This window comes from Paenibacillus glycanilyticus (assembly GCF_030161375.1).
Taxonomy (GTDB): domain Bacteria; phylum Bacillota; class Bacilli; order Paenibacillales; family Paenibacillaceae; genus Pristimantibacillus; species Pristimantibacillus glycanilyticus_B.
In genome coordinates this window covers 403,289-443,921 of the sequence record NZ_BSSQ01000016.1, presented here as the reverse complement: position 1 = coordinate 443,921, position 40,633 = coordinate 403,289, and the positions used below count along the sequence as shown (strand labels likewise).

The 40,633-nt window shown below is 53.1% G+C and carries 34 protein-coding genes (1 of these 34 only partly in view); 13 read left to right on the top strand and 21 right to left on the bottom strand.

The window, feature by feature from the left end:
• The 5 genes from QQK89_RS22065 to QQK89_RS22045 form a co-directional block, all read right to left on the bottom strand.
• On the bottom strand, nucleotides 1-1,729 hold a 1,729-nt coding region (locus tag QQK89_RS22065), incomplete at its 3' end, for a glycosyltransferase family 2 protein (protein WP_284240825.1).
• Nucleotides 1,716-3,224: a tetratricopeptide repeat-containing glycosyltransferase family 2 protein gene (locus QQK89_RS22060; RefSeq protein WP_284240824.1), complete on the bottom strand. Its 1,509-nt coding sequence runs from the start codon at nucleotides 3,222-3,224 to the stop codon at nucleotides 1,716-1,718. The genes QQK89_RS22065 and QQK89_RS22060, both read right to left, overlap by 14 nt.
• On the bottom strand, nucleotides 3,181-5,316 hold the full coding sequence (locus QQK89_RS22055) for a tetratricopeptide repeat-containing glycosyltransferase family 2 protein (protein ID WP_284240823.1): 2,136 nt from the start codon (nucleotides 5,314-5,316) through the stop codon (nucleotides 3,181-3,183). Before QQK89_RS22055 ends, QQK89_RS22060 begins: the two co-directional genes overlap by 44 nt.
• A gap of 85 nt (nucleotides 5,317-5,401) precedes the next feature.
• The gene (locus QQK89_RS22050; protein WP_284240822.1) at nucleotides 5,402-7,522 is read right to left on the bottom strand and encodes a DUF6385 domain-containing protein; all 2,121 of its coding nucleotides are present in this window, start codon (nucleotides 7,520-7,522) and stop codon (nucleotides 5,402-5,404) included.
• A gap of 2,354 nt (nucleotides 7,523-9,876) precedes the next feature.
• The gene (locus QQK89_RS22045; protein WP_284240821.1) at nucleotides 9,877-10,377 is read right to left on the bottom strand and encodes a DUF6385 domain-containing protein; all 501 of its coding nucleotides are present in this window, start codon (nucleotides 10,375-10,377) and stop codon (nucleotides 9,877-9,879) included.
• 179 nt (nucleotides 10,378-10,556) lie between these two features.
• Here QQK89_RS22045 and QQK89_RS22040 point away from each other — a divergent pair, with 179 nt between their 5' ends.
• Nucleotides 10,557-11,090: a hypothetical protein gene (locus QQK89_RS22040; RefSeq protein ID WP_284240820.1), complete on the top strand. Its 534-nt coding sequence runs from the start codon at nucleotides 10,557-10,559 to the stop codon at nucleotides 11,088-11,090.
• Complete coding sequence (locus QQK89_RS22035; RefSeq protein ID WP_284240819.1) at nucleotides 11,090-11,674, top strand: hypothetical protein; 585 nt, start codon at nucleotides 11,090-11,092, stop codon at nucleotides 11,672-11,674. The genes QQK89_RS22040 and QQK89_RS22035 overlap by 1 nt, the downstream gene beginning before the upstream one ends.
• Nucleotides 11,675-11,742: 68 nt before the next feature.
• Here QQK89_RS22035 and QQK89_RS22030 read toward each other — a convergent pair whose 3' ends face one another.
• The 7 genes from QQK89_RS22030 to cls all read right to left on the bottom strand — a co-directional run bounded on the left by QQK89_RS22030 (nucleotide 11,743) and on the right by cls (nucleotide 19,030).
• Entirely contained in the window at nucleotides 11,743-12,288 is a 546-nt protein-coding gene (locus QQK89_RS22030; protein ID WP_284240818.1) for a glutathione peroxidase, read from the bottom strand.
• Nucleotides 12,289-12,729: 441 nt separating this feature from the next.
• A complete protein-coding gene (locus QQK89_RS22025) occupies nucleotides 12,730-13,215 on the bottom strand; it encodes a CcdC family protein (RefSeq protein WP_284240817.1) in 486 nt (161 codons plus the stop codon).
• Nucleotides 13,216-13,295: 80 nt separating this feature from the next.
• Nucleotides 13,296-14,276 (bottom strand): aldo/keto reductase, encoded by a 981-nt coding sequence (locus QQK89_RS22020; RefSeq protein WP_284240816.1) that lies wholly within the window; start codon nucleotides 14,274-14,276, stop codon nucleotides 13,296-13,298.
• Nucleotides 14,277-14,400: 124 nt separating this feature from the next.
• Nucleotides 14,401-15,861 (bottom strand): catalase, encoded by a 1,461-nt coding sequence (locus QQK89_RS22015; protein WP_284240815.1) that lies wholly within the window; start codon nucleotides 15,859-15,861, stop codon nucleotides 14,401-14,403.
• A gap of 141 nt (nucleotides 15,862-16,002) precedes the next feature.
• Nucleotides 16,003-16,773, bottom strand: coding sequence for a winged helix-turn-helix domain-containing protein (locus QQK89_RS22010; RefSeq protein WP_284240814.1), 771 nt, complete (start codon nucleotides 16,771-16,773; stop codon nucleotides 16,003-16,005).
• Nucleotides 16,758-17,144, bottom strand: a complete 387-nt coding sequence (locus tag QQK89_RS22005; protein WP_284240813.1) for a Fur family transcriptional regulator — start codon at nucleotides 17,142-17,144, stop codon at nucleotides 16,758-16,760. The genes QQK89_RS22010 and QQK89_RS22005 overlap by 16 nt, the downstream gene beginning before the upstream one ends.
• Nucleotides 17,145-17,581: 437 nt before the next feature.
• Complete coding sequence (gene cls / locus QQK89_RS22000) at nucleotides 17,582-19,030, bottom strand: cardiolipin synthase (RefSeq protein WP_284240812.1); 1,449 nt, start codon at nucleotides 19,028-19,030, stop codon at nucleotides 17,582-17,584.
• A 163-nt stretch (nucleotides 19,031-19,193) separates the two neighbouring features.
• On the opposite strand from cls, the gene QQK89_RS21995 reads away from it, so the two are divergent.
• Nucleotides 19,194-20,510, top strand: a complete 1,317-nt coding sequence (locus QQK89_RS21995) for a deoxyguanosinetriphosphate triphosphohydrolase family protein (RefSeq protein WP_284240811.1) — start codon at nucleotides 19,194-19,196, stop codon at nucleotides 20,508-20,510.
• On the opposite strand, the gene QQK89_RS21990 is transcribed toward QQK89_RS21995, so the two are convergent.
• Complete coding sequence (locus QQK89_RS21990; RefSeq protein ID WP_284240810.1) at nucleotides 20,511-21,476, bottom strand: nucleoside hydrolase; 966 nt, start codon at nucleotides 21,474-21,476, stop codon at nucleotides 20,511-20,513.
• Between the two features lie 73 nt (nucleotides 21,477-21,549).
• Between QQK89_RS21990 and QQK89_RS21985 the strand changes: the two genes are divergently transcribed.
• Nucleotides 21,550-21,705 carry a DUF1540 domain-containing protein gene (locus QQK89_RS21985; protein ID WP_284240809.1) on the top strand — a complete coding sequence of 52 codons (156 nt, stop codon included), beginning with the start codon at nucleotides 21,550-21,552 and terminating at the stop codon, nucleotides 21,703-21,705.
• 81 nt (nucleotides 21,706-21,786) lie between these two features.
• Here QQK89_RS21985 and QQK89_RS21980 read toward each other — a convergent pair whose 3' ends face one another.
• Nucleotides 21,787-22,710 (bottom strand): M15 family metallopeptidase, encoded by a 924-nt coding sequence (locus QQK89_RS21980; RefSeq protein WP_284240808.1) that lies wholly within the window; start codon nucleotides 22,708-22,710, stop codon nucleotides 21,787-21,789.
• Nucleotides 22,711-22,946: 236 nt separating this feature from the next.
• Here QQK89_RS21980 and QQK89_RS21975 point away from each other — a divergent pair, with 236 nt between their 5' ends.
• From QQK89_RS21975 to QQK89_RS21960, 4 genes are all read left to right on the top strand, one after another.
• Nucleotides 22,947-24,800, top strand: a complete 1,854-nt coding sequence (locus QQK89_RS21975; RefSeq protein WP_284240807.1) for an LTA synthase family protein — start codon at nucleotides 22,947-22,949, stop codon at nucleotides 24,798-24,800.
• Nucleotides 24,801-25,147: 347 nt separating this feature from the next.
• Nucleotides 25,148-26,233, top strand: coding sequence for an S-layer homology domain-containing protein (locus tag QQK89_RS21970; protein WP_284240806.1), 1,086 nt, complete (start codon nucleotides 25,148-25,150; stop codon nucleotides 26,231-26,233).
• Nucleotides 26,234-26,421: 188 nt separating this feature from the next.
• Nucleotides 26,422-27,528 (top strand): S-layer homology domain-containing protein, encoded by a 1,107-nt coding sequence (locus QQK89_RS21965; protein ID WP_284240805.1) that lies wholly within the window; start codon nucleotides 26,422-26,424, stop codon nucleotides 27,526-27,528.
• A 109-nt stretch (nucleotides 27,529-27,637) separates the two neighbouring features.
• A complete protein-coding gene (locus QQK89_RS21960; protein WP_284240804.1) occupies nucleotides 27,638-28,021 on the top strand; it encodes a VOC family protein in 384 nt (127 codons plus the stop codon).
• 64 nt (nucleotides 28,022-28,085) lie between these two features.
• On the opposite strand, the gene bcp is transcribed toward QQK89_RS21960, so the two are convergent.
• From bcp to ggt, 5 genes are all read right to left on the bottom strand, one after another.
• Nucleotides 28,086-28,547: a thioredoxin-dependent thiol peroxidase gene (gene bcp / locus QQK89_RS21955; protein ID WP_284240847.1), complete on the bottom strand. Its 462-nt coding sequence runs from the start codon at nucleotides 28,545-28,547 to the stop codon at nucleotides 28,086-28,088.
• Between the two features lie 26 nt (nucleotides 28,548-28,573).
• A complete protein-coding gene (locus tag QQK89_RS21950; RefSeq protein WP_284240803.1) occupies nucleotides 28,574-29,647 on the bottom strand; it encodes an asparaginase in 1,074 nt (357 codons plus the stop codon).
• 78 nt (nucleotides 29,648-29,725) lie between these two features.
• The gene (locus QQK89_RS21945) at nucleotides 29,726-30,583 is read right to left on the bottom strand and encodes a fumarylacetoacetate hydrolase family protein (RefSeq protein WP_284240802.1); all 858 of its coding nucleotides are present in this window, start codon (nucleotides 30,581-30,583) and stop codon (nucleotides 29,726-29,728) included.
• Nucleotides 30,580-31,773, bottom strand: coding sequence for an amidase (locus QQK89_RS21940; protein ID WP_284240801.1), 1,194 nt, complete (start codon nucleotides 31,771-31,773; stop codon nucleotides 30,580-30,582). The genes QQK89_RS21945 and QQK89_RS21940 overlap by 4 nt, the downstream gene beginning before the upstream one ends.
• Before the next feature lie 24 nt (nucleotides 31,774-31,797).
• The gene (ggt, locus tag QQK89_RS21935; RefSeq protein ID WP_284240800.1) at nucleotides 31,798-33,378 is read right to left on the bottom strand and encodes a gamma-glutamyltransferase; all 1,581 of its coding nucleotides are present in this window, start codon (nucleotides 33,376-33,378) and stop codon (nucleotides 31,798-31,800) included.
• Nucleotides 33,379-33,606: 228 nt separating this feature from the next.
• Between ggt and QQK89_RS21930 the strand changes: the two genes are divergently transcribed.
• From QQK89_RS21930 to QQK89_RS21920, 3 genes are read left to right on the top strand one after another with little or no spacing between them, the layout of a single operon-like run.
• Nucleotides 33,607-34,089: an Lrp/AsnC family transcriptional regulator gene (locus QQK89_RS21930; RefSeq protein WP_284240799.1), complete on the top strand. Its 483-nt coding sequence runs from the start codon at nucleotides 33,607-33,609 to the stop codon at nucleotides 34,087-34,089.
• 2 nt (nucleotides 34,090-34,091) lie between these two features.
• Nucleotides 34,092-34,757, top strand: a complete 666-nt coding sequence (locus QQK89_RS21925) for a chromate transporter (protein ID WP_284240798.1) — start codon at nucleotides 34,092-34,094, stop codon at nucleotides 34,755-34,757.
• Nucleotides 34,757-35,293: a chromate transporter gene (locus QQK89_RS21920; protein WP_284240797.1), complete on the top strand. Its 537-nt coding sequence runs from the start codon at nucleotides 34,757-34,759 to the stop codon at nucleotides 35,291-35,293. The genes QQK89_RS21925 and QQK89_RS21920 overlap by 1 nt, the downstream gene beginning before the upstream one ends.
• A 61-nt stretch (nucleotides 35,294-35,354) precedes the next feature.
• Here QQK89_RS21920 and QQK89_RS21915 read toward each other — a convergent pair whose 3' ends face one another.
• Both QQK89_RS21915 and QQK89_RS21910 read right to left on the bottom strand, forming a co-directional pair.
• Nucleotides 35,355-38,552, bottom strand: a complete 3,198-nt coding sequence (locus QQK89_RS21915; RefSeq protein ID WP_284240796.1) for an MMPL family transporter — start codon at nucleotides 38,550-38,552, stop codon at nucleotides 35,355-35,357.
• Nucleotides 38,549-39,025 (bottom strand): MarR family winged helix-turn-helix transcriptional regulator, encoded by a 477-nt coding sequence (locus tag QQK89_RS21910; RefSeq protein ID WP_284240795.1) that lies wholly within the window; start codon nucleotides 39,023-39,025, stop codon nucleotides 38,549-38,551. Before QQK89_RS21910 ends, QQK89_RS21915 begins: the two co-directional genes overlap by 4 nt.
• Nucleotides 39,026-39,234: 209 nt before the next feature.
• On the opposite strand from QQK89_RS21910, the gene QQK89_RS21905 reads away from it, so the two are divergent.
• Nucleotides 39,235-39,798 carry an FAD-dependent oxidoreductase gene (locus QQK89_RS21905; RefSeq protein WP_284240794.1) on the top strand — a complete coding sequence of 188 codons (564 nt, stop codon included), beginning with the start codon at nucleotides 39,235-39,237 and terminating at the stop codon, nucleotides 39,796-39,798.
• Between the two features lie 437 nt (nucleotides 39,799-40,235).
• Nucleotides 40,236-40,633 carry the beginning of a methyl-accepting chemotaxis protein gene (locus tag QQK89_RS21900; RefSeq protein ID WP_284240793.1) on the top strand. 1,354 nt of this gene lie beyond the right edge of the window, so the window shows 398 of its 1,752 coding nt (coding positions 1-398); its start codon is at nucleotides 40,236-40,238; its stop codon lies off the right edge, out of view.

Genomic DNA, 40,633 nt, shown 5'->3' with positions numbered 1-40,633 from the left:
CCCGCCAAACCCCGTCTGCCGTCGTGCGGGTGGCTGGGGTAATGTTAAAACGACACCGCGAAAAACCCCCCCCGGCGGATAGCCGGGCGGGCGCCCCGGGCTGCGCTGCCGCGCGCAGCCCCAGTGCCGCTGCCAACGCAGCGGGCACGGGCGGTGCCGCGCCTAGCAGCGCGCACCATTGCAGCGGCGCTGGCGCTGGCGCCGCTGCTTGCGGCGTGGCCGGGCTTAGCCCCAGCCACGCCGTAAAAGCACGCACGCGATGCAAGGCGTGCGCAAGGCTCGCGGGCGGCGGCTCAGCCCGCCTGCCGTCCACCCAGGCAAGGGCGGCGAGATACTCGCCCTTGCCCGGGTAATCTTCCGGCAGCAGCGCCCAGCGCTGCCGGCCCTCCGCCAAATCGCCCTGCTGCACAGCCAGCAGGCCGCTCCAGAAGTGCTCCCCTGCCGCCAAGCCCGCCATAAGCCTGCTGCTTACAGCAGGCGCAAGCTGCAGGCCGGCGTCGGCGAGCAGTTCCAGCATGGAGCGGCAAAGCGTATGGTTGCCGCTCTTCGCCGCCCGGTTGGCGGCAGCCATCCACGGCTTTCTCAGCTCCGCATCGAGCGTTCCCAGGATCAGCAGTCTTTCCCAAGCCGGCCTGTACGCCGGATGAAGGTCCAGCGCCGCCGCATAATAGTCCGCTGCTCCCTTCCAGTCATACCTTCTTTCTGCCGCATAACCCGCCAAGAATAAGGTCCGGTAACTGCCGGACCCCGCTGCCGACGAATAATGCAAGGGCGGCTGAACAACCGCAAGCGCGCGCTTCAGCGCAAGACCGGCTTCCGCAGGCCGGTCCATCGCCAGCAGCACAAGCGCGTAGGCTTCGTGCAGATCCGGAAAATCCCCGTACCTCGCAAGCCCGCTTTGGGCATGCCTCTCCGCATCCTCCAACCTGCCGAGCGACCGCAGCGCATGTACAACCTTCAGCCACACATCCGATAAATAGCCGCCGTCTTCCGCCTGGCTGCCTAGCATAGGCTCCAGCCAATTCGCCGCTTGCTCCCAGTCGCCATAAGCAAAACATTCCGTGCCCATCGCATACCGAAGCACCGGATTATTCGGTTCGCGCAGCAATGCCGCGCGCAAAATCCGTTCATTCCGCTCTTTTTTTCTTCGCTTTAAAAGTACGGCATTCCGGTAACCATCATGGAGAACTTCAACAGGCGCATGTTGCAGCGCTCCCGCTCCGCAGGCGGACACCGACGTTGCGGCTTCCTCGTGAATAGCCCCCAGGAACCGAATCCGGCGATCGTTGCGAAAAAGCCGGCAGACCGCGTCCGAGATCTCTTCATCTCCTCCGCGTCCGTCTACCCGGCTTCTAATCTGAATAAAGTAGCCGTAACAACTATCATCGGCAAGCAGCTTGCTCCAGTGCTCCATGGGAAGCGGGAGAAGCCTTTCGTCCGCATCGAGCACTAGAATCCAGGGCTGGGAAGCCCTCTCTATAACGGCGTTGCGCGCCGCTGCAAAATCTTCCTGCCAAGTGACCTGCATCACCTTCGCCCCATAAGCCTTGGCTATGTCCACCGTGCGGTCGGTTGATCCGGTATCGGCGATAAGAATCTCCGAACAATAAGGAGCAGCGGATGCCAGACACGCCGGCAGGAATTGCTCCTCATCCCTTACGATCATGCAGAGCGACAACGGAAGCGGCTCGGCGGGCGCTTCCTCCCGATCTACCTTACCAGCCTTCATAACCGGGCAATAACAACCGAACGTTCTGAATGGCTTGCTCGCGGGCGGACCGTTTCTTCTGCTGCTGGGCGCGCTCCAAGAAATACTCGGCCCTCCCCCGCCAATGAACCGCGGCAGACAACGTATCTTCCGCTTCTTCCTCGCTAAGGATTCCCGCAAACGGCAACCGGCCGTAGTCTCCCTCCCGGACGGCAATCGCATGTGCGGCGAGTGAGCTCCGCAGCGACGGTTCCTTGTACAGCTCGGCTTGCCATTCCAAGTAGGCAATGGCGCTATCCGGGCAGCCGCTTGCGACCATTACGCCCGCAAGCTTCAGCATGGCCGCTTCGTCCGGGCATGAAATCCGTCTGGCCATTACGGCAGCAAGCTCGCTTGCGCGTCCGGCGGTACGGAAATATTTGCACAAGCGGAACAACGGCGGGAGCAGGCTCGGCTTAAACCTTAAAGTCGTCATATAAGCCTGAATAACTCCCTGCTCATCATGCAGCGCTTCATAGATTCTTCCCTGCAAATAAGCCGTCCTGAACGTTCCCATCCCGTCCTCCGTGTGATAGCGGGCAGCGGCGGCGCCTATCTCCAGCGCTTTCTCCGCCGCCTCAAGCGCCGCAAGGAATCTGCCCGTGCTCGCGGAGCAAAGCGCGATGTAATGCCATAAATCCGTGTAATCGGGAAAAACCTCCGAACCTTCCCTTGCCGCCGCGGCGGCTTCCTCCCACCGGCCAAGCAACTGAAGGCTAAGCGATTCGTATTTAAGCACCAGATGCGCGTAAGACAGCTGGGCGAAACCGTCCGAACGGCGCGCGATCCGGAACGCTTCAAGCGCCTCGGCGGCGCGGTTGTTGCGCAAATATTCCACGCCGATATTATAACGGTGGAACGTATTGTCCGGTTCTTCCGCAAGCGCAAGCTCGAGCAGCTCCATATTGCGCTGCAGCTTGTTTTTTTCCGCCACCACTTGGGTCCGGTAGCCATAATGGTGGATGACGACATCCGTCAGATGAAACCGGGCAGAAGGATTTTTCCGGAGTATCGAAAAAGAAATCTGCTCATGAATACGTCCCTCGAATCGATGAGCAGGGTCATTGCGGAACATTCGCAGCACGGGATGAATCGTTGAGCCCTGATCATGCTCCGGCCCGATCTGATTCCGGATTTGAAGAAGCAGCGCCGACAATTCGTCATGGCGGGCGTAATCGAGCAGCTGCGATTTTGTCGCCGCGTCCAGCTGTTCATCTGCATCCAGGAACAGGATCCAATCCCCTGAAGCCCGCTCCACCCCGAGATTGCGGGCTTTTGCAAAATCGCGCTCCCAACCGCTGCGAATGACAACCGCTCCGTATCGCTCCGCGATCGCAATCGTCCCGTCCGTTGAGCCGGTATCTACGATAATGATCTCTTCGGCAATGCCCTGCACGCTGTCCAGACAACCGGGCAAATGTTTTTCCTCGTTTTTAACGATCATGCATAAGGAAATCCGCTTCCGCCGCTCCGCCATTCACGCGCCTCCTTTGCCGTCCGTTCCAGTTCGTCTTCCAACCCAGCCATTCCACCCGCAGCAGCGCTTCCTCCAGCTTGATCCGGTCAGGCTCCGACCAGCTTCCGTCCCAATTGCGGCTCCCGCTGTATTCATCCGGCTGCAAAGCTTCGATTGCCAATTGCAAGCAAGCGGCCGAAACGCCAAGTTGTGCCCTTTCTATATAAACACCGCTGCGGTCGTTGTCGGCGGCACTCTCAAATAGCGATAAAGCCTCGCTGTACATGGTTTTCAAATAGAGCAGCTCTCCTAGACGAAAAGACTGTTCCCCCGTCAAGCGCCCATCTTTCTCGAAACGGTCCAGCATCAATTCGGCGGCGGCATCGACGTAACCATGGTCATACAGCGTCATTTCAAAATGCGGCTTTATGCCGTAGTAACTGCCCGCCAGCTTATTCGCCAGCCGCAGCATGCCGCGGTTTACGGCAACGTTCAGCCAGCTTTTGGCGGTGGCCAGCTCCTGTTCTTTGGCAATTCGGTTCAATGCCCCTTGCGGCACCGGAAGCCAAGCGTTTAATTGCTCGGTCTCTTTGAAGAGACGGCTGCTCCCTCCATAAACGGCCTCTAACTCCTCCTTGCTCATTCGCTGCCCTTCATTCCATCGGCATAACGCGAAGTCCATGCCTAACTCCGTCATTTCTGGCCCGGGATCCGGATGATCCAATAGGTTTTCCGCCTGCAGCCAAGTCCGAATTTGGGAGGCTGCCTCGGCATATTGCCCGGTCCCGATCAGACAGTCGGCGAATTTTCTCATATCGGAAAAAGGCAGCAACGCCGCTTCGTTGTTCCCGGCCCCCTCCTGATGAATCGTCCGCCATAACGGCAAAGCCGTGCTATAGGCTCCAATACGGCTGAGTACCCTGGCCATCACTTTATGTTTTTGTGCCTCATCCTCTCCTGCAAAAGCGCTCAGCTTCTGGCGGATATCCGAATCCGATTCTCCAAGAAGCTGAAGATCATCCGCCCAGGCGGCCAGCGCTTCCTCCCAGGCGGGCATCGCTTTAAGCAAAGACTCGTAATGGCGCCCTGCGGCACCCGTTTCACCGGTTTTGTGCAAAAGAGCGGCCAGACGGAGCTCTGCTTGAAAGCTGCCGGATCCTTTTTCCGAAATGTAGGAATGGGGCTTTGCGCCCGCTTCAATGGCCGTCTCGTATGCGGATTTTGCCTCGGGCAGCATCCCCAAAGCCGTTAAGCTGTCGCCTTGCAGCATAAACAGGTCCGGATAATCCGGGTAACGAAGCGTCTCCCCGCGGAGCAGGGCGGTTGCTTCTTCATAGCGAGATTGAGCGGATAGCACCTTCGCATAATCTCTGGCTAACGTTGGACGGTATGGGGCGGATAACGGTGTATAGTCAAGCGCTTTGCGGAACGCTGCCGCCGCTTCTTCCGATTGTCCTAGCTGGCATAACGTCACCCCATAATTGTATAGACAAAAAGGGTCATTGGGCCGCTTGGACAGCTGCCTGGTAATGACCCGTAAATTGCGCTCTGCTTTTGATTTGCGCTGTAGCACGTCCGGCATATAGCCGACATGCACAATTTGATGCTCGCCCGTACATAAGGGACCGTCGACATCTTTCAAGACCGTTCCCGTCTCCGTTTCCCGGATAAGGACGAGCTGCTCGTGAATTTCCCCGTGATAACGGTATCCCCGGTCTGCCCGGAACAGGCGAACGGCTTCGCTGCTGACGCTTAACGTCGGATTGGCAGCATCCAGCAGATGCTCCATCCGCAGTCGGTACGCCGTTGAAGCGGCTGCTCGCAGCTGTCTTCTGATCGACTGCGAATCCCCCTTTAGCCGTTCATCCGCATCCAGGACCAGCACCCAAACCGTACGGGCATGCTCTAACGCCAAATTGCGGGCGGAGGAGAAATCATCGTTCCACTCCGCCCGAATGACTCTTGCTCCATACCGCAGGGCAATGTCCACCGTCCCATCCGTCGAACCCGTGTCGACCACGATGAGTTCATCGGCTATGCCGCGAATGCTCTCCAGGCATTCTGCGAGCATATCCTCTTCATTGCGTACGATGATGTGAACACCGAGCAGCATTGGATAACCCTCCTCAAAAAGAATTACCGCGGTTTTTGCGGCAATTCTTGCTTCGTAAGCGTAGGCCTAAAGAGTAAGCTTAGGCTTACGTGCCTTGGCCGTTGAAATATACGTCTACCGTTGTTGGACTGCCCGTCGTTGTCGAACGGTAAGCAAGCCTCGTATATTTCAGAAAACGCTGCGGCACGAGTACATCTACCGAGCCTACCGCGATTCCCGTTACACTCTCCACATCGGTATACCAGTTCGTTCCGTTGGCGCTGATCTCGACACGTGCCGTCGCTGCATTTGTTCCCGGACCCTTGTTGTAGACAAAATAAGAATAAGTGCCAAATACGCTAGTCGTTATGGTCGGTACAGCCGTATACGCATCTGCTGTTAGGTTATTCAGGTTAGCTACTTCTTGGAAGCTCTTTTGCGAAATCGAGGTAACACTGCTTAACGTACCTGCCGTAATCGTTGTGCCGAGTACTGCGGTTAGAGTACCTGCCGTAATTGTTGCTCCTAGCAACGCATTCAACGTGCCCGCTGTAATCGTCGCGCCTAGCAATGCGTTCAACGTACCTGCTGTGATCGTCGCGCCGAGTAATGCACTCAACGTACCCGCCGTGATCGTCGCGCCGAGCAACGCATTCAACGTCCCGCCTGTGATCGTCGCGCCGAGTAATGCATTCAACGTTCCACCTGTGATCGTCGCGCCTAACAACGCGTTCAACGTACCTGCTGTGATCGTTGCCCCAAGCAACGCATCCAGCGTTCCGCTAGACACCGCCACCGTGCCACCCGACAAGGCCACCGTGCCTCCAGAGATCGCTACAGTACCTGCTGTAATTGTCGTGCCGAGTACCGCGTTGATCGTCCCGCCTGTGATCGTTGCTCCCAGCAATGCGTTCAACGTACCTGCTGTGATCGTCGCCCCTAGTAATGCGTTCAACGTACCTGCTGTGATTGTTGCCCCAAGCAACGCATCCAGCGTTCCGCTAGATACCGCCACCGTGCCGCCCGACAAGGCCACCGTGCCTCCAGAGATCGCTACAGTACCTGCTGTAATTGTCGTGCCAAGTACCGCATTGATCGTCCCGCCTGTGATCGTTGCTCCTAGCAATGCGTTCAACGTACCTGCTGTGATTGTTGCCCCAAGCAATGCGTTCAACGTACCTGCCGTGATTGTTGCTCCCAGCAACGCATCCAGCGTGCCGCTAGACACCGCCACTGTACCGCCGGACAAGGCTACCGTGCCGCCTGATATCGCTACAGTACCAGCTGTAATTGTCGTGCCAAGTACCGCATTAATCGTCCCGCCTGTGATCGTTGCTCCTAGCAATGCGTTCAACGTACCTGCTGTGATCGTTGCCCCTAGCAACGCATCCAGCGTTCCGCTAGACACGGCCACCGTACCGCCGGACAACGCTACCGTGCCTCCAGAGATCGCTACTGTACCTGCTGTAATTGTCGTGCCGAGTACCGCGTTGATCGTCCCGCCTGTGATCGTTGCTCCCAACAATGCGTTCAATGTCCCGCCTGTGATCGTCGCACCCAGCAATGCGTTCAACGTACCTGCTGTGATCGTTGCCCCTAGCAACGCATCCAGCGTGCCGCTAGACACCGCCACCGTGCCTCCCGACAAAGCTACAGTGCCACCTGAGATCGCTACTGTACCCGCCGTAATTGTCGTGCCAAGTACCGCATTAATCGTCCCGCCTGTGATCGTTGCTCCCAACAATGCGTTCAATGTCCCGCCTGTGATCGTCGCTCCTAGTAATGCGTTCAACGTACCTGCTGTAATCGTTGCCCCTAGCAACGCATCCAGCGTGCCGCTAGACACCGCAACAGTACCACCGGACAAGGCTACCGTGCCTCCAGAGATCGCTACTGTACCCGCCGTAATTGTCGTACCAAGTACTGCATTGATCGTCCCGCCTGTGATCGTCGCACCCAGCAATGCGTTCAACGTACCGGCTGTGATCGTTGCTCCCAGCAACGCATCCAGCGTTCCGCTAGATACCGCCACCGTACCGCCGGACAAGGCTACCGTGCCGCCTGATATCGCTACAGTACCAGCTGTAATTGTCGTGCCAAGTACCGCATTAATCGTCCCGCCTGTGATCGTCGCTCCTAGTAATGCGTTCAACGTACCTGCTGTAATCGTTGCCCCTAGCAACGCATCCAGCGTGCCGCTAGACACCGCCACTGTACCGCCGGACAACGCTACCGTGCCGCCAGAGATCGCTACTGTACCTGCTGTAATTGTCGTGCCAAGTACCGCATTAATCGTNNGCCTGTGATCGTCGCTCCTAGTAATGCGTTCAACGTACCGGCTGTGATCGTTGCCCCTAGCAACGCATCCAGCGTGCCGCTAGACACCGCCACCGTACCGCCGGACAACGCTACCGTGCCGCCAGAGATCGCTACTGTACCTGCCGTAATTGTCGTGCCAAGTACCGCATTAATCGTTCCGCCTGTGATCGTCGCTCCTAGTAATGCATTCAACGTACCTGCTGTAATCGTTGCGCCTAGCAACGCATCCAGCGTGCCGCTAGACACTGCAACAGTACCACCAGACAAGGCTACCGTGCCTCCAGAGATCGCTACTGTACCCGCCGTAATTGTCGTACCAAGTACCGCATTGATCGTCCCGCCTGTGATCGTCGCTCCTAATAATGCATTCAACGTGCCCGCAGTGATAGTCGCGCCGAGTACCGCATCCAGCGTCCCGCTAGACACCGCCACTGTACCGCCGGACAACGCCACCGTACCACCTGAGATCGCTACTGTACCCGCCGTAATTGTCGTGCCAAGTACCGCATTAATCGTTCCGCCTGTAATCGTCGCTCCCAGCAATGCGTTCAACGTACCTGCTGTAATCGTTGCCCCCAGCAACGCATCCAGCGTTCCGCTAGACACCGCCACCGTGCCACCCGACAAGGCTACTGTACCGCCCGAGATCGCTACTGTACCCGCCGTAATTGTCGTACCAAGTACCGCATTGATCGTTCCGCCTGTGATCGTTGCTCCCAGCAATGCGTTCAACGTGCCCGCAGTAATCGTCGCGCCGAGCAACGCATCCAGCGTCCCGCTAGACACCGCCACCGTGCCGCCGGACAAGGCTACTGTGCCGCCTGATATTGCTACTGTACCTGCTGTAATTGTCGTGCCCAGCACGGCATTAATCGTTCCGCCTGTAATCGTCGCTCCCAGCAATGCGTTCAACGTACCTGCTGTGATCGTTGCCCCAAGCAACGCATCCAGCGTGCCGCTAGACACCGCCACCGTGCCACCCGACAAGGCTACTGTACCGCCCGATATCGCTACAGTACCCGCCGTAATTGTGGTGCCAAGTACCGCATTGATCGTTCCGCCTGTGATCGTTGCTCCCAACAATGCGTTCAACGTACCTGCTGTGATTGTTGCTCCCAGCAACGCATCCAGCGTTCCGCTAGATACCGCCACCGTGCCGCCTGCAATCTCAAACGTACCACCGGATACCGCTACCGTACCGCCCGAAATGGCTACTGTACCGGCCGTAATTGTCGTGCCGAGTACCACATTGATCGTTCCGCCTGTAATCGTCGCTCCTAACAACGCGTTTAACGTACCCGCTGTGATCGTTGCGCCGAGCACGGCATCCAACGTACCCGCCGTAATCGTCGCTCCTAACAGCGCATTTAACGTACCAGCTGTGATCGTTGCTCCTAACAGTGCATCTAGCGTGCCGCTAGACACCGCCACCGTGCCGCCTGCAATCTCAAACGTACCGCCGGATACCGCTACCGTACCGCCCGAAATGGCTACTGTACCGGCCGTAATTGTCGTGCCGAGCACCGCATTAATCGTTCCGCCTGTAATCGTCGCTCCTAACAACGCGTTCAGCGTGCCCGCCGTGATGGTCGCTCCCAGCACCGCGTTTAACGTACCCGCTGTGATCGTTGCGCCCAACAGTGCATCTAGCGTTCCGCTAGACACCGCTACCGTTCCGCCCGCAATCTCAAACGTACCGCCGGATACCGCTACCGTACCGCCCGAGATTGCTACCGTACCGGCCGTAATTGTCGTGCCGAGCACCGCATTGATCGTTCCGCCTGTGATCGTTGCTCCAAGCAACGCATTCAGCGTACCCGCCGTAATCGTTGCGCCGAGCACGGCATCTAATGTCCCCGCTGACACCGTCGCTCCGGACACGGCTACCGTTCCCCCGGATAATGCAACCGTACCGCCAGATACGGCTACCGTCCCTTCCGATACCGCTACCGTACCGGCCGTGATTGTTGTCCCCAATACTGCGCTAATCGTTCCGCCCGTCACCACGGCGTCAACCGTGCCGCCGGATACCGCCACCGTTCCGGTAACCCCTACCGTACCGCCCGAAATGGCAACTGTACCCGCCGTAATCGTTACTCCCATAATGCTGCTGATTGTTCCGTCTAGCAACACTGTTACAAGATTCCCGGTTGAATCCACGGCCAGAGGCCGCGCCGTATCCGTATTGTCTTTACCAAAGATTAAAGTGCGTAAATTATCCGGATTGGGATTAAACGTCGAAAAGTTCGGCATACCTACTCATCACCTTTTTTCTCTTAAAAAATGAAATTCATGAACCGGTCTCATCTCTGCGCGCTGCGCCTGAAAATACACCTGAATTAACGTTGGAGCCCCCGTCAGCTTCGAACGAATCGATAGTCTAGTGAAATGCATGAATCTTGAAGGGGTCATAATCTCTATTCCGCCCGCTTCAATCACCGTCTCGTAATCGTGCGCAAAATCTACGCCGTTTGGCCCAACCTCGAGGCGTACAATGGCAGCATTTTTCCCCCGATTCAATACGGCGTAAGAAAACACCAAGTCCGAAGCCGTATCTTGTGTTGGCATTGGGGCGAATTCATCTGAGGTCACAGCTTCTTCATATTCAATAGAGCGAAAAATCTGCAAAGAACTGCCGTTTTTGCACCCGCAGCAAACACGTCTTCTGGGGATGCGGCGACGCTTCTTGTGCTTGAACGGTTTTTTGCGGCAACGACGCAGTCTTCTTCTATGTTTGTGTTTGTGTCTTGCTGTTTTTCCCATATCTCCTCTTCTCCTCAATGTCCATGCTTCCATTACTTTATGTGTAAATGAAAATGTACGCGGCGGCGGTTGAACGCGGTAGATTCACCTAACTTCATTCTCATCCGTATTTCCCCATACAAATCCGGTGTTTGCGCCATATAATGAGGCAAGCATTCCCAGACAAGAGGTGAACTAATTTGACGAATTCCTCCGTATTCAACAGCGAGAACAGCCCGTTATATATTCTGTTGAATAACCGCTATAACAGCCCTGCCATCGTGGCTCCGCCCGAAGAAGACGCAGCCGCGAGCGGAAGATTTTTTATGGTTACTTCGGCCAGTACGGCTGTAGGCGGGGGCTCCAACTTGTTAATCCAAATCACGAACCCTAACGCCAGCGGAAGATCGCTTTATATTTCAAAAATTAGCGGAGGAGTAAGCGCCGCGGCTACGGTAAACCTTTACTCGGGAGGGACGGTTTCCGGCGGAACAACCCCAACTCCTTTTAATATGCAGCTTGGCAATGCGACCACAAGCGTAGCTACGGCACGGGTGGCGACCGGCAGCGTATCCGGCTCTCCTACCTTGTTTTATACTTCTCTGCTTGCAGCGGGTATGTTTGAGGTCGTTTTTACAGGCGGACTTATTGTCCCGGCTAACCGTTCGGTCGCTATCTCCGTTGGTACAGGATCCATTACGGCGGCCGCCAATATTTCGTGGTGGGAGTTTTAATGCCGAACAACTCGATTTTCGATAGCTCGAATAGGCCTCTGTACGGCGCAGCCGCCAACTCCTACACCCAGCCGGGAACCGAGGTTCCCGTCCAAACGGGGACATCCATACAAGCAGGCGGCTCCTTCACCGTCAATGCGGCCAATAGCATTTCCTTAGGAATATTAGGGGGGAGCGTCAACAGCTCCATTCGTATTGCCAATCCTTCCGGCAGCGGGAAAACGGTTTATCTTGGACAAATCGTAGGCTACACCAACATCTCGCTAAGCTTGCTCTCCAGCTTTTCCGCACAAGTAACGCTCTACAGCGGAGGTACCATTGCATCTCCAACTACCGGCACGCCGGTTAACCTTAATCTTGGCAGCAGCACGGCCAGTGTCGCTTCGGTTACAACCTCCATCAACGCGGTAACAGGCGGAACTTCATTTGTGCTGTATCCGCTGCAGCCTGGGCCGTTCTCTTTTTCCTTTGGCGGATCCGTAGCCGTACCTCCGGGCCAAACTTTAACCGCTAACATTGTGGGTGCTTTGACCGTTCTCGGCATACTTGGCGTTGGCATAGAGGTCATCTGGTGGGAAGTTTAATACTTATGAAAAAAAGCCCATGCAGCCTATATTTAGGCCACATGAGCTTTTCTTCTTGACTGCGTGCGTTACAGCAGCTTTTCGATATCCGGGGTCATGCTTAAAGGCTCGTCCGTCGACTCGAACCGCTTCACTACGTTGCCATCGCGGTCAACGAGGAACTTCGTAAAGTTCCATTTCACGTCGTTGCCTTCCAGGTAATGAGGAAGTTTTTCGGACAAGAAAGCATGCAGCATTTTGCCGCTAGGCTCGTCCGTATTAAAGCCGTGGAACGGTGCCTGCTCGCTCAAATAAGCAAACAAGGGATGAGCTGTTTCTTCGCGCACATCGGTCTTCGCAAACAGCGGGAACGTTACTCCGTAATTGAGCTGGCAAAAGTCCTGTACATCCGAATTCGAACCCGGCTCTTGCTCGCCAAATTGATTGCTAGGGAAGCCCAAAATCTCAAGCCCTTGGTCCTTGTATTGCTCGTACACTTTCTGCAAGTCGGTATATTGCGGGGTAAAACCGCATTTGCTCGCTGTATTTACGATCACGAGAACCTTCCCTTTGTAATCCTCCAGGTTCACCTGTTGTCCTTTAATGGTTTCCGCTTCGAATGAATATACGCTCATGTTGATTTCCTCCTTGAGAAAAATGATTTTATTAAATTAAATTGTACACAATTTATATCACAGTCGGCTACCCGATGTCAAATTCGGATGGAGTAGCAGGCATTTTGCCTGCTGCAGACGGATAGCCACTCGAGGTCAGCTCCTTTCGGGCCTGTAGCAGGCTTTTTGCCTGCTGCAGACATGTCGCCATTCGAGGTCTGCCTCTTTCGGACCTGTAGCAGGCTTTTTGCCTGCTGCAGACATGTCGCCATTCGAGATCCGCCTCTTTCGGGCCTGTAGCAGGCTTTTTACCTGCTGCAGACATGTCGCCATTCGAGGTCCGCCTCTTTCGGACCTGTAGCAGGCAAAATGCCTGCTACAGATAAAGAAAGACGTGCGACGGCGTCTCCGAGAACGCCAACCGCCAACAAAAAAAAGGCGTGCCGCAGGCACGCCCCCCCTTTACATTTCTGCTTTTTGCAGGCGCATGTAGTCGCCAACCATGGCGAAACGCCATGGGAGAATCATGCCGAAGGCAAGCAGATAGAACAAAGCCCCGGTTTGCGGAATGGACATATATTGCTCAACAACGCTGTGCAAAGCCAATCGGATTGCGAGCAGCGTCAGCATGATAAAGATAAACGCCTTCGAACGGCGGACGAAAATATCGGACTCAACCCGCTCGAGGCGCGTTGTGACGATAAGCGGGAACGAGAAAATGAGCAGTCCCGTACCAAATGCCGATAATCCCCATAACCAGTGGATATGCGTAATCGGAAACGCAAACATCATAAATCCGGTCGACATGCCAAGCGGCGGCGCAATGATTTTGCGCAGATTGGTTGGCTGCTTGCCTGCCCGCATGCGAAGGATAATTAGCGCCAGTCCGGCACAAACCGAAAAAACGATGGACGCGATTTGAATAAGATGTGTATTGGCAGATAGCATCGTTATCTATCCTCATTTCAACAGTGGGTTACTACACCCATCGTAGCGCAAAACGCACATCAGTGCAAACGGATACGGGATTAGTAAGACCCGCGGATAAACGGATGCACCTTCTCTTGGTAGAAGGCCGACAGGCGTTCGCGTTCCGCCTCCGTGAACGAAGGCACTTCGAGCGCCGCAAGATTATCCTCCACCTGGCGCACATTGCGGAAGCCCGGAATGACGCAGGATACCGCTTCATGATCGAGTAGCCAGCGCAGCGAAGCACGTGTCATGTTACCGCGTCCTTCCGCGATCCAACGAAGCTGGTCAGCCAGCTCAACCCCTTTGGCAAATCCAAGCCCGGCAAAGGTCTCGCCAACGTTAAACGATTCGCCATTCTCGTTAAAGCGGCGATGGTCATCTGCCTCAAAGGTTGAAGCAGCGGTGAATTTGCCCGTTAACAACCCGCTAGCCAGCGGCAGGCGAACCAGAATGCCAACGCCGCGGCGATGCGCTTCATTCAGCAGCTCAAGCGGCTTCTGGCGAAAAATATTATAAATAACCTGAAGCGCGCGGACATTCGGCTGCTCCAAACAATAGAGGCCTTCCTCCACCGACTCTACGCTTACGCCATAATGGCGAATCTTGCCTTCCTGCTGGAGCTTGTCCAGCACCTCGAATACACGGCCATCCTTCAGGATTGGCATCGGAGGACAATGAATCTGGTACAGGTCAATCCTCTCGCGCTCCAGACGTTTCAAGCTTGCTTCGCAATAAGCGCGGACAGCGGCTTCCGAATAAGTCGCCGGGTCATGAATATCTCCCGCACGGCAGAACTTCGTCGCAATATAGATCTCGTCTTCGCGGCCTTTTGTCGCCTGAGCGAGCAGCCGTTCGCTATGTCCGTCGCCGTACACGTCCGCCGTATCAAAAAAGTTAACGCCTTGCTCCATGGCAGCTTCAAGCGCCAATAGCGATTCCTTATCGTTCACATTGCCCCAGGCACCGCCTATCGCCCATGTTCCGAAGCTGATCTCGCTTATTTTCAAATCCGAAGAACCTAACCCGCGATACTCCATCTTTTCACCTCGTTATGTAATCGGTTACGGAATCCAGTATAACAAATTTCCATTTCTTCTTATATTTCAAAAAAAAATGGCCGGAGCCCCATCGTTCATCGATCGGCTCCGGCCGTTGATCCCTTTATAGTAAAGCTTGGTGCTGCATGTACGCGCTGATATTGACGCCAAGCCCTTTGGAGAGGCGGATGCCAAATTCCACGTTAGCGCGGAAAAAGTTGCATACGGCACGCAGCTGGATTTGCTCGCTTGTTTGCTTCAAGTCGTTCACCAAATTGCTGACGAGATTCTCTTGCTGCTCTGGCGACAGCGACAAGTAGCGCTCGCCCGCTTGCGTGAAATCATCCGTCTTGTAAATCTTCTCGCGTCCAGCATGACCTTGAAGCGGCATCACGCTATCCTTGTACGCCGGAGCTTCCGCGGGACTATCGCTTGCGCTATTAGGCTCGTAGTTCATCGTAGACGGATCCGCCTTCAGCGTCATCGCCCCATCGCGTTGATGGTTGCGGACCGGCGCATACGGACAATTGACCGGAATATGCAAATAGTTGGCGCCAAGACGGTAACGCTGCGTGTCCGGATAGGAGAACAAACGTCCTTGAAGCAGTTTATCTTCCGAAGGCTCGATGCCGGGAACTACGGCGCTAGGGGCGAAAGCCGACTGCTCCACTTCGGCGAAATAGTTGTCCGGATTGCGAAGAAGCTTCATCGTGCCTACGAGTTGAAGCGGGTACCTGTCTTCCGGCCATACTTTTGTCGGATCAAGCGGGTCAAATGCGAAACGGTCCACATGTTCAACCGGCATCAGCTGCACATGCAGATCCCATTCCGGATAGCGGCCAAGCTCGATGGCATCATACAGATCGCGGGTCGCATGATTGAAATCTTGGCCCTGCATGGCGCCAGCTTCGGATGCCGTAAAGTTGCGCACGCCTTGCTTCGACTTCCAGTGGTATTTCACATACGCAACTACGCCTTGCTCGTTGATCCACTTGAACGCGTGAACGCCAAAACCGTCCATTTCGCGATACGATGCCGGCGTGCCGTCATCCGAGAACAACCACGTTAGCATATGGGTGGATTCCGGCGTCAGCGTCATGAAATCCCAGTACCGCTCAGGCTCTTGCAGATTGGTACGGGGAGATGGCTTCAAAGAATGAACCATGTCCGGGAATTTCATCGCGTCGCGGATGAAGAAGACCGGCAGATGGTTGCCCACGATATCCAGATTGCCTTCTTCCGTATAGAACTTCACGGCAAAACCGCGCGGATCCCTTGCCGTCTCCGGCGAGCCTGTTCCGTGAATGACGGTAGAGAACCGGACGAAAACATCCGTCTCCTTCCCTTCTTCCTGCAGAAAAGCCGCTTTCGTATGGGCCTTCATGCTGCGCGCCGTGCGGAATACACCGTAAGCGCCTGCTCCGCGCGCATGCACGACGCGCTCCGGAATGCGTTCACGGTCGAAATGCGCGATTTTCTCGATCAGATGGTAATCTTCCAGTAATGTCGGACCTCGTTGTCCGGCTGTTCTTGAATTCTGATTGTCGCCAACGGGCATACCTTGATTCGTTGTTAAATGGTTCATTCTATCGCTTACCTCCGGAATATTTATATTTAGACTTGATCTAAATCTTATATTCCTATTGTAAGGATAGGCCGAACCGCTGTCATGAACATTGGATGAAAGGCTCATGAAGATCGCATGAAGAACGCTGGATAGGATAGGTTAATTTCCCCGGTGCTCTACCAACCGATAGCCGGCTCCGCGTACGGTTGCGATATAATTCGGAGCTACCGCGCTATCCTTCAGCTTGCGGCGGAGCGTCTTAATGTGCACATCCACCACGTTGCTGCCGCCAAAATATTGGCTTCCCCATACCGCGTCAAACATCACCTCGCGGGTCAGCACCGCGCCATCCGATGCAAGAAACATCAGGAGCAGATCGTATTCGGTTTTGGTCAACTCGATCCGTTCTTCACCGCGGTATACCGCCATTTTTTTCAGGTCAACCGTTAAGTCCTTGAACTTGTAACTTGATTGATCCGGCGCTTTCCATTCCCCAAGCATTCGGGTAATTTGCTTCAACGCGTCTTGGGGGTTCGACGGCCATACGAGAAGCTCGGCGTTATCCGGTATAGCCGCAGCCATAACCCTTGCTTCCTCGTGAACGAGGAACAAGAGAGAAGCGCCATTAATAGGCGAAGTATGCGTCATCGCGGCATGCAAGGCGTCTACGGCGTTTGGAATAAGCGGATTAGGAGTCGCATCATAGATGATCAGCTCCGGCTGCAGACTACTGACGAATGCTTTGTTCAGATCATGGAGCGCAAACAAATCGAAGCATTCCGCCGTAAGCAAGTGCAGAAGGCTGTTCATCCGTTCGGGAAAAGGACTAACCGTCATAATCCGCTTGGTCAAAGAGCATGTTTTCCCCTCCATAAGAACCTCTTCGGCAGGTGGAGCCTCCGTGCGGTTATCTTCTACTTGTTGGCGCATCTTTCGCATACCCCCTCTAATACAACATGGGCTTCCTGTACGGCAAATTTCGTTTCGGCCGCGATTTTCTTCAGCCATTCCTCGGGCAGCTCGGTCAATACTTCCTCCACTCGCCCGCATTGCTTGCACATAATATGGTGGTGGTCGTCCATTCTGGCATCATAACGGCTTACCGCTTCGCCCAGCTTTAATTCCTGGATCAGACCGGCATCCGTCAAATAACGCAGCGAGTTATATACGGTTCCGTAAGCAAAGCTGCTTCCTTTATCCCGCAGACGCTCAATGATATCCGCAGCCGTAGGGTGATCATGCGATTCCTGAATCACTTCCAGGATCGCTTTTCTTTGAGTAGTCAGATTTATTTTAGTCATGGTATATTCAGTCCTTCAGATCGAGTTAATTTAGACTAAGTATAAATCTAAATATCGCTAAGTTCAACCTGAATTCATTCCCTGTATGCGCCATCTTCCATTCTTAGAATCTATGGCCAAACTTTACGAAAAATAATTATTAGAATATTTACAAAATTGAAATAATGGTTTATGATAAACCTACACCAAACGGAAGGGGATAGTCCATTGAAGTAAGTTAGCGAAGCATGTCCTCACTACTTTCGGAAAGGAGAATCTTACCGATCTACCGGACATGCGGGAATCCAGAGTAGTACCTTAGTTAATGATTACTTACCTGATATTATGGCAACGGAAGTTGTAGAATGGAGCGTTTCGAAATTGAATAATTGCGATTCAGAAAGGTAAAGGGATTCCGGTTATCATCGATAAGCGGAATCCCTTTTGGCGTGCGGATTTTATAAGATAGGCGATAACAGACGGGCAATAGACTCCTTGAACTTGTTCATGATCGGCCGTTTCAAATAATTGTCGAGAGTCAGTTCATAACAGTCCTCCAGATCAAGCCCAAACAATCTCTCCAGCTCCCCCGCCGTTGCGCTGTCATAAATAAAAGCGTTCATCTCAAAGTTCAGCTTAAAGCTGCGGTTATCGATATTGGCTGTGCCTACGGAAGCAACCTGACCGTCAATAACGAGCGTCTTCGCGTGCAGGAACCCCCGCTCGTAAATATAGCATTTGCCTCCTGCCAAGAGCAGCTCGTTCAAATACGAATGCGTCGCCCAGTACACGAAGAAGTGATCCGGTTTGCTTGGCAGCATCACCTTCACCTCAACCCCCGACATCGCGGCGATCTTCAATGCCGTCATTAGACTTTCATCCGGCACGAAATACGGCGTCTGCAGGCAGATGCTTTTTTTGGCGGAATAGATCATCTTGATATAAGCGTCCTTAATCTGCTGATAATCCGAGTCCGGCCCGCTTGCTACAAGCTGCATCCCAATCGTCCCTACCGCCCCGAAGTGGCGCGGGAAGTAATGATAATCCAGCTCCACCATCCCCGAAGAAGCCAAATTCCAGTCCATCAGGAACTGCGCCTGCATTTGCAGAACGGCTCTGCCTTCCACGCGCAGATGCGTATCCCGCCACTCGCCGAAATATTTGTCGCGGCCCAAGTATTCATCCCCGATGTTAAACCCGCCGATATAACCGATCCGCCCGTCAACGATAACTAGCTTGCGGTGATTGCGGAAGTTGATCTTCAGGTTCAAATAAGGAATCCGGGACGGGAAAAAGGCCGCCGCCTCTCCGCCCGCTTCTCTCAGCTCCTTGAAAAACTTCCTCGGAAGACCCTTGCTGCCGATATGGTCATACAGAAACCGGACCTGCACGCCTTGCCTTGCTTTCTCCACCAACGCGTGGATCAGCCGGTTACCGAGCTTATCGTTACGCACAATGTAATAGACAAGGTGAATATGATGTTGTGCGGACTCGATATCGCGCAGCAGCGCATCAAACTTGCTCTTGCCGGTCGTGAAGATTTGCACGGCATTGTTCTGGGTGTACAGCGAAAAGCTGCTCACCAGATTCATATGGATCATGCTCTGATAATGGCTGGTAGCGGGATCGTTAAACGGGATGTTCCGCTCTTCTAATTGATGCTTCTGCGCTTCAATGGAATCCTCAATAATACGCTGGCTTTCCAATAACATCTTATTCAGCTTCCGCTTGCGCAGCCGCTGACCGAGAATCAGATAAAGGACAAATCCGACGCCTGGCAGGAAATACAGCACCATCAGCCAGGCCCATGTCGATCTTGCGTCTTTTCTCTCTAGGAAAATAACCGCCAGGGCCAGCAATATATTCAGGATGATAAATACGGTTGAAATATCCTGTACGACATTCATAGCTAGACGAGCCCCTCAATTATTATGGATAAAAACGTTAATTAGAGAATACCTCAAGCGCGAAAGATGTTCAAACCTTACACAAACATTCTTATTCCATTTGAAATATGCTACAATTTTCAGAAAAATACAGAAACGTGCGAGCGGCATAGGAGGAAGAACCATGGACTTACGACAATATCGATTAGACGAACCAGCGCTCGGCACATTTAGCGAAGAACGCGACGAATACGAACGGGACTACGCAAGACTCATCCAATCCCCGGCTTTCCGGAGGCTGCAAGGCAAATCGCAAGTATTTGGCGCCGGATCGGGCGACTACTACCGGACTAGGTTAACCCATTCCCTCGAGGTATCGCAGATTGCCAGAGAGACGGCGAGACGTCTAGGGAAACAATACCCTTTTCTTACGAAAAAGGAACATCCCGGTCTCATTCTGGATCCCTCGGTAGTGGAAATCGCATCTCTTGCCCATGATCTCGGCCATCCGCCGTTTGGCCATAAAGGCGAAGAGGTGCTGAATCGCTTATTAATAGAGGAACACGGTCTTGCTTACGAAGGCAATGCCCAGAACTTCCGCATTCTGATGTTCCTGGAGAAACGCGCGGGAAGCGGCAGCGGTCTGGATCTGACGGCAGCCGTATTGCTCGCGGTCAATAAATATCCTTACTCGCTTGACGATCCGGGCAGGCTCAAAGGTTTATACAGTTCAGAATGGCATGCCATCAACCATATTCGGCAGCAATGGAAGATGCCGGAGGGCTGTTCGACGCTGGAAGCGCAGCTGATGGACTTATGCGATGACATCGCGTATTCGACCCATGATATCGAGGACGGCATCCGCGCCGGCAAAATCCAGATGAACCGCACCTTCTTCGAAGATCAGAGGCTGATCGATAACTTGGTGCAAGAGATCGTAGAAGATCAAGGCAATATGGATGTGGGCTGGGATCAAGTGGACATTCCCGCGATGGTTAAGCGAGTGCTGACTGCTTATCTACAGCAATGGGAAGAGCTCTACGCTCTGTACGACCATGAGTCATCCCGGACGCGCAGAGAGATGAAAGCACGGTGGGTTAGCGTATTCGCCGGACGAGTCGGCATTATCGATGATCCGGTCAAAGATTGGAAGAAAGTGACGTTTGTGCTGGAAGGACAGCAGGACATTGACCTGCTGCGCACAATGGAGATATTGAAGAAGCTTGCCTGGGTAACGCTGATCAAGGATTTCCGCGTACAGCGGCTGCAAATGCGCAGCGAAATTATGATCCGCCGTCTATGGGACAGCTTCAAGAAGCCAGAGCAAGGTCGCCTCATTCTGCCGCCGGATTGGGTAGCGAGCTTCGATCAGCACAAGCACAATTGGACTTGGCCCCGGTTTATTGCGGATTATATTTCCGGCATGACCGATGCGTATGCGGAGAAGGTCTATGCCGAGCTGTACGCGAGCAAATCAGGTTCAATCTACGAGATGGACTAACTATTCGGCAGGATTAAGAACAGCGTTTTGCGATAAGGCCGTAATATAGTCGAAGAATCGTTCCGGCTCTACATCATAGACAAGACTCACCGGCCGCCCGTTTGCCGTCTCGACTGTGCGGCCTTGGCTTGGGCCGTCTGCAATAACCGTGCTGTGAACGGTCTTCATCTGAACTAGGCTTGGGTCGCCGGCGACTGCTGTCGTCAGAACATCCCACAAGTAATAGGTCGAGTTCGTTTCCATATATACAAGCGGCGGACAAGCCGCGTAACATTGGCCAACGAAGTCTAGTCCCGCATGCTTCCGCAGCGACGCCCAGCGGTTCCGCACCGGAACCGTAAGCGGTACTTTGTTCGTGCTTTCCAGCGCCACAAGCTCAATCTTGATCCCCGTGTTCCATACCCGTTCTACCGCTTCCGGATCCCAGAAGGCATTCCATTCCGCGGTTCCGTCATGCTCGGGCTCCTGAACATTCCCCTTCTCGTTGAAAGTTCCGCCCATCCAGACCAGCTTCTCGATTTTACCTTCAATCTCCGGCGCTTCATCAAGCGCTCTAGCCAGATCCGTTAGCGGTCCGGTAAAGAGCAAAGTGACCGGCTCGGTTGAGGCTAGCAACTGCTCAACCATATGGCGGTGGGCAGGCAGCGCCGCTTCGCGCGTATGGATAATGCCAGGTTCGTTCAGAATGGGCAGCGCATCGACAAAAAAGGTATGCATGCGCCATTCCGAAGGGAACGGGTTGCGTCCTCTTGAGTTGGAACGGGCAACCTCCACCTTGCTGCTTGTTCCAGGCGCGCCGAAGCGGTCGATAATTTTACGGCTTGAGGCCATCCCCGGTTCCAAATAACCGTCAGCCGGAATAACCGACACCCCGATCAGCTCAACGTCCTTCATCTGCAGGACGAGAAATAGCGACACCAGATCGTCTACCCCCGCGTCGTGATTGAAATAAAGTTTTTTTCCCATTGTTGCTCCATCCCTTCCTGAGTATAAAACGTATTTGTGATTGTCCATCCTATAAGTAAGGAGGTGACTTATCATGGCTAAAGACGTATTATGCGAAGTTAACTCCTGCAAGCATTGGGCTGCAGGCAATCACTGCGCGGCAACTTCGATTTATGTAGTCAACAACCGCTCCAAACAAGCAAGCAATTCCGATGAAACGGATTGCAAAACGTTCGAAGCAAAGATTTAACAGAATGGGCAACGGCGCGCAGCCCCATGCCATGTATGAATCACACGCATCGGAAGCTGAGCGCCGCCCCGTTCGACTCTTTTATTGTGATACTGGAACCGCGTTATAATACTCTTCCAGCGTTAGATCCTTCTCGTCTATCTCTTGTGCCAGCTCCTTGCCTACATAGCGGATATGCCAAGGCTCGTATTTGTAGCCCGTAATGGCATCTTTGCCTTCCGGATAACGGATAATATAACCGTATTCCGCCACATGGTCCGCCAACCACTCCGCTTCCGGCGTACCGCCGAAACAATCCTCCGCGGCACATTTGCCGTCGCTGCCCGATACGTCAATCGCAAGACCGGTCTGGTGCTCGCTTGTGCCCGGGAATGCGCTGTAGGTTAATGCTTTCTCCATGCCGTCTTTTGCAACATACCGGTTAAACAAGCTCTTCTGCGTCGATTGGGAACGATACGCCGATACGCCCGCCAAATAGATGCCGTCTTTCTCCGCGCCGGCAAACAGGTCTTCAAGAGCGCCTGCCGCTTCCTTGCGCATTTTGCGTTTGTCGATCTTCTCGCTGAAGGTGAACCTTACGTCCGGATACACCAAATCGGTAGGCTCGTAACCGTCAGGCAACTTGTATTGCTTGTCCACCAACACGGCTACGCTTGCCGGCTGGGCAACAACGGCATAACCGTCCTCTTCGCCCGCCGTTGCGATCGCAGGCTTGTCAGGTTCGTTCGAAGGCGATTGCTCGCCTGATGCTTCATTATTATTAGACGGTTCGTCGGTTGGTTCATCGGAAGGGTCGCCAGACGGTGCGTCCGTCGGGTTATCCGAGGCAACAGGCTGATCCGATTCCGCCGGATCCGGGCTCGAAGTCTGGCTATTAGCCGCTGTCTCCTCAGGAGCTTCGGCCGTTAAATTCTCGTAACGGATAAACAATACGACTGCAATGGCAACCACGCATATCGCTACAAAAGCTAATCCGCGTCTTCTTCTACGTACGTTTCTTCTCATGCTGCTCTCCTTATTTGCTCTCTATGATGGGCTTTCCGTATCTCTACTATAAACGAATAGACTCGAAAAAGTATTAAAAAGTTGCAACATTTGTTTACGTCATTTTACCATGCAGCCTAACCGCCGCCTGCCTTTGACATTCTTCTTCCAGCCAAGCATAATGAATACAATAAGGACATAAAGAGGCAGGCTGATCGAGAGAAAAGCCTGTTTTTATTATGAAAGGCGGCGAATAAGTGTCAAATCTAGCACCAAAGCGTCTGTTCAGCACAAGACCCATCCTCGCATTCTCGCTCATTGTACTTCTTAAGAGTTTTCTTACCTGGATGGTAGTCTTCGGCGGTCCAAACTGGACGACGCTGCTCAAAGAAGTTCCGTTTGCGTTAATCGTGTTCTGCTTCATTGAATGGTTTGCAACGAAACGAAAACTTGTCTATTATCTGAGCGCCAACCTGCTGATGACGGCAATCTTGTTCGCGGTACTCATGTATTACAAATATTATGGCGTTATTGTCACGTATGTAGCCCTCAATCAGGTCAATCAGGTGACGGCTGTCAGCAACAGCGTATTTTCGCTGATGGACCCTTATTATTTGCTTGTGTTTATTGATATCGTTGTCATGGCTTATTATTTGATCCGCCGCAAGAAAGGGCAGTATTGGAAAACAGCCAGCCAGAAGCGGATCAGCAGACGCGTGCTTGCCACTTTGTTTGGTATCTCGCTCGCGCTTTGCTTGTTCAATATCGTGCCTAACCGCGCAAGCATGAATGAAATTGTGAAGGCTGAACAAATGGGCATCCTTAACTATGAAGCTTATACGATTTTCTCGAACAAGAATCAAGAGCTTGTAGCCTCTTCCGATATTACGCAAGCGAAGATCGATGAGCTCAAACAGATCGACAAGCCGGCATCGCCCAAGCTGTATAATGCGGCCTCCGGCAAAAACTTGATCATCATTCAAATGGAATCGTTCCAAAACTTCCTTATCGATCTGAAGATCGACGGTCAGGAAATTACTCCAAACATGAACAAGCTGGCGAAAGAAAACTATTACTTCAATAACTTCTACCAAGGCGTTGGCCAAGGCAACACCTCTGACGCCGAGTTTGTCGTTAATACATCGTTCTACATTCCGCCCAACGGGGCGGCTACGCAGGTTTATCCAAAAAAAGAACTGCCTAGCCTGCCGAGGTTAATGCAGGAGCATGGCTACGATACCGCGACGTTCCATACGAATATCGTTGATTTCTGGAACCGGGGCGAGTTGTACAAGGCGCTTGGCTTCAACCGCTATTACGACAAGACGTTTTTTGGCGATGAAGATTCCGTCTTTTTCGCCGCTTCCGATGAGGTGCTCTATTCGAAAACCGCAGCCGAGCTTGAACGGATGGATCAAGGGGACAAACCGTTTTATGCGCAGGTCATCTCGATGACTGCCCATCATCCGTTTACGATTCCGGAACGCAAATACAAGATGGAGCTTCCCGACCGTTACAAAGATACGTTTGTTGGCGATTATCTCCGCGCCCAGAACTATGCCGATTACGCGCTTGGCCTGTTCATTGACGATCTGAAGCAGCGCGGCATTTGGGATAACAGCGTCATTGTCGTGTACGGCGACCATCTTGGCTTGCCGATCTACTCGCTCGACCATGATGACAAAGTGCTGATGCAGGAAATTTACGGTCGCGAATACGGCTCCGCCGAAATGATCAATATTCCGCTTGTTATTGCGGCTTCGGGCGTTACAGAACCTCAGGTATTCACTCAGCTTGGCGGTCAGGTGGATATACTGCCAACCGTGGCGAATCTGCTAGGCTTCCCGCTGGATAAACAGATTCACTTCGGTCAGGATATCCTTAATAACGCGTCGTCAAACCTGCTGCCGCAACGTTACTACTTGCCGACCGGATCATTCGTAAGCAGCAAGGAGCTGTTCCTCTCCGGCAGCGGTTACGAGGATGGCACTCATCTTCCGCTCCCTGGAGCAAGCGCCGTCTCCCTGGACTCGCAGGATGAATTTAACCGCGCGCTTGAGTTGCTTAAGTTGTCCGACAGCTACGTCAGCCAGTTGCCAACTTGGAAGTAGAGTGGGATAGGTTAATAAGTAAACTCCGTATTCAAATGTTCTTCCAATCGCCATTGCTCGGGGATTCCTTAAATTAGATAAGCAGAGGTTGGAATCCCCGAGCAAAAGCGAGCGCATCCGCTTTTCCAGAATCATTTGAATTCTCCGTTTGTTATTAACCTGACTTGTTGACCAAAACCGATCCTTGTTAAATAAGGATCGGTTTTTTTATTACATATAGTTCCAAAGATTTATTTTAGTAAATAACCTCCTAAATTCACTAATTCTCTCTAGTAGAATGTTCTCCCATCTGATAGTATCAGTTAGGATCTATTTACGATATTTTTACATGAGAGAGGAAATTGATAATGAAAACTATGTATCGCAGTCTAATCGTTTTTCTGGCAGCTATCGTTGTGCTGGCTCTTCCGTTCCAAGCCTCCAAAGTTAGCGCTGCTTCCGCGGAAGACACGCTGATTTCTTACTATCCGACAGATATTGAAGACCATTGGGCTTATGACGCGCTCGACAACTTCGTTAACGCGGATCTTTTGAAAGGCTCCCTTGACTCCGAAGGCAATACGCTGGTTAAACCGGATTTGGCGATCAGCCGCGCGGAATTCGTTGCCATTCTGGTACGCGCGCTTGGCCTGACAACCGATGAGTCCGGCAAAACCTTTACCGACGTTCCCGCAGGCAAATGGTTCTCCGAGCCAATCCGGATCGCAAGCTCCCTTGGCATTGTGAACGGTTTGACGGCAACGACATTTGGCCCATCCGAGCTCATCAAACGCGGCGAAATCGCAACAATGGTTGTCCGCGCGTTCGAGTCTTCCGTTAAATTCGAAGGCGAAGCGAAGTCCTTCTCCGACGTACCGGAATATTTCGCTACACCATTCATCGCCAAAGCTAGCCAAGCCGGCATCGTTCGCGGTGCTACCGCTACAACGTTCAAGCCTTACGCTAACGCTACCCGCGCTGAAGCCGTTGTTATGGTCCAACGCGCGCTTGATCTGCAAACGGGCAGCTTGCCTGAAGATGCTGCTCTTACCGCTGTCATTGATTCATACGAAACAAAAGAAGCAGAAGTGATCAACGCTCAGCAATTCGATAAACTTGGCGAAGAACTTGCAAAATTCATGACGGGTTACGCTTTGGCCGAATCCATCTACAGCTATGAAGATTACGCAGGGCAAGGTTATACGCTCAAATTGGAAAAGCTGACTCCGCAAAGCTATGAAATCGTTTCGAAAACAGACCGTTTCGCAACGATCCATGCAACAGGCAGCACTTATAACGTATCGATCGAAGGCAACGGCGAGAGCGAAACCCAAACCGTTCCAAGAGACGGCATTTATTTGCTCAAGAAAATGGAAGACAACAGCTGGAAAATCTACCTGTATGCTCCCGACGATGTTGAAGAAGATGGCGGCGACGCAATCGCTGCTGAATAGTTGAAGTAGTAGGCTGGCGGTTACCCGACAATGTCATTAAGGATCGTTCCTTAATAACATTGCGGTTACCCGCTGGCCTTTTTTTTCGTTTCGCGCTGCCATTTTTTCTCTCTAGTACTATAACCTCTCATCTGCTAGTATCAGAAAGGGTCTAATTACATATTTTTAACACAAGAGAGGAATGCAACATGAAAGCCTTTTACCGCAGTTTTATCGTTTTACTAGCAGCAGTTGTTCTGCTCGCTCTTCCGCTTTCGAATTCGAAAGCTAGCGCAGCGTCGGCGGAAGATACACTCTACTCCTATATGCCTTGGGATATCGAAGAGCATTGGGCGTATGAAGCTTTGGATAACTTTGTGTCCGCGGACCTGCTTAAAGGCTACACGGACTCCTACGGCGACACTTATGTGAAGCCCGATATGTCAATCAGCCGCGCGGAGTTCGTCTCCATTCTAGTTCGTGCGCTTGGTCTCACAACGGAAGAATCCGGCAAAACCTTCTCCGACGTACCAGCCGGCAAATGGTATGCCGAGCCGATTCGGATCGCTAGCTCCTTAGGCGTCGTAAATGGTTTGACCGACACAACGTTTGGCCCTAACGAGCTGATCAAACGCGGCGAGATCGCAACGATGGTTGTCCGCGCGTTCGAATCTTCCGTTTCATTCGAAGGCCAAGCCAAATCCTTCTCCGACGTTCCGGATTACTTTGCGACTCCATTCATCGTGCAAGCCAGCCAAGCCGGCATTGTACGCGGTGCTACCGCAACAACTTTTAAACCGTTTGCCAACGCTACTCGCGCTGAAGCTGTCGTGATGATGCAGCGCGCGCTTGATCTTCAGAAAAGCGATCTCCCGGAAGACGCCGCACTGACGGCAGTTATTACGGAAATGAACGCAGCTGAATCTGAAGCTTTGAATACGGAGCAGTTCGATAAATTCAGCGAAATTTATGCTCAGTATTATACCGGCTACGAATTGGCAGCCTCCGACGTGGACAACGATTTCTATGCTTCTATGAAAGAAGAAGGCTACAAAATAACGATTGAGCAAACGGCTCCGGAAAAATTCGAAATCGTAGCCAAGTCGAACCGCTTTGCCGTTCTGAATTCCATTGAAGGCAAAGTCAACTTCAAGATGGAAGGCCCGGACATGACTCATACGCAGGTCGTAGATACAGACGCTACTTACTACCTGAAGAAAATGCCGGACAACAGCTGGAAAATCTATAATGTCTATCCCGTATTCCCGGAGGACATGGAAGGCATGGAAGAGGAATTCTTGCTGAATAAGAAATAAAGCTGAAAGCTGCCGTCTGGCAGCTTTTTTCCTATTTAAACGGCTTGCTTGACAAGGAAAGTGCGAAAACCTATGATGGGGTCAATCTAAAGGAGAAGGAGTAATGGACATGGCACGCAAACGCGTCGATCACGTTGGGGTAATGGTAAAAGATATGGAAGCGACAATCCGCTTCTACGAGGAATTTGTCGGGCTGACCCTGAAAGGCCGTCTGACTCATACAAACGGCGTTATTGAGCTTGCTTTCCTCGGCTTCGGAGATTCCGACGAAACGGAAATTGAACTGATCCAGCATTATAACGGCGACCTGCCTGTTGAAGGCCGCGTTCACCACTTTGCTATTTATGTCGATGATGTAGAAGAGGAATTTGCGCGTCTGAAACAGACGACGGTTACCTTTATCGACGAGGAAATCATTACGTTGCCTAACGGCTACCGTTACTTCTTCATCAGCGGTCCGGAAGGCGAGCGGATCGAGTTCTTCCAGCGTTAATCTTTAATAAAAAAGCCTCCGATTCCGTCTATTGCGGAATTGGAGGCTTTTCTCATTCAACTTGTTACTTAACCGCTTCAAGCACTTCGGCAACATGTCCGTCTACCGAAACGCTCCGCCATTCGCGCGCCAGCACGCCATTCTCGTCGATCAGGAACGTCGAACGCTCGATGCCCATGAACGTTTCTCCGTTCCATGTGCGCTCTTTCCATACGCCAAATAGCTCCGACACGGCATGCTCCGTATCGGCGAGCAGCGGGAACGGCAGCTGGAAATCAGCGATAAACGTATCATGGGAAGCCAGATCGTCCGGGCTGATGCCAATCACTTCCGTGTTATGCGTCTTGAACTCGCCGTTGTAATCCCGGAAGTCGCAAGATTCTACGGTGCAGCCTGGCGTATTATCCTTCGGATAAAAGTAGATGACCAGCTTCTTGCCTTTGTAATCGTTGAGCGAAATAGAGCCGCCGGTAGAAGCCGGCAAAGTGAAATTCGGTACAACTTGTCCCGTTTGCACTTGCGTCATCATGAAACACCTCTCTCAATTAAGTTTTATACGCCAAGTTTACCACGATTAGCCACAAATTCGTAGAAGACCGGCTGCTCCATCACATAGGCATGGATCTCTTCCTTGCCAAGCGGAAGCGAATAAGCAAGCGTCAACTTCATAAGCGCGGCTTCAATCGACATGTTCTCGATAAATACGGCGCCCGCTTCCAAGAGAGCAATGGACGAAGCGTACATCGCGTCTCTTTTGTCTTTGAGCGGACAAAGATACAAGTCTACGCCATGCTCCGCGCAATATTGCGCGAACCGCAACAGCGAATAGGAATCCGTCCCGCTCGCATTCGCCGTTCCCGAATGGAACAGATCATGCAATACCGCTTTTGGCTTATGTACCGTGAAATCATAATACGAATAACTCATCCCCGGGAAAGGCCGGATATACAACATACCGGGCTGAATTCCTTCGCCATCTTCCACCCACGGGCTGCCGGAAGGCTGACGCAGACGAAGTTCTTCTTGCGTTGGATTGTAAGGATGATCGTAACGGACCAACCTTCCTTCGGCCATCATGCCGTATGGCACGCTGTAGGGGCTGTCGAACTGGTCGGTGAACGACTCGCATTGCGTAATCCGCGATCCGAGATAGACGACCGATTCGCCCTTATCGTTGCGGTATACCACAAATACGCCCGGCGCGGCATCCTCCGATATCAAGTTAATCGCCCCGGCAAAATTGCTCAGTCCGTTCGCCCGCTCGTCGCCAAGCGGATAATTGCTCGCTACTAGCACGAGCGGAATCGTCAGGTCGCTCATCACAAAGCTCAGCAGCGCTGCGGAATAAGCAAGCGTATCCGAGCCATGCGTCACAATAATACCGTCGTATTTGGTTTGATCGACGGCCCTAATGGCGGCAATCAGCGCGTTCCAGTCCGACGGCACAATATTTTCGCTCAATATATTCATTGGCTGAACCGTTTCAAGGTCCACTTCCCGCTTAAGCGGGCTCGCCATGTAGGCATCAATCAAATGGTAAGAGCCGGCTTCATTCACCGAAATCGCACCGTTATTATTTTTACTGCCGATCGTGCCTCCGGTGAACATGACAAGAATTTGGCTCATCTGTACATCCCTCTCCGCTTTAGCAATTCACATATGGTATAAATCATACTAAAACGGGCTTGAGGCATGCAAGTTTGGCTACCGTACGTTGTTTTGAAGAGGCTGCAATCCGCTCACGCGGCATTCGATCACGTCACCGCCCCTGATAACCGCAGCGCCGGGCGTTCCGGTTAGAATAACGTCCCCCGGCAGCAGCGTCATCACCTGCGAGTGGAAGGCAATCAGGAAAGCCGGCGGGTAAATCATGCCTGTAAGCTTACTTGCATGGGCGAGGGAACCGTTATGCCAAGTCTCCACCTGAAGCTCGCTAAGTTCACCTGCTTCATCCATTGTCATGAGCTCGGAACCAAAGGTAAAGAACGTATCGAAACTTTTGGCTCTGGTCAAATAACGCATATGCCGGGCGTGAATATCCGCTGCCGTTGTATCGATGGCCGCGGCTACTCCGGCGACCGCGGTAAGCGCTTCTTCTTCCGAGACGTTCCTGCATGTTCTGCCGATAATAATGGCCAGCTCCGCTTCAGCCGTAACCCGCTCCGACTGGACAGGCAATACGATCGATTCAAGGTCCCCGATGATGGCCGTATCCGGCTTCATGAAGCTGACCGGCTCTTCCTCTTCCCGCAGTCTGGCGCGCTCCGCTTCATCGGCGGAGTAGTTCATGCCGATTCCCCATATTTTGCGCGGATGGCGGTACAATGGCGCGAGGCTTGCTTTCGATACCGCTACATAAGGAAACTCCTCCAACCGTTCGCGTCCGCCTTCGTTATACCACAACGTCAGTTCATCCAATCTTCCGGTGCTAATCAGCTCCAGCACATCAGTCGGCCAGTCCGCTCCCGTCATGCGGTTCAGCTCCGCCAGCGTCACGTACCCTTCCGGTCTAACGATACTCCCCTGCTCTACACCGCCATAGCCAATGGTCGCCAGCTTCATGGCTTAACCGCCTCCTTATCGACTAGTTCCGCCAAACGCAGCAGCTTCAGATCCTGCCTTGGACCGGCAATAATGGATAGCCCAATCGGCGCGCCATCGATCTCTCCTGCCGGAATGGTCACCTGCGGCAGTCCGGACAAACCGGCGATGCAAGATAGTTGCATCGTCTTGAACCGCCGCTCCTCTACGGCCGGTCCGTGAATGGTCCGGCTTGGCGCGGTTCCCGGAATAGTCGGGATAACGAGCAGTCCGTCATCGCCCAGCAGTTCATGCAATCGGCTTTGGATCACGCGGCGGAGTGATGCGTCTCTTTGCGCTTCCTCATCCGTTATGTTGCTGGCGGACGCAAAGCGGGCTCCGATGCTTTCGCCGAATACCGGCTTTTCCCGCCCAATCCATTCGCCATGCGTCTGCCAGATTTCCCGGCCTTGCGTCGTTCGGAACGCATGGCTCCACGCTTCCAGACCTTCCGGCGCAATGGAGCGCCATTCCTGCTTCAGTCCTGTAGCCTGCGCAAGTCTATCGCAGCTGCTATCCAGCATGCCGCGGCAAGATGGCTCGGCTTTCTCCCAAGCCTCCTCGGCAAACATCAGCCTGCGGAAACTTCTCGGCTCCTCTTCGCTGCCGGAACCGGCCAGCAACACTTCGCCTACCTTGCGCAGCAAAGCGCTGTCTCTTGCCATCCAACCAACCGTGTCATAACTTCCGGCAAGCGGAATGACCCCGTCAATCGCAACAAGGTTATGCGTCGGACGAAAACCGTAAATGCCGCAATAAGCGGAAGGTACCCGGACCGAACCGCCCGTATCCGTTCCAAGCGCGAAATCCACCGCGCCGGCTGCGACCGCAACGGCCGATCCGCTGGACGAACCGCCCGGAATGCGGTCCGGCGCTTTGGGATTAATCGGCGTGCCGTAATGCTCGTTTTGCCCGTTAATGCTGTACATTAATTCGTCGGTATGGGTCGTACCGGTCAAGCGGGCTCCCGATGCCAGCAGCTTTTTAATCGAAGAGGCTGTTTTCTCCCAAGGCGAATGCGTACGCAGCCAGTCCGGATTGCCGGCCCCGCTCGTATACCCTTTGATCGCGAATACATCCTTTACTGCAAATACCAGGCCGCTAAGCAGCCCTTCTCCAACCGGCGGCAATTCTAGCTCCGGCTTCACAAACGCGTTGTACGTATCGATCATGGAATAATCCCTCCCTCTTATCTTCTACCAGCCGATGGCCGATCCGTCGCATCGAGGATCCGATCCGCCGATCAGCATGCCGTCTTTGCCAATCGCTATCGCATGCGCATGACCCATGATGCCGTCAAAATCCGGCATTCTCCGGACAAGATGCCCGGCTTCCGCCAGCTTATCGGCTGTCTCCTGCGGGATCCGCCCCTCCAGCTTCAGCTCTTGCGTCGGCAAGCCCCAAGTGCGCCCCCATACGAAACGCGGTTCCCCAACCGCCTGCTGCGGATCCATGCCGAAGTCGATCATCCGCGTCAGCATCAGCGTTTGTGTCTGCGGCTGTCCTTCTCCGCCCTGCGTACCGTACAAGAAGCTTGGCTTGCCATTCTGGCAGGCCATCGCCGGCATAAGCGTGTGGAACGTTCGTTTCCCAGGCTCCAGCCGGTTAATATGACCAGGGTCCAGCGAGAAGAAAGATCCGCGGTTTTGCAGCAGTACGCCCGTATCTCCCGCTACGACGCCAGAACCAAATTCGAAATACAAGCTTTGGATAAAAGAAACCGCGTTGCCGTCTTCGTCCACAACCGCGGCATAAGCAGTGTCGCTGCCGACCGGCTGGCTGTTGATATCCATCGCAGCCGTCCGGTTAATGGATGAAGCAAGCTCGGCCGCATATTCCTTGCTCAGAAGCCGGTCAAGCGGAATGGCCGCGAATGCCGGATCCGTCAAATACCGGTTGCGGTCGCGGAAACTCAGCTTCAGCGCTTCCGTCAGCACATGATAATATTCATAGGAACCGTGCCCCATGGCCGCCAGATCAAACTGCTCCAGCATTTGCAAAGCCATAATGCCCGTAAAGCCTTGCGAATTAGGCGGCACTTGATAGATATCATAACCCCGGTAGGAACCGCGAATCGGCTCCGTCCATTCCCCGCTATGCTTTGCGAAATCCTCTTCTTGCAACAGACCTCCCTCAGCCTGCAGAAAACGGACAATCTCCGCTGCAATTTCTCCTTTATAGAAGCCGTCTCTTCCTGCTTCCGCTAATTTGGTTAACGTTGCCGCGAGCTGGGCCTGAACAAACCGCTCCCCGGGCTGGACAATTCGCCCGCCCGGCATATAGATATTCGCCGTAGCCGCTTGTTCCCCGAGCATTGCCGCATGCTGCTTCGTATGCTCATATTGATCGGGCGACATCGGGAATCCTTCCGCCGCATACGCGATTGCAGGCTCCAATACCTCGCTGAATGCCATCCGCCCGTACCGGTTCTGCACCGCATGCCAGCCGTCTGCCATGCCTGGAACCGTAATGGCGCTTCGCGGTCCCCGAATCGGAATGGCTTCTCTATCCGCAAATGCCTCTATCGTTGCCGCGCTGCCCGACCGGCCGCTTGCGTTATACGCTCTTACTTCCCCGTCCGAAGCATGATAGGAGAGGAAAAAAGCATCTCCTCCCACCCCCGTCATATGCGGATAAACAACCGCCAGGCAAGCGCTGACCGCAATGGCGGCATCAAAGGCGTTGCCTCCCCGCTCAAGTACGCGCGCGCCAGCCGCCGTTGCCAAATGATGCGGACTTACAACCATCGCTTTTGTTCCTGTTACCGGCTTCTTCATCCCCATGCCACCTCGTAAGTCAGGTTAACTAACATCAACTATTACTACTAAACATATCACGGCTTCTACAACCCGGCAACGCAAATATAGGGCTTTGAAAGCGGTTGGCGTAATTTTTGTTGATGATGAACAAAAATGGTTATATATTTATGCATATGGTAATGAAAAGTTCTGATTTACATACTATTTGTATGGAAGTCTGCTATATTGAAAGGAGCTCAACCACCTATGCATCAAAAAACGTCAAGCCCGATCGAAAACGGGCAAATCGATGAGATCGACCGCAAAATTATATCTGCCCTCCATCAGAATGGCAGAATTTCTTACACGGATTTGGCGAAAGATATCGGATTATCGCGGGTAGCCGTCCAAGCCCGCATCAATACTTTAATGGAAGAAGGCGTCATTGAGCGGTTCACCGCCGTTATTAATCCGGAGAAAATCGGCATTACGGTCAGCGCTTTTTTCAACGTGGAGGTAGAACCGAAGTATCTCCATGAAGTAGCCGATCAACTGGCGGACGAACCGGTCGTTACAAGCCTTTATCATATGACCGGGCCAAGCAAGCTCCATATGCACGGCTTGTTCACGAGCAATCAGGAAATGGAGACCTTTATGAGAGAGAAGCTCTATCCGTTGCCCGGGATTATGGGCGTTGACTGCCAGGTGTTAATTAATCGATATAAAAGTCGGATGGGAATGAGGCTGTAACGATGGAAACAACAACGACAACAACGCTGGAACCGGGAAAGCAATCCCCGCATACGAATAGATCCCCCGGATCCAATGATTACGGGCAAATCGCATGGGCGATGGTCAAAACCGGTGTTTTAGGCTATGGCGGCGGACCGTCCGTTATTCCGCTAATCCGCTACGAGGCCGTTACCCGCTATCATTGGATTGAAGATGATGAATTTGCCGAAATTCTCGCGCTGGCTAACGCCCTCCCCGGACCAATCGCGACCAAAATGGCAGCTTACCTCGGTTACCGGCGCAAAGGCTGGCTTGGAGCCGTCGTCTCCGTACTCTCGCATATTTTGCCTTCCGCTATTGCGATGATCGCCCTATTGTCGGTTGTGCAATATTTGAGCGGTTCGGCCGTTATTCAAGGCATGATCTCCGCCGTTATTCCGGTCATTGCCGTTATGCTTGGCGTTATGGCTTATGAATTTGCGAACCGCGCGGTCAAAGGGCTTGGCAAATGGATGGGCTTTGCGATGTTTGCGGTCGCTTTCCTCCTCCTGCAGATCATTAATGTTCAGGATGCCATTGTGATCGTCGCCTTTCTCGCCTACGGGGCGGTCCATTTCAAGGCGGCCGGCCGGCTCGCCAAGTGGAGAAACAAACGGCGCGTCCGTTCTGAAGGAGGCGGAGAATAATGGACTGGCTGAACCTGATCATCGGCTTTTTTGTCGCAAACGTCCTTGGTTACGGCGGCGGACCCGCTTCCATTCCGCTCATGTACAACCAGATCGTTACGCATTACGGTTGGACAAACGACGCCGAATTCTCGAATATATTGGCGTTAGGCAATGCCTTGCCCGGTCCGATCGCAACCAAAATCGCCGCTTTTGTCGGTTACGACGTCGCCGGCTGGCCCGGCATAATCCTGGCGCTTTCCGCTACGATTGTACCTTCCGCGGTTGCCCTCATCTTCCTGCTTAAGCTGCTTCAGAAACATCGCCAATCCCCGATTGTCAAAGGGATGACCTTGCTCGTACAGCCGGTCGTTGCGATTATGATGGTCCTGCTCACCTGGCAGATGGTCGATACCTCCATCCATTCGACCAACCTGTGGCAGACGCTTGGTATCGCAGCAGTTGCATACTGGCTGATGGAGCGCAAAAAAGTGCATCCCGCCATCGTCATTTGTATCGCTTTCGTCTATGGCGGCACGGTGCTGGCTAATATCTGATACAAAAAGGAGCCCTCTCACTCGTCCTTATGACGATGGAGGGCTCCTTTTTTTCTTATCCTTACAACTCTTTGGAATGGGTACGAACCTCTTGCCCCCTCGGTACAGGGACGCTCCGCTCGCCTTCCTCTTTCATAAACGGCCAGTAATTGGCTTTGCCGAACATCCACACCATAACCGGAATGAAGAGCGGCAGCATAACCATGGCATACAAGAACAAACCGCACAGCACGATAGTTGCAATCTGGAGCAGCGACATGACGCCCGAAGGAAGCATCGCCGCAAACGTACCGCCAAGAATAACGGCTGCCGACATAATGACGGTGCCCATGTTCCGCATCGCGGCCAGAATGGCTTCGGTAGGAGACAGCTGATCGCGGTATTCCTTGAATCGGTCCATCAGGAAGATGCTATAGTCGATGCCAAGCGCCACGAGCATGACAAAGCCGAAGAACGGCACCGCCCAGCTGATGCCGGTATGCCCCAGCAGCCGTACGAAGATGACTTCCGTAATCGCCATTGATGTATAGAACGTCACCAGCAGCGAAGCAATCATGTACAGCGGCATCACTATGGAACGGAACAAAATAATAAGAATAATGCCGATTCCGATAATCATGAGCATAACGGTGCGGGAATAATCCGCGTCCGAAATATTGCTGAGATCATTATTCATGCTGGATACGCCGCCAACCGCGTACGTTATATGCCCGTCAAAAGCCGTTCCTTGCACGCCTCGCGCTACGGCTGCTTCCAGATCATCGATTTGCGACATCGTCTCTTCTTCATACGGGTTGCCGCTGAAGACTACGTCAAACTTCGCCGATTTGCGGTCTTCGGACAGGTAGACGTTCAGCGATTGCTGGAACTCATCGCTCTTGATCGCTTCATCCGGAATAAACCAGCCGGTCATCTGTTTGTTGGGCGAAGCCGACAGTTCCGTCAAATATCCTTTGGCCGAGGATAATCCGTCCGTCACTTGCGAGAGGCCGTCGACGCTTTGATCCAGTCCGTCCGTCAACTGGCCAAGTTGGCCGTTTAATTCCGCAAAGCCGGATTGCAGCTCTTGTTGCCCGCTCGACAGCTGATCCAGCCCTTGCGTGACGCTCGGCAGCTTCGAGACGATTTGGCCTTGACCGTCAGCCGCTTGTTCAATGCCCTTCTGCAAGTCGGCAATGCCGCCTGCCAGCTTCGCAAGACCCGCGGCAAGCGCCGCTTGCCCGTCAGCCGCCTGTTTATAGCCGGCATTGGCTTGTGCCAAACCGCCGTTCACGGCAGTAAGCTGCTTATTTAGCTGGGACAGCTGGCCATTAATGCCGGATGCATCTTGGCCAAGTTGCTTCACGGAACTTAATGCCTGCTGGTAAGCTGCATCATCCGCCAATTCCGGATGCGTGCCGCTAAGACCCGAAATCCCTTGCTCGAGATCGGACAGCCCTTCTGCCAGCTTCGCTTGTTCAGCGGCTACGGATTGATAGGATTGCGCGAGTTGACTTAATCCTGCGCCAGACTGCTGGTAACCATTCAGCAGTTCCCGGCTGGAAGCCGCAAGCCGATCCGCGCTAGCCTTCGCTTGCTTAAGCCCGGCTGTCAGATCCTTCGCTCCGGCGGAACCGTCCTGCAGCCCTCGTTCTATCTGTTTCAGGCCGGTACCCAGCTCATCAATGCCGCTCTTCAGCGCATTGGTGCCATCAACGAGTTTACCGGCGCCGGCTGCCGCCTCATTCAGCTTCGGCTCGTTTTGACCCAACTCGGAACTGGCGTCCGACAAACCGGAGCCGATTTTCCCAAGACCGTCATTGCTTTGCCCAAGACCGTCTTCGAGTGTTCCGACCTGGTCCGACACAAGGAAGTCATCCATCGGCTCGCCGGTTGGCCTTGTTGCGCTTCGCACCGCTTTTACGCCGTCCGTCTTGCCCAGCTCTCGGCTAATCTGCTCCAATGTCGCAAGACCTTCGGAGCTGTCCAGCGGTTTGTCGGATTTCACAACAACCGTAGTTGGAAGCGATTCGCCCGGACCAAAGCTGTCCGCGATAATGTTAAACGCTTTGACCGAATCGTATTTATTGCCAATCTCGTCGAGCGAGTTGAAGGACAAAGAGCCTTTATAAGCCGTCAGGAACGGAACGACCAGCACGGCCAGAATAACAATTGCCCACAGCGGACGCTTCAGCGAGAAGCTGCCGACCGCCCCCCACAAGCCGCTAGGTTTATGCTCCAGCGAGCCCTTTGAAGGCCAGAACAGCTTTGGCCCAAGCGTAGCCATAAAGAACGGCACGATTGTAAAAAGCGCGAGCAGCAATATGGCAATCCCTACCGCTACCGCGACGGCCGAGCGATATAAAATAAAGGTCGAGAACCCAATCGCGGCAAATCCGACCAATACCGCAAGTCCCGAGAACAACACCGTTCTGCCCGCTGTTTTGTAAGTAGCTACGATCGATTCCGGAATGTTGCCGCCGCGATGCGACAGTTCTTCCTTAAACCGGCTGATGAGAAGAATACAGTAGTCCGTCCCAATTCCGAACAATACGGCAACAAGAAAAATTTGCGTAAAGTTGGAGAGCGGGAAATCCAAGTATTTGACGAGAAAAGCTACGATGGATTGCGTCACCATGTAAGTAAAACCAACGGTCAGAAGAGGTACGATTGGCGCTACCGCCGAGCGGAACACCACAAACAGGATAATAAGAATAAACCCGACGGTAATAAATTCGGTCTTCTTCAGCCCTTCCTGCGAGCTCGTTACCACATCTTCCGAGATTAGCCAGTTGCCCGTGTAGTAATGCTCAATCTTCACGTCTTTGAGAGCGTCGTACAAATGATCGCGGACATCCGCCAGTTCTGCCCCGGCAAGGTTCACGTTCACGAGCGCAAGCACGGTCGAGCCGTCTTCCGCTACCATTTGCTTCGCAAGTTCCGGGGTATCAAAATGCGTTGTCAGCGAAGTGATGCGCAGCGCGTCTTTCTCTGCCTTCAGCTTGTTGATACCGCCTTGTATGCTGGCCATATCTTCATCCGACAAGCCGCCATCCTTATGAAAGACCAGAACGGTGGAGGCTCCTCCGCCCCCGGAGTCTTTCGTCCCAATCTCCTTCTCCATCTCCGAAGCGATGGTAGAGGAGTAGCCGCTTGGCACATTAACCTGCCCTTTGTCCCGGACAAGCTCTTGCATATTGGGCGAACTAAGCATTAACCCGACCATCACCGCAACCCACGCTACAAGGATGATCCATCTAGCTTTAATGACCGTCTTCATTCTCTCTCTTGCTCCTCTCCATCTCCCGGCGGCTGTGACATAACCAAGGCCAGCTTCTCATAAGTCTCAATAAACGCAAGTGCTTCCTGCTCGTCAAAATGCTGCATGTACTTTGCAATCACTTCCTGGATTTGCAGCTCTACCGCATCCGCCGTTCGCTTGCCCTCTTCGGTCAACCGAAGCAACGTTACGCGCCGGTCTTTCTCGTCCGGCAGTCTTTCCAGCAGCTGCTTATCGAACAACCGCGTGATGATGGCGGTAATCGAACTTTTGCCTACGCAGAACACGTCCGCAAGCTCCGTCGACGTGCAAGTTTCCACCGTGCGCAAATAGCGGATGGTAGCAGACTGTTCGAACGTCAGCTCCTCCGGCATCAAGTCCCGAAACATCGCGGTCAACCTGCGGTGTACGGCAAAATGCGCCCCTTCGTATCTCCGTATGATTTGCCCCAGCATGTCGTTGTCTAAGACCATTTCCGTATCCCTCTCGTATTCAGAATCATATAGTTTCACTATCGAACTATTCAATAGTAGAACTATATCAAATGGATAAGTTTCCAGTCAACCAAGAACCATCCTATAATTTGAAAAATTTATGAAAAACCGGACAGGATTGCTTGTCCGCTCCGGCAGGACTTATAATATTGGTTGAACTTACCATATTATCGTAGGAGGCTGGAATTATGTACGACGTGATCGTAATCGGCGCCGGTCCTGCCGGTGCAAGCGCAGCAATCTTTACGGCAAAAGCAGGTAAAACCACTTTGTTGCTCGAGAATAACAAAGGGATGACAAAGCGGGCATGGTTCGAGAACTATTACGGCATTACCGAGATCGGCGGCCCCGATTTAGTGGATACAGGCAAGAAACAAGCGGTACGTCTTGGCGCGGAGTTAAAAGAAGAAACCGTTACCGGCGTTGCCCCGATCGAAGGCGGCTTGTCCGTTACAACCGATCAAGGCATCTACGAAGCGAAGCATGTGCTGCTGGCAACCGGCGCTTTGGTTGATCTGGCCGAACACATCGGCGTAGCGACCAAACCGGGCACGGAACCGCGCATCAAAACCGTAGTTGATGTAGACGCGGCTGGCCGCACGAACATCGCGGGCGTCTGGGCGGCCGGTACGGTTGCGGGCGTTAGCGTACACGCGGTTATTACCGCAGGCGACGGCGCCAAAGCGGCAATCAACATCATCAGCGAGCTGAACGGCGAGCGGTACGTGGACCACGACGTTATGAAAGCCTAGCATAAACGAGAAGGACGGAGCAGAAGCTGCTCCGTCCTTTCTTTTCCAGCTGCTGCCCAGCCCTCCTGTAACACGAAAAAACCAACTTAATCAGGTACTTTCACCCCACTCTATTCCGCACGCCTCTCTGCAACACGGTTTTTTCCTCTTATTCCGCCGCACGCATCCTCCAACCGCCCAGTATTCAAACTAATTTTCCATACTATCCCTGCCACTTATTGGACATCGCTATTTTTTAGCAGATTGCCATAAATTAGAATGTTGCAGAACTAAACTCCTGGCTCCAAAACGCCGAAAAAGAGAGTAAGTACCGCTTGCCAAATACATTTCTAACATGGCCCCGCGAACTTATTAAACATTTGGCTGGTACAGTAGGAGATAGTCAGACAACCTTGCTAGCTCAGCCGATCAACTACATAAAAAACGAGGGATAATGTATGTTCAAGAAGAGAAAAACCAGTTTAGCGCTCGTCAGCTCCGTTGTGCTTGCCGTTCTGTTTCTGTCCACCATCGGAGTGATGGTCTCCATCACGTCGAGTAATCAGAAGGACGCTTATTTCGACGAAATGTCCCGCACGGTCAAAACCCTCGGCAATATTACCGACGCCAGAATCGATCTGGTCAAGTCCGCGCAAGAGCAGCTAAGCAGCGGCAAAGCGCAAGGCTCCACCGCTTTCTTTAACCTGGCTTTATTCCTGGAAGCAATGAACTCCAATGATCAAGTTACCAATGTATATCTTTTGCAGACGGATAAAATCGAGAAAGACGGAAAAAGCTACCTTACCACTCTGCAAGGAACAGGATCTCTTACGCAGGCAGGCATCGTTCCGGGAAC

Excerpts from the sequence above, each read along its gene's own strand:
- QQK89_RS21970 (WP_284240806.1), top strand. The coding sequence starts at position 25,148 with ATGAAAACTATGTATCGCAGTCTAATCGTTTTTCTGGCAGCTATCGTT.
- QQK89_RS22035 (WP_284240819.1), top strand. The coding sequence starts at position 11,090 with ATGCCGAACAACTCGATTTTCGATAGCTCGAATAGGCCTCTGTACGGC.
- QQK89_RS21925 (WP_284240798.1), top strand. The coding sequence starts at position 34,092 with ATGGAAACAACAACGACAACAACGCTGGAACCGGGAAAGCAATCCCCG.
- QQK89_RS21945 (WP_284240802.1), bottom strand. The coding sequence starts at position 30,583 with ATGAAGCTGGCGACCATTGGCTATGGCGGTGTAGAGCAGGGGAGTATC.
- QQK89_RS21915 (WP_284240796.1), bottom strand. The coding sequence starts at position 38,552 with ATGAAGACGGTCATTAAAGCTAGATGGATCATCCTTGTAGCGTGGGTT.
- QQK89_RS22010 (WP_284240814.1), bottom strand. The coding sequence starts at position 16,773 with ATGCGCCAACAAGTAGAAGATAACCGCACGGAGGCTCCACCTGCCGAA.
- QQK89_RS21950 (WP_284240803.1), bottom strand. The coding sequence starts at position 29,647 with ATGAGCCAAATTCTTGTCATGTTCACCGGAGGCACGATCGGCAGTAAA.
- QQK89_RS22020 (WP_284240816.1), bottom strand. The coding sequence starts at position 14,276 with ATGGAGTATCGCGGGTTAGGTTCTTCGGATTTGAAAATAAGCGAGATC.
- QQK89_RS21920 (WP_284240797.1), top strand. The coding sequence starts at position 34,757 with ATGGACTGGCTGAACCTGATCATCGGCTTTTTTGTCGCAAACGTCCTT.
- QQK89_RS21930 (WP_284240799.1), top strand. The coding sequence starts at position 33,607 with ATGCATCAAAAAACGTCAAGCCCGATCGAAAACGGGCAAATCGATGAG.
- QQK89_RS21940 (WP_284240801.1), bottom strand. The coding sequence starts at position 31,773 with ATGATCGATACGTACAACGCGTTTGTGAAGCCGGAGCTAGAATTGCCG.
- QQK89_RS22030 (WP_284240818.1), bottom strand. The coding sequence starts at position 12,288 with ATGAGCGTATATTCATTCGAAGCGGAAACCATTAAAGGACAACAGGTG.
- QQK89_RS21965 (WP_284240805.1), top strand. The coding sequence starts at position 26,422 with ATGAAAGCCTTTTACCGCAGTTTTATCGTTTTACTAGCAGCAGTTGTT.
- QQK89_RS21990 (WP_284240810.1), bottom strand. The coding sequence starts at position 21,476 with ATGGGAAAAAAACTTTATTTCAATCACGACGCGGGGGTAGACGATCTG.
- QQK89_RS22025 (WP_284240817.1), bottom strand. The coding sequence starts at position 13,215 with ATGCTATCTGCCAATACACATCTTATTCAAATCGCGTCCATCGTTTTT.
- QQK89_RS22005 (WP_284240813.1), bottom strand. The coding sequence starts at position 17,144 with ATGACTAAAATAAATCTGACTACTCAAAGAAAAGCGATCCTGGAAGTG.
- cls (WP_284240812.1), bottom strand. The coding sequence starts at position 19,030 with ATGAATGTCGTACAGGATATTTCAACCGTATTTATCATCCTGAATATA.
- QQK89_RS21985 (WP_284240809.1), top strand. The coding sequence starts at position 21,550 with ATGGCTAAAGACGTATTATGCGAAGTTAACTCCTGCAAGCATTGGGCT.
- QQK89_RS22055 (WP_284240823.1), bottom strand. The coding sequence starts at position 5,316 with ATGCTGCTCGGTGTTCACATCATCGTACGCAATGAAGAGGATATGCTC.
- QQK89_RS21995 (WP_284240811.1), top strand. The coding sequence starts at position 19,194 with ATGGACTTACGACAATATCGATTAGACGAACCAGCGCTCGGCACATTT.
- QQK89_RS21910 (WP_284240795.1), bottom strand. The coding sequence starts at position 39,025 with ATGGTCTTAGACAACGACATGCTGGGGCAAATCATACGGAGATACGAA.
- bcp (WP_284240847.1), bottom strand. The coding sequence starts at position 28,547 with ATGACGCAAGTGCAAACGGGACAAGTTGTACCGAATTTCACTTTGCCG.
- QQK89_RS22015 (WP_284240815.1), bottom strand. The coding sequence starts at position 15,861 with ATGAACCATTTAACAACGAATCAAGGTATGCCCGTTGGCGACAATCAG.
- QQK89_RS22045 (WP_284240821.1), bottom strand. The coding sequence starts at position 10,377 with ATGGGAAAAACAGCAAGACACAAACACAAACATAGAAGAAGACTGCGT.
- ggt (WP_284240800.1), bottom strand. The coding sequence starts at position 33,378 with ATGAAGAAGCCGGTAACAGGAACAAAAGCGATGGTTGTAAGTCCGCAT.
- QQK89_RS22060 (WP_284240824.1), bottom strand. The coding sequence starts at position 3,224 with ATGGCGGAGCGGCGGAAGCGGATTTCCTTATGCATGATCGTTAAAAAC.
- QQK89_RS21905 (WP_284240794.1), top strand. The coding sequence starts at position 39,235 with ATGTACGACGTGATCGTAATCGGCGCCGGTCCTGCCGGTGCAAGCGCA.
- QQK89_RS21980 (WP_284240808.1), bottom strand. The coding sequence starts at position 22,710 with ATGAGAAGAAACGTACGTAGAAGAAGACGCGGATTAGCTTTTGTAGCG.
- QQK89_RS21960 (WP_284240804.1), top strand. The coding sequence starts at position 27,638 with ATGGCACGCAAACGCGTCGATCACGTTGGGGTAATGGTAAAAGATATG.